The sequence below is a fragment of the Microbacterium sp. ZW T5_56 genome (assembly GCF_044987425.1).
In the GTDB taxonomy this organism is placed as follows: Bacteria; Actinomycetota; Actinomycetes; order Actinomycetales; family Microbacteriaceae; genus Microbacterium.
Genome location: NZ_JBJDRI010000019.1, coordinates 1 through 57,671, shown reverse-complemented (window position 1 = coordinate 57,671; position 57,671 = coordinate 1). Strand labels below are relative to the sequence as shown.

Genomic DNA, 57,671 nt, shown 5'->3' with positions numbered 1-57,671 from the left:
CACCCAGGTCACATCCCTTGACCAGCTCAACCTCGCTTTCGCCGAGCGCTTCAATGCTCGCGACATCGACGGACTGCTCGCGCTGAACACGCCTGACGCCGTGTTCGTTCCCGCTCCCGGACAGCCGGTAAGCGGCGTGGAGGGGATCCGCGGTGCGCTCGAGCAGTTCCTTGGCCTTCAGCTCCCCATCACGATGAACGTCCGCCACGTCTTCCAGACAGGCGACACCGGTCTCGCGATCGCCGAATGGACGCTGACGGGCACAGCGCCCGACGGCTCCGAGGTCTCGCTTGCCGGTACGACGGCGGATGTCGCCGTCTTCGACGCCGAGCACGGCTGGCGCTACGTGATCGACAACCCGTTCGGCACGGCCTGATCTCGGGAACGAAAGAACCCCCGGCGAGCCGGGGGTTCTTTCTCATGGTGGGCGATACCGGACTCGAACCGATGACCTCTTCCGTGTGAAGGAAGCGCGCTACCAACTGCGCCAATCGCCCTCATGCTCTCGCGAGCACTCTTCGATAGTAGCCGATCATCCGCGCCACTTTTGACCAAAACAGGCGACACGCGCGAACCGGTTCCAGTTTGGTGTGGGGGCGGGTCTCGGGTAGTGTTGTCCGAGTCGCAAGGGCAACCAAGCGGCAACGCGGATGTAGCGCAGTTGGTAGCGCATAACCTTGCCAAGGTTAGGGTCGCGAGTTCGAGTCTCGTCATCCGCTCGAGTGGGATGGATCTGTCATGGATCCCCTCACGTGGCTTGAGCCACATGGTGACATGGCCGAGCGGCTAGGCACCGGCCTGCAAAGCCGTTTACACGGGTTCGAATCCCGTTGTCACCTCCACCACAACTGAACAGCCCTTTGGGCGCGATTGGCGCAGCGGTAGCGCGCTTCCCTGACACGGAAGAGGTCACTGGTTCGATCCCAGTATCGCGCACAGGAGACGAAGCCCCCACGAGAGATCGTGGGGGCTTCGTCGTTTTTGCTTTCCGTGCTGCGGGCCGGGACCGACTCACCCGGGAAGGCAGCGGGTTCGGTCCCGCGTCGATCGTCGGGTAAAGTGGAGGTGTCGTCGCGAGGCGACATGCGGATGTAGCGCAGTTGGTAGCGCATAACCTTGCCAAGGTTAGGGTCGCGAGTTCGAGTCTCGTCATCCGCTCGGCGGGAGAGATCCCCCATAACTGAACAGCCTTCGGGCGCGATTGGCGCAGCGGTAGCGCGCTTCCCTGACACGGAAGAGGTCACTGGTTCGATCCCAGTATCGCGCACAGACAAACCCCCGGTTCTCCGGGGGTTTTCGCGTTTCCAGCGTCGGCTTATAGGCGCGGTGGAAGATGACAACAGCATCCGGCGTCGCGTTGCGCCGTGCGCTCTTCATCTCCCACCGCGGGTGCGCCGGGCCAAGTGCGCATCTGAGCGCCGGACTCGGCGACCAGCGCGCGTTTGGGTGAACGCTGGGAGAACGCCCAGCCTGTCCCTTTCGCGAATCGTGTTCCTCTCCTACGGTCGAAGGCAGGTCGTGCTCGTCTCGCAGCGGCGCGCGATCGTGCACCGATCGGTGCGCCACACACCATGGAGGAACACGTGAATCACCCCGAAACGGGCGACGTTCGTCGCGCGCTGGAAGCGCCGCCGAATCCACTTCGCCGACGCCTGGCCCTGTTCACCGCGGCCACGGCAACTGCGCTCGTCGCAGGTCTCAGCGGCGGCCTGGCGGCCGGCCCGGCGTCTGCCGCCGATGCCACGCACACGATCGCCGAGGTCCAGGGAACAGGCGATGCCTCGCCGCTGATCGGCCAGACCGTCACGGTGCAGGGAGTCGTGACCGCGGACTATCGCGAGGGCGGATACCGCGGCATCGTCATCCAGACTCAGAACACGGGAGGTGACTCGAAGACCGACGGCGCCTCCGACGGAATCTTCGTGTTCCTCGGCAACAACGCCGTCACCCTGGAGCGCGGCGACCTCGTCTCGGTGACGGGCTCGGTGAGCGAGTACTTCGAACAGACGCAGATCTCGGTGACCGCGGCGACAGACGTCGAGATCGTCACCGCGGGGGTCGGCGTGCCGGCTCCTGTCGCGCTGGACGCGTCGGTCCTCGGTGCCGATCGCGAGCAATACGAGAACATGCTCGTCGCGCCCACCGGCACCTACCGCCTGACGTCCAGCCATGAGCTCTACAACTACGGCACCCTGTGGCTGAGCGCGGGGGAGGACCTCGCCGTGAAGTCCACCGAGCTCGTCCGACCCGGCGCGGACGCGGCCGCCATCACCGCGCAGAACGCGGCGCATCGGATTCTCCTCGACGACGGCTGGTCGGCGCAGGTCACCAACAACACGCACCCGGGCGAGCAGCCGTACTTCACGAAGGACGATGTCGTCCGCAACGGGGACCTGGTGCACTTCCCGACCGAGGGCCTCGTCCTGCAGTACGGCTTCAACCAGTGGCGCCTGCAGCCTGTCGTCCCGATCGATGACAGCAGCGACGCGTCCCACAAGCCCACCTTCGCGCCCATGGATGAGAGGCCGATCGCTCCGCCGAGCGTCGGCGGAGACGTGAAGGTGGCCACCTACAACGTCCTGAACTACTTCACCACACTCCGCAGCGACGACGAGAACGCCCGAGGTGCCGCCACCGCGGAGCTGTTCCAGATCCAGCGATCGAAGATCATCGCGGGCATTGTGGGTCTCGATGCCGACATCATCGGGCTGATGGAGATCGAGAACAGCATTCAGTTCGGCAAGCCCGTCGACACCGCTGTGGCCGACCTCGTTGCCGGCCTCAACGAAGCCGCCGGATCGGAAGTATGGGCCTACGTCTCCACGCCGGCCGCGCTGCAGGATGCCACCATCACCGACGTGATCACGACGGCGATCATCTACAAGAAGGCAGCCGTCACGCCGGTGGGCGACAGCACCACGGTGCCGGTCGATGAAACCGTGTGGGGCAACGCGCGCGAGCCCATCGCCCAGACGTTCGAAGCGAACAGCAAGACGTTCTCCGTCATCGTCAACCACCTGAAGTCCAAGAGCCCGCCGGACAAGACGACCCCGGAGCCCGCGGACGAGCAGGGCTTCTTCAACGCGGACCGCGTGGCACAGGCGCAGCAGGTGCTGCAGCTGGCGGAAACCGTCACCGCCGCGTCGGGAAGCTCCGACGTGCTGTTGCTGGGAGACTTCAACGCCTACGCCCAGGAGGACCCCATCCAGGTGTTCGCCGACGCCGGCTGGACCGACCTGATCCCGGCGTTCGACCCGACGCAGCACACCTACACCTTCAACGGTGAGCTGGGTTCGCTCGATCACATCCTGGCCTCCCCGTCGCTCGCATCGTCGGTCTCCGGCGCCGGCGTCTGGAACATCAACTCCCCGGAGTGGGGTGACCGCGCGTACAACTACGCGGCGACGGAACCCAGCACGCCGTTCCGCTCCAGCGATCACGATCCGGCGCTCGTCGGCCTGACACTGACACCGCCTCCCGTTGACATCCAGGTCGCGACGATCAACGACTTCCACGGTCGGATCGAAGCGAGCGGTGCGTCCGCGGGGGCGGCGTCGCTCGCCACCGCCGTGCAGGAACTGCGGGCGGAGAACCCGAACACGATCTTCGCGGCCGCCGGCGACCTCGTCGGCGCTTCGACGTTCACCTCCTTCATCCAGCACGACGAGCCGACCATCGACGCGCTGAATGCCGCCGGTCTGGACGTCAGCGCGACCGGAAACCACGAGTTCGACCAGGGATGGGCGGATCTTCGCGACCGCATCCAGAACCGGGCGGACTGGGCGTACATCAACGCGAACGTGTTCCTGAAGGGCACGGACCAGCACGCCCTCGCCCCGAGCTGGGTGAAGGAGATCGACGGAGTTCGAGTCGGATTCATCGGAGCGGTGACCGAGGATCTCCCGACCCTCGTGAGCCCTGCGGGTATCGCGGAGCTGGACGTGCGCAGCATCGTCGATTCGGTGAACGCAGTGGCCACGGAGTTGACGGACGGCGACGACAGCAACGGCGAGGCGGACGTGCTCCTGCTCCTGGTGCACGAGGGGGCCACCACCACCGACGTCGCCAGCATCACGCCGGAGTCCGCTCTCGGGCGCATCGTCTTCGGTGTGACCCCTGCGGTGGATGCCATCGTGTCCGCACACACTCATCTGGCGTACAACCACGTCATCGATGGACGCCCGGTCATCTCGGCCGGTCAGTACGGCGAGAACCTGGGCGTCATGCAGATCCAGGTCGACCCGACCACGAAGGAGCTGCTGTCGATCACGAACGAGATCCGTCCGCTCACACAGGATGGCGCGCCCATCGCGGCACCGGATCCCGACGTTCAGAAGATCGTGGATGACGCGAAGGCAGAAGCCGACAAGCTCGGCTCGGTCAGCATCGGCGCGATCACGGCCGACTTCAACCGCGCCGTCCAGTCCGACGGAACGACAGAGAATCGGGGCGGCGAGTCCACTCTGGGCAACTTCGTGGCCGATGTGCAGCGCGAATCGACCGGCGCCGACATCGCCTTCATGAACCCGGGCGGGCTGCGCACCGATCTGCGCTATGCATCCAGTGGTGCGGGCGATGCGGATGGCAACGTCACCTATCGCGAAGTCGCCACGGTGCAGCCGTTCGCGAACACCCTCGTCACGCTGACCCTCACGGGCGCCCAGGTTCGGTCGGTGCTCGAGCAGCAGTGGCAGCCGGCGACGGCGTCGCGACCCTTCCTCAAGCTCGGCGTCTCGAAGGAGCTCACCTACACGTATGACCCGACCGCAGCCGCCGGTTCGCGCATCGGTGAGATCCTGCTGAACGGTGAGAAGCTTGACGAATCGGCGAGCTACGTCGTCGCCGTCAACGCCTTCCTGGCCGCCGGCGGAGACAACTTCACGGTCTTCGCCGAGGGAACCGGGGCTGCCGACACCGGCCGCACTGACCTGCAGTCCATGGTCGACTGGTTCGCTGAGCACAAGACGGCGACGCCCGATCTCGCTCAGCGTGCCATCGGCGTGAGCATGCCGGCAGCACCTGCGGGCGGCTACCTCCCCAGCGACACTATTGACGTCGCGCTCTCGTCGCTGTCGTTCAGCAGCACCGAGCCGAAGCCGGCAACGGTCACGATCTCGCTGGGCACGGATGTCGTGGGGACGGCCGAGGTGGACCTCACCCCGGTCGACGCCACCGATGAGGTCGGTCGTGCGAACGTCGCGATCACCGTGCCTGCCGGCATCTCCGGTGTGCAGGAGCTCGTCGTCACCGCCGGTGACACGGTCTTCATGCTCCCGATCGAGGTGGCGGAGGTTGCACCGACACCGACACCGACGACCACGCCCACGCCGACACCGACGGAGACGACCGGACCCACGACGCCCGGACCGGTGCCCTCTGCACCGGGGACGCTGCCGACGACGGGTACTGATCCGTTCCCGGCGCTGACGGTCGGCCTTGTGGTCCTCGTCGCCGGCACGGGGATCCTGATCACCCGCCGCCGCGTGCGCCAGGGCTGACGATCGCTCAGGGGTGGTGCCCCGCCGACTCCGGTCGGTGGGGCACCATCGCGCTCCAACGACACGCTCGAGGGATCGGTATTGTCCGACCTCGCCGCAGGGATCGGGTAAACTTGAGGAGTTGTCGCAAGACGGCATGCGGATGTAGCGCAGTTGGTAGCGCATAACCTTGCCAAGGTTAGGGTCGCGAGTTCGAGTCTCGTCATCCGCTCAGCAGAACGGCCCCTCAGAACGAGGGGCCGTTCGTCGTTGCGTGGACCGCCTGCTCAGAGCAGGAAGATCGAGGCGATGGGGAAAGCGCCGGCGGCGACCACTCCCGCACCCGCGGCGTACGGTACCCATCGCGGCACCGGGCGGAAGCTCTCCCACTTCTGCGCGGCGACCGCCGTCGCCGCGGGGGTCGTGAGATGAGCGTGGCCGTTCCACCACGCTGACACCTGCATACGGCCGGTCACCACCACCGACTCCACGAGTGCGCGCCCGCTCGAATCCGCAGGCACCGCGCGACTGCTGAGCTTTCGATATTCCTCGCGCACCCGCTCCACATCGGTCACGATCACGCGCGCGATCTCCGCGGCATGACGCTGCAGCCCCACCCGATCGCGCTTTGGGAGCGAGAGGTCGTTCGACTGCGCCTGCTCCTCGAACGCCTGGGTCAGAAGAGCTGAGAGCTGGTCGTGATAGTGCATCAGCGCATCCGCGTACAACCGTCCGTGACGTGCATGCGCGAAATCCGCCTCGTGCTGCAACTCGCGCAGTGCATCGTCGGCGGCGAGGAGCTCACCGTGCTGACTCATGCGCCCATTGTACGAAACCAGAGGTTGCCGTGGGGTGTTTCAGCGTCGGTCCCCGCGCGAGAGCACCAGGTTGACCAGCGCGCAGAGCAGGACCAGGACGGCGGCGACGAACGGCGACCACTGCGCGAGAGCGGTGCCCTGCTCGTCTGCGAGCACTCCCACGATCGCCGAGGACGACGACTGACCGACGATCACTCCGGAACCGACCATTGTCATGAGCGTCGCGCTGCGGCCCACCGGGGTGCGCATCGCCGCGAACGTGTACACCGTGACGATCAGCGGGCCGATCCCGATGCCCGTGATGGCGAGTGCCCAGACCATCTGCTCCACGGTGCGCGCCGACGCGATCAGCACCGCACCACCCACCAGGATGATCGCGAAGACCAGCCACCGATACCGGGGGGTGAAGCGGGCGGGGAACACCGCGACCGCGAGCGCGAGGATCGCCGATCCGACGCCCATCACGCCGTAGAGCAGACCCGCGGCCTCCTTGTTGCCCGCATCCACCATGAACGATGTGAGCGATGTGAGCGTGGAACCGAAGAAGAAGCCGATACCCAGGACGCCGGCCACCAGCACGAGAACCCGTGGGTGGAAGAGTTCGGAGACGGGTGCCTGCACGAGCGGGGCATTGACGTCGACGTGCGCGGAGGTGCGGCCCGACGGATGCAGAGCGAAGGCGCCGACGAAGACGAGAGTGAGGATCGCGGCACCGATCATGGGTGCCGCAGGGCTGAGGGTGGTGGCGAGGAGTCCCACCAGCACGGGACCGAAGACGAACACGATCTCGTCGGCCGACGACTCGTAGGCGAGCGTTGCCGACAGCGTCTTGGCGCGCCGGGAGCGAGCCATCCGACGATCGATGATCGACACCAGCCGGCTGCGCGACATGGGTGATACCTGCGGAGCGGTCGCACCCACGAGGACCGCGACAGCGAGCACCCACGGATCGGCGACGGGGGCGAACGCGACCCAGGCCATCAGCAGCAGAGCAAGGCTGTTGCCGATCCCGGCAGCCAACAGCACGGGCCGCTGTCCGTAGCGATCGGCCGCGGCACCGAGCAGGGGCCCGATGAGCGCGGTGCCGAGCCCGACGGCGGCGGAGGTGAGTCCGCCGAGCGTGAGGGAATCGCGTGCGGCGACCACCAGCGTCAGGACGCCGACCACGTTCATGGCGAACGGGAGTCGCGCGAGGAAGGCGACGGGGAAGTAGGCCAGCCCGGCAGCGCGGATCAGGGTGGTGGCCGGGGCAGTGGGGGACGCATCGGACGGCGCGGACGCCGGCTGAGCCGTGTCTGACATCGTTTCTCCTGGGAGTTTCGGCGCGGCTTGTGCCGCCGTGCCGCCAGGAGCGGAGGTAGATACACCGGGTGTCAGGTTGCATGGCCGCGGCGGATGCAACAACACCAGTCTACCGGTTGTGAGCAGAGGCAGCGGAGGGTGCGCCGCGGACGTCACGACCCGGCTGCTCGTGCATGCGCCCAACACTGTGTGCCGATGCATCGGAGGGTGCGCGCGGACGTCACGACCGGACTACTCGTCCACCAGCTCAACACTGTGTGCCTCCCATACGACGGGATGACGCCAGTACGCTCATCCTGTGAGAACGCGCATCCGAGCCGGCTGGCGCTGGCTGCGAACGGCCATCGCCGAGCCCAGCCTGCGACGGATCGAGGCGATCGCGCTCGTTGCTGCGGCGATCGGTGGACTCGTCGCCGGGCTGCTGGCGCTGTTGATCTTCGCCTTCCGGAGCGTGCCGATCGCCGGTGCCGGCTCGATCGGTCAGTTCGCCACGGCGACGGGAGCGGTGATCGCCGTCCTGGGCTTTGCCCTGGCCTCCTGGCTCGACTACCTTCGCACACGGCAGCGGCCGACGTTCCTCGACATTGTGGACGGCATCGCTCTGGCGCTGGCGTATGCCGTGATCGCCGCACTGTCGTGGTCGCTCGTCGCGGACATCTTGGCCCGCGGCTTCGTCGACGCTGACGTCTACACGGTGCCGTCCGCTCTGATCGCGGCCTCCGTCGCCGCGATCACCGGCTACGTCGTCTTCATCTCCGCCTCGCAGCTCGACCTCACCCAGTTCGCGTTGATCCTCGCGGTGTTTCTGGTGCAGGGAGTGCTTGCCGCGACGCTGTCGGCCGATGATCCGCACTGGTGGCAGGACAACCTGTCGGCGCTGGGGATGGTGGGGGAGACGTCGTCGACGCTGTTCAACCTGACGGTCATCGTCGCAGGCGTGCTTGTCACGGCCCTTGCCCGCTATGCGACTCGTGGACTGTGGGCACGCGACCCGCGCGGCACCCGCAATGTGCGTATCGGGCTGATCGTCATCGGGTGCTGCCTGATGGTGGTGGGGCTGGTCCCGGTGAACGTGTCCTTCCTCGTGCACACCGGTTTCGCCAGCGGCATGCTCGTGGTGTTCGCCGCCATGATCGTCATGATCCCGCGGTGGATTCCGGGCATCGCACGCTCGTTCGTGATCCTCGGCTGGACATTCCTCGGCATCAGTGCCGCTCTCGTGCTGTTCTTCGTCGTCGGCTACTACACGCTGACCGCGGTGGAGATCGTCGCGGGCGCTCTGGTGTTCACGTGGATCCTGCTGCTCATCCGGATGATCGACGCTCTGGTGCGCGACACCCGGCCGAACGCACCTAAGGACGTCACATCGCCCCGTGTCGACTTGCGCGGCGAGGAGGGAAAGGCCACCATGTTCGCCGGAGGGGATGCATGAGCGATCACACTGAAGGCTTCTACCGGCACGGACTCAGCCGGATGCTGGGGCGCAGCACCACCGAGCACGGGCGAGTCGCATCGCCGCTGGAGCTGCTGTTCGACCTGGTCTTCGCCGCCGCATTCGGCGTCCTCGGCACACAGTTCGCGCACGGCATCGCCATCGGCGAGATGATGCCGGCACTCGGCGCTTTCGCCTTCGGCGGGGCAGCGATCATCTGGGCGTGGATCAACTACTCGTGGTTCGCCTCCGCGTTCGACACGGATGACTGGGCGTTCCGGCTCATGACGATGCTGCAGATGGCCGGCGTCATCGTGCTGGCCATCGGTCTGGCCCCGATGTTCGAATCCCTCGAACACGGTGAACCGATTGCGAACCAAGTGATGGTGGCGGGCTACATCGTCATGCGCGTGGCGATGATCGGACAGTGGCTACGAGCCGCGCGCAGCGCTGAACATCGCAGTACGGCACTGACCTATGTGGTGTGCATCGCCATCGCTCAGGTCGGCTGGGTGATCGTGGCCTGGGTGCCCATGACCCTCCAGGCCACGCTGGTCGCCGCTGCGCTGTGCTGGGTCGTGGAGCTGCTCGGCCCGATCCTCGCCGAACGTCGCGCCGCGAACGGCAGCACGCCGTGGCACCCGCACCACATCGCCGAGCGCTACAGCCTGCTGGCGATCATCACGCTCGGCGAGACCGTCATCGGCACGATCGCAGCAGCTCAGGAGGTGACGGCGGAGGAGGGCTGGAGTGCGAACTCCATCGTGGTGATCGCCGCAGGCATCGCGATGACCTTCGCCGTGTGGTGGACCTACTTTCTGCTCCCGTCGGCACCGATCCTTGAGGTGCACCGACGACGCGCCTTCGTCTGGGGCTACGGGCACGCCGTGCTCTTCCTCGCGATCGTCGCCGTGGGTGCCAGCCTGCACCTGATCGGCTACGTGTTCGATCCCGAGGTGCACCTGTCCACCGTCACGGTGGTTTCCTGCCTGGCCGCATCCGTCATCGTCTACAGCTTGGCGCTCTATGCGATCCACGCCTGGCTCACACGTGAGCCCACGAAGAACATCGGTCTGCAGCTTCCGGGAGTTCTGCTTCCGGCGCTGGCGATCGTGCTCGCCGTCGCGGGCCTTCCGCTGTGGCTGTGCCTGCTCGTGGTGCTGGCGGGACCCGTCGGTGTCGTCGTCGCCTATGAGACCGGCGGATGGCGGGGAGTCGACGCACAACTGCGTCGGGCCGTGGCCGTGGGGCCAACCGTCGGGGCGTAGACTCATCGCATGGATTTCGCCCGGCTGACCCGCACGAGCGACGACACTGTCGTGCTCGCGGTCACTGGCACGCGAACGACCCAGGCCTGAGCGGGCGGGGCGCGGGAGCGCCCGAAGCTGAGTTGCCGACATCCATTGCTAACTGGAGAATCTTCGTGTCTGAGAACCCCCAGCCGTCCTATCCCTGTGACGGATTCGCCCTCTTCACCGATCGTTCCGTCGTCGCCATGCACGTGAACGGGCAGCAGAAGGACCTCGCGACGATCGTCACCGAGACCGACATCGTCGAGCCGATCACGATCTCAAGCCCCGAGGGCCTCGCGATTCTGCGCCATTCGACGGCCCACGTGCTGGCCCAGGCGGTGCAGAAGCTCAACCCGCAGGTGGACTTGGGGATCGGCCCGCCGATCACTGATGGGTTCTACTACGACTTCGGCGTCGCGAACCCGTTCACCCCCGAGGACCTGAAGGTCATCGACAAGGAGATGCAGCGCATTATCCGTGAGGGCCAGCGCTTCGTACGCCGTGTCGTCACCGAGGATGAGGCGCGCGCGGAACTTGCCGACCAGCCGTTCAAGCTGGAGCTCATCGGCCTCAAGGGCGGCGGAGCCGAGGGCGCCGATGTCGAGGTCGGCGAGGGAGAGCTCACCATCTACGACAATGTCCGCAAGGACGGCGAGGTGGCGTGGAAGGACCTCTGCCGCGGCCCGCACGTGCCGAGCACCCGCATGGTGGGCAATGGATGGTCGCTCACCCGCTCTGCCGCTGCGTACTGGCGCGGCTCGGAGAAGAACCCGCAACTGCAGCGGATCTACGGCACGGCGTGGCCCACCAAGGACGAGCTGCGCGCGTACCAGGAGCGCATCGCCGAGGCCGAGCGTCGCGATCACCGAAAGCTCGGCGTGGAGATGGACCTGTTCTCGTTCCCGGACGAGATCGGATCGGGCCTCGCGGTCTTCCACCCCAAGGGCGGCATCATCCGCTACGAGATCGAGGAGAACCTGCGCAAGCACCTGCTGCGCAACGGCTACGACCTCGTCAACAGCCCGCACATCACGAAGAAGGATCTCTTCATGACGTCGGGTCACCTGCAGACCTACGCGGACGGCATGTTCCCCCCGATGCACCTCGATGAGGTCGTCGACGACGAGGGCAACGTCACTCGTCAGGGCCAGGACTACTACCTGAAGCCCATGAACTGCCCGTTCCACAACCTGGTGTTCCGTGCGCGCGGTCGCTCCTATCGTGAGCTGCCGCTGCGCCTCGCGGAGTTCGGCACCGTCTACCGCTATGAGAAGAGCGGAACGCTGTCGGGACTCACCCGCGTGCGCGGACTGACCCAGGACGACGCGCACATCTACGTCGCTCAGGACCAGGTTCGCGAGGAGCTCACCACGAACCTCAACCTCGTGTTGTCGCTGCTGCGCGACTACGGCCTGAACGACTTCTACCTCGAGCTGTCGACCAACGAGGAGGGCAACCCGAAGTTCCTCGGCGAGCCCGAGCAGTGGTCCAGCGCCATCGAGACGCTTCGTGAGGTGGCGTTGGAGTCCGGCCTGGAACTCGTCGCCGATCCGGGCGGCGCGGCCTTCTACGGCCCGAAGATCTCCGTGCAGGCGCGCGATGCCATCGGCCGCACCTGGCAGATGTCCACCATCCAGCTGGACTTCAACCAGCCGGAGCGGTTCGAGCTGGAGTACACCGGACCGGACGGCGCCAAGCACCGCCCCGTCATGATCCACCGCGCTCTGCTGGGTTCGGTCGAGCGGTTCTTCGCAATTTTGCTCGAGCACTACGCGGGCGACTTCCCGCTGTGGTTGGCCCCGGCTCAGGTGGTCGGCGTTCCCGTTGCGGAGCAGTACGCCGACTACCTCGAAGAGGTCGTCGGAACGCTGAAGGCCGCCGGCGTGCGTGCCGAGGTCGATCATTCCGATGACCGCATGCAGAAGAAGATCCGCAACCACACCACGGCGAAGGTCCCGCTGATCCTCATCGCCGGCGAACAGGACCGTGCGGCCGGCACCGTCTCGTTCCGCTTCCGTGACGGCACGCAGCTGAACGGCGTGCCGGTGGCCGACGCCGTCGCGCGCATCTCACGGGCGATCGCCGATCACTCCCGCATCATGACGGAGTCCGATTTCGCATGAGTGACGAACCGGAACTCGAACTGGCGGCCGACTTCGTCGGTGTTCCCGACGAGTTCCAGCGGCTCTGGGTCCCGCACCGCATGGTGTACATCGAGGCGGGACCCGAGCCGCACGTCGCCGACTGCCCGTTCTGCTACGCGCCCACGCGTCCGGACGAGAAGACGCTGATCGTCCATCGCGGCAAGACCGCGTACGCTCTGCTGAACCTCTTCCCCTACAACTCGGGCCACCTGCTGGTATGCCCGTATCGGCATATCGCGATGTACGACGAGGCGACCGAGGAAGAGGTCGCCGAGATCGGTGCCATCACGCAGACCGCGATGCGGGTGCTGCGCGATGTCGCGCACTGCGATGGTTTCAATCTGGGCATGAACCAGGGCGCAATCGCCGGTGCCGGGGTGGGCGGCCATCTGCACCAGCACATCGTGCCGCGGTGGGGCGGCGATGCGAACTTCCTGCCGATCATCGCGAAGACGAAGGCGCTGCCGCAGCTCCTCGGCGAGATGCGCCAGACCATCGCGCTGGGGTGGCCGCAGACCTGAGTCGTGACGCCGAGGGACCTCATCGGCATCCGGCTCGCATCGCCCTCGATGGTGCGGGACTGCGATCCCGGCGCGTGCTGCGCCTGACGCTCAGTGCATCACTGCCAGCAGCACGCCGACCGCGATGAAGAGCACACCGAAGATCCTGTTCAGCGTGCGCTGACCGTGGGCAGTGCGCGTGAAGCGGCGGAATCCCTGTGCCGCGACGGCGAAGAAGCCCCACATCACCGCGATATCGACGACGATGCACGTGACAGCGACGATCACGTACTGCGGCAGCTGAGGCTGATCCGGCTTGATGAACTGCGGCAGGAACGCCAGGAAGAACACGATCGCCTTCGGGTTGAGCAGGTTCACCCACAGCCCGCGCCGGAACATCGCCCAGCGCGACTCGGTTCGCACCGCCGGGGTCGTTGCGGCCCCGTCCTCGTCTGTGACGGTCTCGACTTTCGCGAGGATCTGTCGGATGCCGAGGTACACGAGGTAGGCAGCACCCGCATAGCGGATGACGGCGAAGGCGATCGGCGAGGATCCCACCAGAAGGCCGACGCCGGCCGCGACGATGGCGATGTGCACGACGAGCGCCGCCTGCTGTCCGAGGATTCCCCAGATCGCGCGGCGATGCCCGTGGTTCAGGGCGTTGCCCATCGTGTTGATGGCACCGGCACCGGGGGTGAGGCTGATGACGACGCAGGCCAGCAGCAGGGTGATCCAGAGTGAGAGCTGCACGGTGATCAGCTGGCCGCGGCGATGGCGGCCACGAGATCGGTGACGAGGGCGGATCGATCATCGTCGTCGAGTTCGTGCACCGTGAGACGGAGGTGGTGGGACGGGGCGTCCGGGATCAGGCGGAACTCGTCACCGGTGCGCGCCAGCCATCCGCGCCGCATGAGCTGTTCGGCGGCGCCGCGCGCCGGGACGGGGAGGGGGAGCCAGACGTTCAGACCGTCGGATGCGACAACGGGCAGCCCTGCGGATGCTGCCGCCGTCGCGAAGGCGGCGTTTCGAGCGGCGTAGTGGTCTGCAGCGGCAGCGATCCCGGCCCGGACGTCCGCGTCCGTGACAAGCCCGGCCACCAGCCGCTGCAGAATGTGGCTCACCCAGGTCGTTCCCGGGCTGAGGCGGAGGCCGAGCCGCGCCGCCGTATCGGGATCGGACGCGGTGACGGCCAGACACATATCCGGCCCGAGGAACTTCGACACGGATCGAACCAGAGCGAAGCGTCGGTGATCCGGTCCGATCAGCGACTCGTACGGCTCACGCGACAGCATCGAGAAGTGATCATCCTCGACGATCAGCACGTAGGGATGATCTGTGAGCACCGAGCGGAGATCCGCGGCACGGCGGGCGGTGAGACAAGCCCCCGTGGGGTTCTGTGCCCGCGGGGTCACGACGATGGCGCGCACGCCGGCGTCCAGGGCCGCGCGGAGTCCCGCGACCGTCATCCCCTCTTCGTCGACGGGCACGGGAACGGCACGGTAACCGCCGAGGCGCACCGTGTGGATGCTCGCCAGGAAGCACGGGTCCTCGAGCGCGACGGCATCGTCACGCACCAGCGCCTGGGCGAGCAGGCGCTCGACGGCGTCGACCGCGCCACTCGTGATCGTCAGGGAGAACGCCTCCGGCTGCAGGTCGGAGCCCACCCAGTCGCGCGCCCAGCGCTCGAGCTCAGGATCCACCACGGCCTCGCCGTACAGGATCGGGCGCCCGACGGCGTGGGCGAGCGCGCGTGACGGATCAGGGATCCGAGCGGGATCCGGGTTGCCGGACCCGATGTCGCGCAGCACGCTGTCCGGCGCGAATCCGTCCTGGGCAGAACGTGCCGCGCCGCTCACGCGGGTTCCGGCTCGTCCGCGCGACTCCACGAGTCCGCCAGCGGCGAGCTGGCGATAGGCAGCGACCACGGTGTTGCGGTTCATTCCGAGGAGGTCCGCCAGCGTGCGCACGGGCGGAAGGGCGTCACCGGCGGCCAGAGCCCCGCGTTCGATGAGCGTGCGCAATTCGTCCGCGAGCTCTGCGGCGGTCGCGCCCCGCAGGCCGCTGAAGTGGTCGTCCATCGGCTCGATCCTATCGTCCGACCACCTTTCCGAGATTGGCATAGGTCAAAACGTGTATTGTCATGAACGAGCGGCGACCGGCGCCGCGAGAGGAGTCCCCATGACCGAGAACCGCACGGCTACCACTCGCGTGAAGCGTGGCCTCGCCGAGATGCTCAAGGGCGGCGTCATCATGGATGTCGTCACAGCCGAGCAGGCGCGCATCGCCGAGGATGCGGGAGCGAGCGCGGTCATGGCGCTGGAGCGGGTCCCCGCCGACATCCGGGCCCAGGGTGGTGTGGCGCGCATGAGCGACCCGGACCTGATCACCGACATCCAGGCGGCCGTGTCCATCCCCGTGATGGCGAAGGCGCGGATCGGACATTTCGTCGAGGCGCAGGTGCTGCAGAGCCTCGGCGTGGACTACGTCGATGAGTCCGAGGTGCTCTCGCCGGCGGACTATGTCAACCACATCGACAAGTGGAACTTTGAGGTGCCGTTCGTCTGCGGCGCGACGAACCTGGGGGAGGCGCTGCGTCGCATCACCGAAGGCGCGGCCATGATCCGATCCAAGGGCGAGGCCGGCACCGGCGACGTCTCGGAAGCGACCCGCCACATCCGCACCATCACCGCTGAGATCAACGCACTGAAGGCGAAGACGACCGACGAGCTGTACGTCGCCGCCAAGGAGCTGCAGGCCCCCTACGACCTGGTGCGCGAGGTCGCCGAGACCGGAGCCCTTCCGGTGGTGATGTTCGTCGCCGGCGGCGTGGCGACGCCCGCGGATGCCGCGATGATGATGCAACTCGGCGCGGACGGTGTCTTTGTCGGCTCCGGCATCTTCAAGTCGGGCAACCCTGCAGCGCGCGCCGCCGCGATCGTGAAGGCGACCACGTCGTTCGAGGACGCGGCACTCATCGCTCAGGTCTCTCGTGGTCTCGGCGAGGCGATGGTCGGCATCAATGTCGCCGATGTGCCGGCTCCGCATCGCCTGGCCCAGCGCGGCTGGTGAACCGGACAGCTCGATGACCACCATCGGCGTGCTGGCCCTGCAGGGAGGCGTTCGCGAACACGCGGCGATGCTGCAGGGCCTCGGCGCGGATGTTCGGCTGGTGAAGAAGGTCGAGGACCTCGAGGGTATCGACGGGCTCGTCTTGCCTGGCGGTGAGTCGAGTGTGATCGATCGGCTCTCCCGGTCGTTCGGGTTGGCCGATCCGCTTCGTGATGCCATTGCAGCGGGGCTTCCTGTCCTCGGAACCTGTGCGGGGCTGATCCTGCTGGCCGAGCGTCTGGAGAATCCCGCGCCGGGACAGCAGACGTTCGGGGGACTGGACGTCACCGTGCGTCGGAACGCATTCGGCTCGCAGCGCGATTCCTTCGACGCGGCGATTGCCGTCTCGGGGATCGCGGGAGAGATCGACGTGTCGTTCATCCGCGCGCCGATCGTGGTGTCGCACGGCCCAGGAGTCGACGTGATCGCGCGCACCCGCGACGCGATCGTCGGTGTGCGGCAGGGGAGCGTGATCGGCCTGTCCTTCCACCCGGAGGTCACCGGCGATGATCGCCTTCACCGGCAGTTCCTCGCGGGGGTGGGCACTCACGCCGGTTAGCGTGTGAGGATGCGACGACCGATCGGATCCGAAAGCGTCAGCGCGAGTGGCGGCACGATGCGACTCGTCGGGCGCCGGGGCGAAGGATGGCAGCAGGTCGCCGATGTGGCGCTTCCTCTGGACGACGCGCTCGTCCGACTGCACGATTCGCCGTCGATCCGGGCGGCGCGGGCGCGGTCGGGCCGCACCAGTGGCGAGGGCTGATGCGGCCTCTGCGGGTCGGAAGTCGAAAACGCGTAGACTTGAGGGCGCAAATCGCGCGAAACGAGCGGGAGACATATGTCAGGGCATTCCAAGTGGGCCACCACCAAGCACAAGAAAGCGGTCATCGACTCGCGTCGTGCCAAGTCGTGGGCCAAGCTCATCAAGAACATCGAGGTGGCGGCGAAACTCGGCGGCGCCGACCTTGCCGGTAACCCGACGCTGTTCGACGCCGTCCTCAAGGCCAAGAAGACCTCGGTCCCGAAGGACAACATCGATCGCGCCATCAAGCGCGGCGCGGGCATCGGCGGCGAATCGGTCGAGTACACCTCGATCATGTACGAGGGTTACGGCCCCAACGGCGTGGCGCTTCTGATCGAGTGTCTGACCGACAACAAGAACCGCGCCGCCGCTGAGGTGCGTACTGCCATGTCGCGCAACGGCGGCAACATGGCAGACCCCGGTTCGGTCGCGTACAACTTCTCCCGCAAGGGCGTCATCGTGGTCCCCGCCGAGGGCACCACAGAGGACGATGTGATGATGGCGGCTCTGGAAGCCGGCGCCGAAGAGGTCACCAACGAAGGTGACACGTTCGAGGTCATCACCGAGGCCACGGATCTCGTCGCCACGCGTACCGCGCTGCAGGAGGCGGGAATCGAGTACGACTCCGCCGACGCGGCTTTCGTCCCGAACCTCAAGGTCGAGATCGACGCGGACACCGCCCGCAAGGTCTTCCGTCTGATCGACGCCCTCGAGGACAGCGACGACGTGCAGAACGTCTACAGCAACTTCGATCTCTCCGCCGAGGTCCAGGCCGAGCTCGAGTCCGACGAGGACTGACCCGCGCCGTTGCGTGAAGCCCGTATCCGAGAGGATGCGGGCTTCGTCGTGTGCTGCCTCGGTTCCGTGATCGGCGGCGTAGCGTGGACGAGTGACTGAATTGCGCGTGCTGGGTATCGATCCCGGCCTCACCCGATGCGGCGTCGGCGTGGTCGATGTCGCACGCGACCGCTCAGCGCGCCTCGTTTACGTCGGCGTCGTCCGTTCGTCGCCGGACGAGCAGCCCGGCATGCGCCTCGCCCGCATCGCCGCCGGGATACGCGCGGTGCTGGACGAGCATCGCCCGGATGTCGTCGCCGTCGAGCGCGTGTTCGCACAGCAGAACCGCTCCACGGTGATGGGTACGGCTCAGGCCTCCGGAGTCGCTCTCATGCTCGCTGCGGAGCGGGGGCTTCCCACGGCCACGCATACCCCGAGTGAGGTGAAAGCCGCGATCACCGGCTATGGAGCGGCCGACAAGCTGCAGGTGCAGACGATGGTGGCGCGCGTCCTCCGGCTCGACGCGTTGCCCCAGCCCGCGGACGCCGCGGATGCTCTCGCCATCGCGCTGTGTCACGCCTGGCGCGGCGGTCCGATGGCAGCGGGCGCTCCCGAACGCGCCCTGACCCCGGCCCAGCGTGCCTGGGCGGAGGCGGAGAAGCGCAGCCGGCGGTAGGCGGGGAGTGTCGCTCGAAACTTTGTACGATGCCCCGGTTAGGGTGGAGACGTGATCTCCTCCCTCCGTGGTGCCGTGCTCCACATCGCCCCCGATTCGCTGGTCGTCGAGGTCGGCGGTGTCGGCTTCTCGGTGGCGGTCCCGCCGGATGTCGCGCGCACCACGCATCGTGGTGACACCATCGCCCTGCACACCCACCTGGTGGTGCGCGAGGACGCCCTGAGCCTGTTCGGCTTCGCCACCCGCGAGGAGCTCGAGCTGTTCGTCATCCTGATCGGCGTCACCGGCGTGGGGCCCAAGTCCGCGCTCGGGATCCTCTCCGCTCTCACGGTGGACCAGATCGCGATCGCCGTCGCGAACGATGACGACGCCCCGTTCCGCAAGGTGTCGGGCATCGGACCGAAGACCGCGAAGCTCATCTCGGTGCAGCTCGCGGGCAAGATCGCGCCGCCGTCTCCCGTGGCCGTGGTGGGAGGCTCCGTCGCCCCTGACGTCACCACGCAGGTCGTCGCCGCCCTGACCGGCCTCGGCTGGAATGAACGCACGGCCGCGGACGCTGTCGCGCAGGTCGCGGCCTCCGCCACAGAGAGTGAGCGTTCCAACGTGCAGGCACTGTTGCGTCGCACGCTCGCCGCCCTCGGCCCGGGAGCTGTCCGTGGTTGATGAGTCTCCGCTGGACGCCGCTCCGCAGGACGCCACCGAATTGGCGATCGAGGGAGCGCTGCGCCCGCAGTCGCTCAATGCGTTCATCGGCCAGCAGAAAGTTCGCAAACAGCTGCAGCTGCTGCTGGAAGCGGCGCGGATCCAGCAGCGTTCCGCCGATCACATCCTCATGTCCGGCCCTCCCGGGCTCGGCAAGACCACACTCGCCATGATCATCGCCCATGAGAGCGGCAGGCCGCTGCGGATGTCGAGCGGCCCCGCCATCCAGCACGCCGGCGACCTCGCGGCACTGCTGTCGAGCCTCATGCCCGGTGAGGTTCTCTTCATCGACGAGATCCACCGCATGGCACGATCCGCTGAGGAGATGCTCTATCTCGCGATGGAGGACTTCCGCATCGACATCATGGTGGGCAAGGGGGCCGGTGCCACCAGCATCCCGCTGGAGCTTGCTCCGTTCACTCTGGTCGGTGCCACCACACGATCCGGGATGCTGCCCAACCCGCTGCGTGACCGTTTCGGCTTCACCGCACATCTGGAGTACTACGACGCCAGCGAACTCGAGCAGGTCGTCGAGCGTTCGGCACTCGTGCTGGGCGTGGAGCTGTCGAGCCGGGCGCTGGGCGAGATCGCCCGTCGCTCGCGCGGCACTCCGCGCATCGCCAACCGACTCCTTCGCCGTGTGCGTGACTATCTGCTCGTCAACACCGACACCACGGATGTCGCCGCTGTCCGCGCGGCACTCGAGCTGTATGACGTCGATCCGATCGGACTGGACCGGCTCGACCGCGCTGTTCTGGACATGCTCGTGCGTCGTTTCCGGGGCGGTCCGGTGGGGCTGAACACTCTCGCGGTGGCGGCCGGCGAGGAGCCCGACACCATCGAGAGTGTCGTGGAGCCCTACCTGGTTCGCATCGGGTTCATGGGTCGCACACCTCGCGGCCGCGTCGCGACGCCCGAGGCGTATGCGCACCTCGGTGTCCCGCATGCCGACGTGGCCTTGAGATTCGATGCGCTGTGATCGACGTGGGACTTGCGTATGCGCACCTTGGTGTACCGCACGCCGAGGTGGCCCTGAGATTCGATGACCTGTGATCGACGTAGGACATGCATACGGGGACCTTGGTGTCCCGCGCGCGGACGTGGCCTTGAGATTCGATGCGCTGTGATCGACGTGGATATGCATATGCGCACCTCGGTGCCCCGCACGCCGACGTGGCCGTGAGATTCGATGACCTATAATCGCTGAAGGCCTCCGGGTCTTCTCTTCGCGCCCCGCGCGCTCCTCCCCGAAAGGTTGTCTGCCTCATGGACATCATCCTGCTCGTCGTCCTGGCGGCGCTTGTCGTCTTCATGTTCTGGAACTCCCGCAAGCGCATGAAGAAGATGAAGGAGGAGCAGGAGGCCAAGGCCCGTCAGACCGTTCCGGGCGTTGAGGTGATGCTCAACGGAGGCATCTTCGGCACCATCGTCAGCTACAACGCCGACGATCTGGATGAGCCGGCGCAGATCGAGATCGCGCCCGGTGTCGTCATCCGCGTTCACACGCAGGCGATCGCGCGCATCATCACGCCGTCCGAGGCGGAAGACGAGGAGACCGCCGAGGTTTCGGAGTACGACAGCGTCGAGGTCCCGGACGACGCTTCCTCGCTGACCCCGCCCGTGGCTGACACCGACGCTGCGCGCATCGAGACCGCTGAGGAGACGCGCCGTCGTCTCGAAGGCAACGACAAGCACTGATTCCGCCGCCTCGACGACCGAGGCGTATTGAGAAAGCTGACCCGACTCCGTGGCCACATCAACGCCCGTCCGGCACGCATGGCGTGCACTGATCGGACTCCTCGCCATCATCGCCGTTCTCTTCGGCATCAACTCGCTGGGTGTCTACGCCTTCGAGAAGAGCTCCTGGACTCCTGAGCTCGCGCTTGACCTCCAGGGTGGGACGCAGGTCATCCTGAAGGCCAACACCCAGAGTGGTGAGCCCAGCTCTGAGCAGATGAACCAGGCCGTCACGATCATTCGCCAGCGCGTCGACGCCTCCGGTGTCGGCGAGGCCGAGGTGACTACCGAGGGCAACGCCAACATCGTGGTGGCCGTGCCCGGCAAGCTCGATGAGGCGCAGCGCGCCCGCATCGAGTCGAGCGCGCAGATGGAGCTTCGCTCCGTGCTGCTCTCGACGGGAGCCGCGACGACCTCCATCGGTGAGGACGGGAAGGCGACGCCCGATCCGGCCGACCCGACGCTCGCGGCAACGCCGACCGCGTCGCCCACCGATGGTTCCGACAACAGCTGGCTGACGCCGAAGCTGCAGGCGGAGTTCCTGGCCTACGACTGCTCGAAGGAATCCGACCTCGCCAACGCACCGAAGGACCAGCCGCTCGTCACCTGTGACCGCGCCGACAAGGACGACCCCGTGGCGGTCGCCCAGCAGCAGAAGTACATCCTGGGTCCGGTGGAGCTCACCGGCAACGAGATCACTGACGCCAGCAACGGCTATGACCAGCAGCGCGGCGTCTGGATCGTCCAGTTGAACTTCAACGGCGAGGGTGCCAGCAAGTTCGCCGAGGTGAGCAAGCGTCTCTACGGCTACACCACTGCCGGTGACACGCAGCGCAATCGCTTCGCGTTCGTCGTCGACGGCAGCGTGATCTCGGCTCCCACGATGAACGGCATCATCTCCGACGGTCGCCCCCAGATCTCCGGCACGTTCACGCAGGAGTCCTCGAAGGTGCTCGCCGACCAGCTGAAGTTCGGCGCGCTGCCGCTGTCGTTCAGCGTGGAGTCTGACAACGTCATTTCCGCAACGCTCGGTACCCAGCAGCTTCAGATCGGTCTGATCGCTGCACTCATCGGTCTCGCGCTCGTGGCGCTGTACTCGCTGCTCTCGTACCGCGCGCTCGGCTTCGTGATCATCGCGTCGCTGGCCGTCATGGCCGTGATCACCTACATCGTGCTCTGCGTCCTGGCGTGGCGCATGGGCTTCCGCCTCTCGCTGGCCGGTGTGGCGGGCCTGATCGTGACGATCGGATTCACGGCCGACTCCTTCATCGTCTACTTCGAACGCATACGAGACGAGTTGCGTGACGGCAAGTCCGTGATCGCGGCCGTCGAGGACGGTTGGGATCGCGCCAAGCGCACGATCTACATCTCGAAGTCGATCAACATCCTGTGCGCCCTGGTGCTCTACATCCTGGCCGACGCCACGGTGAAGGGTTTCGCGTTCACGCTGGGTCTCACCACCCTGATCGACATCCTCATCTTCGTGCTCTTCACGCACCCCGTGATGCAGCTGCTGGCGCGCACTCGCTTCTTCGGCGGCGGCCACGTGCTGTCCGGCATGAACTCCGAGGCTCTCGGCGCCGTCTACACGGGCCGTGCGCAGTTCAAGGCGGTGGAGACGACCACCTCGGTGCGCGGCAAGGCCGCCCGCGACGCGAAGAGCCGCGGCGAAGCCGCACGCCGACAGACCATCGCCGAACGCAAGCAGGCTGAAGCCCTTGCCGCCCGAACCAGCGGCTCCAACTCGAAGGGAGGCGACGCCTGATGGCTTCGATGAACCAGCTCGGTAACGATCTCTACACCGGCAAGACCAGCGTTCCCTTCGTCGGCAAGCGCAACCTGTGGTTCCTGATCGCCGGACTCCTCGTCCTGGTGTCGATCCTCGTGGTCTTCATCCGGCCGCCCCAGTTCTCGATGGAGTTCACCGGTGGCACCCAGTTCACCGTGAGCGGCGTCGCTGAGGAGGATCTCGACCAGAACAAGGCCACCGATGCGGTCCGCTCCATCGCGGGTGATGTGGCCACGAAGGTGACCACCGTCGGCACGGACGGCATCCGTGTTCAGACGGAAGCCCTCGACGCCGACAGCTCTGAGGGGGCTTCCCCCGTGCAGCAGATCAGCGAGGCGCTGGCAACGACCTACAAAGTGGATGCCGCGGAGCATGTCTCCTCGTCTGTGGTCGGGGCCAGCTGGGGTGCGGACGTCACCCGGCAGTCGCTGTGGGGTCTGGGGATCTTCCTCGTCCTCGCGTTCGTGATCCTCGCGTTGTACTTCCGCACGTGGAAGATGTCCGCTGCGGCCATCATCGGCCTCCTAGACGTGCTCGTCATCACCTTCGGTGTGTACGCGCTCTGCGGTTTCGAGATCTCGCCTGCGGCCGTCATCGGCTTCCTGACTATCCTCGGCTACTCGCTCTACGACACCACCGTCGTGTTCGACAAGATCCGCGAGACCACATCCGAACAGGGATCGGCCTCACACCGCACGTTCGGTGAGTCGGTCAACCTCGGTGTGAACCAGACGCTCATCCGCTCGATCAACACCTCCGTGGTGGCTGTGCTGCCGGTGGCGGCGATCCTCTTCATCGGTGCCCTCGGCCTCGGTGCGCAGACGCTGGCCGACATCTCGCTCTCGATCACGGTGGGCATCATCGTGGCGGCGTACTCGACGCTGTTCGTGGCCGCTCCGCTGTACTCGCTGTTCCGCGAGAACGAGCCCAAGATCAAGTCGCACGACGCGAAGGTGGCTCAGGCGCGCGAGCGCGACGCGGTTGACGCCTGATCGATACACAGCACGCCGTAGGATTATCTGAACGCAGCAGGAGGTGAGCAGGTGACTGAGACGCTCCCTCCTGCATCGCATCAACCGGGCAGCCTCCGGTGGATGGTTCCCCGTATCTTCTCCCGATCCGTCCGTCGCGACGATCTCGAACACCTGCTGCGCACGGTTCGCTCGAACCATCCGCGCGGGGACCTCACGATCGTCGAGCGCGCGTACACGACAGCCACGAAGTGGCACGAGGGGCAGAAGCGCCAGAGCGGCGAGCCCTACATCACGCATCCTGTGGCTGTGGCGCAGATTCTCGCCGAGCTGGGGCTCGGACCCCGTGCCGTGGCCGCCGGCCTCCTGCACGACACCGTGGAGGACACCGGCTACAGCCTTGAGCAGCTGACCGCCGACTTCGGAGACGAGGTGGCCCTGCTGGTCGATGGCGTCACCAAGCTCGACAAGGTGAAGTACGGCGATGCGGCCCAGGCCGAGACCGTGCGCAAGATGATCGTCGCGATGTCCAAGGACATCCGGGTGCTCATGATCAAGCTCGCCGACCGCCTGCACAACGCTCGTACCTGGGGCTTCGTTCCGCCGGAGAAAGCGGCGAAGAAGGCCACCGAGACGCTGGAGATCTACGCGCCGCTCGCGCACCGACTCGGTATGCAGACAGTGAAGAGCGAGCTGGAGGATCTCTCGTTCGCTGTGCTGCACCCGAAGGTGTATGCCGAGATCGAGGGGCTGGTCAAGCAACGCACCCCCCAGCGCGAACAGTATGTGCGGCAGGTGATCGCGGCGGTCGATGAGGATCTGCGTGGCCTACGCATCAAGGGCAAGGTCATGGGCCGACCCAAGCAGATGTACTCCATCTATCAGAAGATGATCGTTCGCGGCCGCGAATTCGACGACATCTACGACCTGATCGGCATCCGCGTGCTGGTCGGCACCGTACGAGACTGCTACGCCGTGCTCGGCGCGATCCACGCTCGCTGGACGCCGCTTCCGGGTCGGTTCAAGGACTACATCGCCACCCCGAAGTTCAACCTCTACCAGTCGCTGCACACCACGGTTATCGGTCCGGGCGGACGCACCGTCGAGATCCAGATCCGTACGCACGAGATGCACGAGCAGGCCGAATTCGGTGTCGCCGCGCACTGGGCGTACAAGGAGCGGATGAGCGGTGGCAAAGGTGATGTCAAGGCGAGCGACGCCGACATGGCCTGGATCAAGCGCATCTCGGACTGGGAGGCGGAGACCGCCGACCCGGGTGAGTTCCTCGACTCGCTGCGCTTCGAGATCGGCGCCAAAGAGGTCTACGTTTTCACTCCCAAGGGGCGGGTGATCGGGCTGCCCGCCAGCGCGACTCCGGTGGACTTCGCGTACGCCGTGCACACCGAGATCGGCAATCGCACCATGGGTGCGAAGGTCAACGGCCGTCTCGTTCCGCTTGAGTCTGAACTGCACTCCGGCGACGTGGTGGAGGTCTTCACCTCGAAGAACCCCGACGCGGGCCCGAGCCAGGACTGGCTCACCTTCGTCAAGTCGTCCCGCGCCCGCAACAAGATCCGCGGGTGGTTCACGAAGGAACGACGCGAAGAGGCGATCGAGCAGGGCAAGGAGGCCATCGCTCGTGCGATGCGCCGCCAGAACCTTCCGCTGCAGCGCTTGATGAATCAGGAGTCCTTCGCCGAGGTCGCGCGCCTCATGCGCTACGAGGACGTGTCCGCTCTGTACGCTGCCGTCGGCGAGGGACACGTCTCGACGCAGTCGGTGCTGGAGAAGGTCACCGCCCTCATCAATGCGGACGACACCACCACTGGCCCTATCGAGCTTCCGACCGTTGGGCGTCACCACCGCACTCCGCGCAACGCTGATTCGGGCGTGCTCGTACGTGGCGCCCCGGACATCCTGGTGAAGCTCTCGAAGTGCTGCACACCGGTTCCGGGCGATCAGATCATGGGCTTCGTCACTCGCGGCAGTGGTGTGAGTGTTCACCGGGCGGACTGCACCAACGTGAAGTCGCTGATGGCCGACAAGGACCGCCTCATCGAGGTGGAATGGGCGCCCACCACGAAGAGCGTGTTCCGGGTGCAGATTCAGGTGGAGGCGCTGGACCGCTCTGGGCTGCTCTCGGATGTCACTCGGGTGCTCAGCGAGCACCACGTCAACATCCTGTCTGCCACGGTGCAGACCAACACGGAGCGCCTCGCGCTCAGCCGATTCCAGTTCGAGATGGGCGACATCGTGCACCTCGACCGCGTGCTCAACGCGGTGCGACGCATTGACGGCGTGTACGACGTGTACCGGGTCACTTCGGGTTGAGTTTCGTGGGCTGGGTTCGCGGGTGGAGTTTCGTGGGTTGGGTTCGCGGGTTGAGATTCGTGAGCTGACCCTCGCGCGTTGAGTTGACGGACGGAGCGGGGGAGAGCTCACGGAGTCACGGCCGACGGTAGCGCTCCGGTTGAGCAATGGAGCATTCTCACGCTGCTTCGCGGAGAAGCGCGCGTGCGGCTCGGATGCCGGGGCGGTGCGAGTGGGTATCGAGCCAGGTGACGGCGGCGTGCACGGCCACGGGATACTCGGCGACGAGCGCGGACAGCGCCGGGTCGTCCGGAGCCTCTCGGGCGAGGTCGGCGATGGTGCGAGCTACTGAGGAGACGGCGACGTCGCCGAAGAGATCCAGGTCGGCCAGCGGGATGCGCACATCGCGATAGGCCATACGTCGCGATGGGACCACCTTGCCGCGTCGTGCCACCCTGCGCTGCACCTCCAGACGCGCCGGGGGAGCGTCGATGGCCCCATGCACCCACGCCGCGGTCCGCAACGTGGCGGCCAGATCCGCCCCGAGCAGCGGCGCCAGGGATCGTGCGCGCATCCACGACGTCTCCGGTACATCGGCGGGGATGTACCCCTCGCCCACGGGCATGAGATGCCCGTCCAGGCATGCTGCGCTGAGCTCGGCCGTGCTCAGACCATCGCCGGGGAAGTAGTGGAACCGTCGCATCTCACGAGTGTGCCGGGCAAGGCCCGTGCGATCCCGCTGCCCTCCACAGCTCGTGCCTGGGGAGGAACGATGAAACCCCCGTGTCGGAGCACGAGGGTTTCACCGTCAGTCGTCGGAGTCAGCCGCCGATGGCCTTCAGCCAGGCACGACGCGCCTCGAGCGCTTCGCGGGCCTCAGCCGCCTTCTTCTTGTTGCCTGAGGCCTCGGCCGCCGCTGCCTCAGACTCGAGCTTCTCGATGGCGTCCAGGAGCTGGCGGTTCATGCCGTCGGCGCGGGCCTGCGTCTCCGGGTTGTTCTTCTTCCAGTCGACGTCCTCGCGGGCGCGCAGCGCCTGTTCGATGCGACGCATCTCGTCGTCGAGCTGGCGCTCCTTGTCGCGCGGGAAGATTCGACCGACCTCGTCCCAACGGCGCTGGATGTTGGTGAGGAGCTGACGCGCCTTGCGGAGGTCGGACTCGTCGGCGACAGCCTTGGCCTCGACGAGGAGCGCCTGGCGCGCCTCGATGCGTGGCTGCGATTCTGCCTGCTCCGCGGCGTCACGCTCGGTGCGTGCGCCGTAGAGCGCGTCACCAGCGGCCTTGAAGCGAGCCCAGAGGGCGTCATCGACCTTGCGGCCGGCCCGGCCAGCGTTCTTCCACTCGTCCAGCAGGGCGCGGTAAGCGGGGATCCCATCCTCGCCACGCGTCACGAGTGCTTCGGCGCGCTCGACCAGCTTGGTCTTGCCGTCGCGAGCGGACTTGTGCGTCTCGTCCAGCTTCGCGAAGAACTCGCGACGGTGCTTCTCCACCGTGCTGCGCGCTGTGCGGAATCGCTTCCACAGCTCCTGCGCGGTGTTCTTCGGTAGACGCGGGCCGCCGGCCTGCTGCGCCTGCCACTCATCGAACAGGGCCGACAGGTCGGCAGAGGTCTGCTTCCACTGCACGGTCTGCGGGTCGCGGGCGGCGAGGGCCTCAGCCTTCTCGACGATCACCGTGCGGTCAGCGATCGCCTGTGCGACAGCTTCGCGCTGCGCCTTCGCCTCTTCGGCGCTGGCCTCGCTGAGCGCGGCGATCAACGCCTCCAGGCGGCCGGCGAGTCCGAGGAGGTCGCCCACGGCGTCCGCACCGCGAACCTCGCCGAGCAGGTGACGTGACTGTCCGGTCAGCTCAGAAGCTGCGGCACCACCACCGGCATGACGCTGCTCGAGGTTTCGGACCTTGAACTCCAGGTCGTCGAACTTGCGACGGAAGTAGGCGAGGGCCTCGGCCGGCGTGCCATCGGGGTACTGACCCACGACGCGCCATTCCTCACCCTCGAGCACCGAGACAGTGCCGTCAGCCTCGGCGCGACCGAACTCCGACGAGTCGGAGCCGGCCGGAGCGACGGGACGCGGACGGATCGACGCCGGCGACGGAACCGCGCGCGGTCCAGGGGCGGGCGTGGCGGCCGGCGCTGCATCGCCAGGCGTGGCGGCAGGCGCTGCATCGGCGTCCCCGGTCGCGACGGGGTCTGCTTCCTGTGCCGGAGCTGTGTCTTCTGCAGCAAGGGTCGCGTCTTCTGCCGGGGTTGCGTCCTCGGCGGGGGCTGCGTCCTCGGCGGGGGCTGGGTCCTCGGCAGGAGCTGGGTCCTCGGCGGGGGCTGGATCCTCGGCGGAGTCGGCGTCTGCAGCAGGAGTCGCGTCTTCTGCGGGAGCTGCGTCCTCGGCGGGAGCTGCGTCCTCGATCGAGTCCGCATCTGCGGCGGGCGCGGCGTCTTCGGTCGGGGCTGCGTGTTCGGTCGGGGCAGAGGCCTCGGCGGGGACGGCATCCTCGGCCGGAGTTTCGGCAGTGTCCACGGCGTCAACGGGGGCGTCGGTCGGCTCAGCGGTATCGACGGCCTCTGCGGCGGGCTCGACGACCTCAGCCGCGGCCGGAGAGTCGGTTTCGACCGTCTCGGTCACGTCGACCGAAGCGTTCTCCTCCGACGTGCTCTCGACGGGAGCGTCGACGGCTTCGGGGGCCGAGGTCTCGTTGTTGGTGGATTCTGTGGCAGACACGTGAAACTCCTTGCGCGGCTGTGCCGTGTGGAGGCGGAAAGGACCACACCAGCCTAATACGAGCACCCGTTCACGCGCAGTGTGTCGGGCGCGTCGTGATGAAGCGACCCTGACACGACGCGGTTACTTCGTCGGGGACGGGCTTGCGGTTGGCTTTGCAGAGGGCGATGCGGACGGCGTGCCCGTCGCCGTGGGAGAGGCGCTCGGGGCGGGACTGCTGCTGGGGGTCGCGGAATCGCTCGGCACCGCCGTCGGCGCGGGCGTGCCGCTCGGTGCGATGGTGGCGGTCGGAGACGGAGCGGGCGCTGGCACACCGGGGCCGGCGAGGAAGTAGGCCGCTTGCGCCCCGAACGCCCCGAGGACGATCACGCCGCCGACGATGCCGGCGATGATGTTGTCGCGGCGACGACGAGCGGCGCGCTGCTGGTGAACCTGCACGCGTGCCTCGTACACACGTGCGCGCTCCCGTGCTGCACGCTGACGGTCGCGCTCTTCGCGAGCAGACTTGCCTCCGGACGCCACGCGCCACCTCCTGTAGACGGCACCTCAGGCGGGCGCACTGCGCATGAGCCTACTGAGTGCCATGGCGACGCGGCAAAACGTGATGGTCATTGCAAGGACCTGAAGCCCGTCGGTGGCTGAGTCGGGTCTTAAACGAGCCATGGCCGGTCTCAACGTCGGAGACCCGGACTAGCCTGGAAGCATGAATCGACCGACCGCGCTGCACCAGGGGCAGACGCCGCTGGCCGTGCGGATGCGTCCGACGTCGCTGGATGAGGTCGCGGGGCAGCAGCATCTGCTCCGTCCCGGCTCGCCGCTGGTGAAGCTCGCCGATCCGGACGCCAGTCCGGGGGCGGTATCTGTCATCCTGTGGGGTCCTCCCGGAACGGGAAAGACCACGCTCGCGCAGGCGATCGCGCGCTCGTCTGGTCGCCGCTTCGTCGAGCTGTCGGCCATCACCGCGGGAGTGAAAGACGTCCGCGAGGTGATGCAGGAGGCGCTTGATCAGCGCGACCTCTACGGGCGCACCACCATTCTCTTCCTCGACGAGATCCACCGCTTCACCAAGGCGCAGCAGGATGCCCTCTTGCCGGGCGTCGAGAACGGGTGGGTGATCCTCATCGCGGCCACCACGGAGAATCCGTCGTTCTCCGTCATCTCGCCGCTGCTGTCCCGGTCGCTGCTGCTCACCCTGCAGCAGCTCACAGACGAGGACCTGACCGTGCTGGTGCGTCGTGCGGTGTCGGATCCCCGGGGGCTCGCCGACGCGGTGCGCATCGACGATGACGCGGTGGCGGCGCTGGTGCATCTCGCTTCCGGAGATGCACGGCGTGCCCTGACCGCGCTCGAGGCCGCTGCCACGGTTGCGGAGGTGGGGGAGGACGGCACCGCTGTCGTCACGGCTGATATCGTCGCGCAGGCCGTTGACCGTGCGCTGCTGCGCTACGACCGGCAGGGTGATGAGCACTACGACGTGATCAGCGCGTTCATCAAGTCGATCCGCGGTTCCGACCCGGATGCGGCCGTCCACTACCTCGCGCGCATGATCGAGGCGGGGGAGGACCCGCGCTTCATCGCGCGCCGCCTGGTGATCTCGGCCGCGGAGGATGTCGGACTCGCCGATCCGCAGGCGCTGCAGATCGCGGTCGCCGCGGCGGATGCCGTCGCTTTCATCGGCATGCCGGAGGGGCGGATCCCGCTCGCGGAGGCGACCATCTACCTCGCGACCACGGCCAAGTCCAACGCCGCCTACATGGCCATCGACGCGGCCATCGCCGATGTGCGCGGTGGCGGGTTCGGGCGGGTGCCCAAACATCTCCGCGACGCGCACTACGCGGGTGCGAAACGTCTCGGTCACGGCAAAGGCTACGTGTATCCGCACGACACCGAGGTCGGGGTGGCCGCTCAGCAATACCTTCCCGACGAACTGGTCGGCAAGCGCTATTACAGTCCGAAGGCGCTCGGTGCAGAACGGGACGTGCAGGCCCGCCTCGAGCGGATTCGCCGCATCCTCGAGGGATGACCCGCTCGTCCTCGGCCGCCCATTGCGGATCTGGTAGGCTTGACCGGCTCGATCTACCGATATCGGGCATCCCCTTCCTCTGTATCACCGCATGACGCGCCCCGGCGTGCGCACCAGGCGGGCGAGGGAGTGGAGATACGTCCGTGAGTCGTGAACGTCGCGACCACGTCCCAGGAAAGGAGACTTCGTGTCGACGAAGTCCCGTACCCGCAGCAAGGCGCGCCTGTCGCGCTCGCTCGGTATCGCCCTCACCCCGAAGGCCGCCCGTATCCTCGAGAAGCGTCCGTACGCTCCCGGCGAGCACGGCCGCACCAAGCGCAAGGCTGACAGCGACTACGCCGTCCGTCTGCGCGAGAAGCAGCGTCTGCGCGCCCAGTACGGCATCCGCGAGAAGCAGCTTCGCATCGCCTTCAACGAGGCTCGCCGCATCGAGGGCCTGACCGGTGAGAACCTGGTCGAGCTCCTCGAGGTCCGTCTGGACGCGCTCGTGCTCCGTGCCGGTTTCGCCCGCACCACCGCACAGGCCCGCCAGCTCGTCGTGCACCGTCACATCCTGGTCGACGGCAAGCTCGTCGACCGCCCGTCCTTCCGCGTGAAGCCGGGTCAGACGATCCACGTCAAGGCCAAGAGCGAGAGCCTTGAGCCGTTCCAGGTCGCAGCCGCCGGCGGTCACGCCGACGTTCTGCCCCCGGTTCCGGGTTACCTCTCGGTGGAGCTCGACAAGCTGCAGGCGAAGCTCGAGCGTCGCCCGAAGCGCGCCGAGGTTCCCGTGACCTGTGAAGTCCAGCTCGTCGTCGAGTACTACGCAGCTCGCTGATCACAGCACCCTCGAAGGGGCGTCGGGATATCCCGACGCCCCTTCGTCGTTCCCGGGGCCATCGCCGTCTACGATGGAAGGATGCCGCGGGTCAGCCGCTCCTCGCGCCGTGGCGCACCGACGAACACATCGAAAGGCGAATCATGAAGAAGCTGCTCTGGTTCCTGGTCGGAATCGCGGCGGGCTTCGTCGCCGCGCACTTCGTCAACAAGGACCCGCGCGGACGCGAGGCTCTTGCCGAACTCGACGCCCGAATCACCGAGTTCACTGACCGCATGAGTGATGCCTACCGCGAGCAGGAGGCGTCGCTGGAGGCCATCGTCGACGAGGCCAAGCGCAACGCGAACTGATCCGGCTTCGGCCGACGCAGACTTTCCCATTGAAGAACTAAGGACGAGCCCTTTTCCATGAAGACCGCTGAGATCGCCCAGCGATACCTCGACTACTTCGAGCGTCAGAACCACACCATCGTTCCGTCTGCATCCCTCGTGAGCGACGACCCGTCGATCCTGTTCACGATCGCCGGCATGGTGCCGTTCATCCCGTACCTGACCGGCGTAGTGCCGGCCCCGTACCCTCGCGCAGCGGACGTGCAGAAGTGCATCCGCACGAACGACATCGAAGAGGTCGGCAAGACGGCGCGCCACGGCACGTTCTTCCAGATGCTCGGCAACTGGTCCTTCGGCGACTACTTCAAGGAAGGCGCCATTCGCTTCGCGTGGGAGCTGCTGACCTCCGCCGAGGAAGACGGCGGACTGGGCTTTGCTCCGGACTCACTGTGGGTCACCGTCTACGAGACCGATGACGAAGCGGCCGAGCTCTGGCAGCGCATCGCCGGTCTCCCGGTTGAGCGCATCCAGCGCATGGGTAAGGAAGACAACTACTGGCACACGGGTCAGCCCGGTCCTGGCGGTCCGTGCTCCGAGATCTACTACGACCGTGGCCCCGCCTACGGGCCCGATGGCGGACCCCTGGTCGACGACACGCGGTACCTGGAGATCTGGAACCTCGTGTTCATGCAGGATCTCATCGCGAACGTGCGCTCGAAGGTCGACTTCGACATCGTCGGCGAGCTGCCGCACAAGAACATCGACACCGGGATGGGCCTGGAGCGCGTGGCGTTGATCAAGCAGGGCGTCCAGAACATGTACGAGACCGACCAGGTGCGTCCGGTGCTCGACAAGGCTGTGTCGCTCACCGGTCGCGCATATGGCGTCGCCCACGAGGACGATGTCCGCTTCCGTGTGGTCGCCGACCACGTCCGTTCCGCTCTGATGCTGCTCTCCGACGGCGTCACGCCCTCCAACGAGGGGCGCGGATACATCCTCCGTCGCCTGATGCGTCGCACGATTCGCTCCATGCGACTGCTCGGCGTCGACGGTCCCACGTTCCCCGAGCTGTTCCCGGTCTCGCGCGACGCGATGAAGGCCGGCTATCCGGTGCTCGAGAGCGATTGGGAGCGCATCTCCACCTACGCCTATGCAGAGGAGGAGACGTTCCTGCGCACGCTGGCGGCCGGATCCGCCATCCTCGACGAGGCCGTTGCCGAGACGAAGAGCGCCGGAAAGTCCGCCATCGCGGGCGATGAGGCGTTCCTGCTGCACGACACGTACGGCTTCCCGATCGATCTCACGCTGGAGATCGCGGAAGAGGCGGGCCTCACCGTCGATCGGGGCGCGTTCGACACCCTCATGCAGGAGCAGCGCGCCCGCGCCAAGGCGGACGCGAAGTCGCGCAAGCGCGCGATCGCCGACGTCTCCGTGTACCGCGAGTACCGCGCCCACGGCGAGACGGTCTTCACGGGCTACACCGAGATGGAGACCGGCTCTCGCGTGCTGGGCATCCTCGTGGATGGTCAGAGCGTCGATCGTGCCTCAGCCGGTCAGATCGCCGAAGTGATCCTTGCGGAGACCGCGCTGTACGCGGAGTCGGGTGGCCAGGTCGCCGACAAGGGCACGATCGTGGGGCCGGGTTACGAACTGGACGTCCTGGACGTGCAGAAGCCGGTTCCGGGCCTCATCAGCCACACCGTCGAGGTCGTCACCGGCGAGGTGTCCCTGGACGCGCCCGCCACCTCCGTCGTGGATGCCCTGAACCGCCGCGCGGCGCGTCAGGCCCATTCCGCCACGCATCTCGTCCACGCCGCGCTTCGCGACACCCTGGGCAAGACCGCCACGCAGTCCGGCTCGCTCAACCGTGCCGGCTACATGCGCTTCGACTTCTCCTGGAGCCAGGCTCTCTCCGCCGCGACGAAGACGGAGATCGAGGAGATCACCAACAACGCCATCGGCGACGGCCTCGAGGTCACCACGCGCATCATGTCGCTGGATGAAGCCAAGGCCGCCGGTGCGATGGCCCTGTTCGGTGAGAAGTACGGCTCCGAGGTCCGCATGGTCGACATCGGTGGTCCCTGGTCTCGCGAACTCTGCGCGGGCACGCACGTGTCCAACAGCTCCGAAATCGGTCTGGTCAGCCTGGTCGGCGAATCCTCGGTCGGCGCGTCCAACCGTCGCGTCGAGGCGCTGGTCGGACGCGATGCGTTCCGCGAGCTGACGGCGGAGCGCGCGCTCGTCGCGGAACTCACCAGCACGCTCAAGGCGCCGCGAGATCAGGTGCTCACTCGTGTCGCCGAACTGTCCGCCGGTCTCAAGGCCGCCGAGAAGAAGATCGCCGCTTTCGAAGCTCGCGCCCTCGCCGACCGCGTTCCCGCGCTGGCGGAGACGGCAGCCACCGTGGGTGCCTACCGTGTCGTGACCGCTGACGTCGGTGCCGTCGGCTCCGCTGACGACGTCCGCGCGCTGGTCAACAGCGTTCGTGAGCGTCTCGGGTCAGAGCCTGCCGTGGTCGCGCTCGGCGGCATCGCCGGGGAGCGTCCGGTTGTCATCGTCGGCACCAACCAGGCTGCGCGCGACGCCGGTGCGAAGGCCGGTGTGCTCGCCAAGGCAGCTGCCGGCGTTCTCGGCGGTGGCGGTGGCGGACGAGACGATCTGGCTCAGGGCGGTGGCACGGACGCTTCGGCGCTGCCGTCGGCTCTCCAGGGAATTCGCGACCAGCTCGGGCGGGCATGACCGGCTTCCGACGCGGCGTCCGCGTCGGCGTTGACGTGGGCAAAGCCCGCGTCGGCGTCTCGCAGTGCGATCCGGACGGCATGCTCGCCACGCCGGTGGAGACCGTACCTCGCGATGAGCACAGCGTGTCGCGCGTGTTGGCCATCGTCGAGGAACTCTCCGCGATCGAGATCGTCGTCGGACTGCCGTTGAACCTGCGCGGTGAGGACACCCTGTCCACCGCGGATTCGCGCGAGTTCGCCACGGCACTGGCCGCGGGTGAGGTGCCCGTCCGTCTGATCGATGAGCGGCTCACCACGGTGACGGCGCACAGCCAATTGCGCAGTTCGGGTCGCAAGCAGCGCGATACCCGTGGCATCGTTGACCAGGTCGCCGCTGTGGTGCTGCTGCAGCAGGCGATCGACACCGAGAAGCGCTCCGGTGCGCTTCCCGGAATCCCTGTACCCCGTCCCCAGGAGTCTGTGTGACTGATCCTGCTGGCCACGAGCCCGAGTCCACCCCGAAGTCGCGTCGCGAGGCGCGTGCCGCTGCGGCGCAATCGCAGCAGGGATCGGAGGCTCAGCCGCCCAGCGGGGTGCCGACACCCGAGCCCGCTGCGGGCCCGGAACCTGTGGTTGCGGGATCCGTGACGCCCGATCCGCGGGGAGAGTCGGCCGCGACCATGGCGCTTCCGCTCCAGGAGGCGGCGGCACTCTCGACAGATGTCCCGGCGCAGCCCACTCGCCGCGCCTCCGCAGAGACCTCGGACGCCCCGGACGGACTCACCGACATGGCGGATCTGTTCGCGGCGGAGCCCGTGCCGGCGTCCGATGTCAAGCAGAAGCGTCGCAAGCGTCGTCGTGGTTGTCTGGTCGGGCTCATCGTGATGCTCGTCGTGGTGGGTGGTATCGTCGCCGCCGGTGTCACGGTATACAACGTGTTCGGCGACCAGATCCGCGACGCGCTCGGAATGAGCGAGCCCGCCGACTACGAGGCCGGCACCGAGGGCGATCCGGTCTTGATCAGCATCGGACCCGGTGAGACCGGACTCGACATCTCCAGCACCCTCCACAGCGCGGGCGTGATCAAGACCAATGGTGCGTTCTATGACTACGTGCGGGGGCTGTCGAGCCCGGAGGAGTTCTATCCCGGGCTGTATGAGCTCAACACCCACATGACCTCGAAGGCTGCGTACGAGGCGCTGATCAATCCGGAGAACAAGCGGGAGAACACCCTGTTGATTCGTGAGGGCGAGCCCACCGGGCTCATCTACGAGGAGCTGGCCACTGTGCTGGAGATCAGCGTGGACGACGTGAAGGCCGCCGCGGCCGACCCCTCGCAGTTCGGGGTGAACGCCTCCTCGCTCGAGGGCTGGCTGTTCCCCGCGACCTACACCCTGGAGCCGGGCACGTCGGCGCACGACGCCATCCAGACGCTCGTGAACCGCATGGTTCAGGCACTGGACGAGGCCGGGGTGCCGGTGGAGAAGCGTCAGGAGATCCTGACGATCGCCTCGATCGTGCAGCGCGAGGGCCGCACCGACGACTTCGCCAAGGTCGCGCGCGTGATCTACAACCGTCTCGACCCGTCGAACACGGAGACGCACGGACTCCTGCAGATGGACTCCACGGTGCAGTACGGCGTCGGCAAGCTGACGCTGGGCGTGGTCTCCACCACCGACGAAGACCGTGCGAATGACAACCCGTACAACACCTATCTCCATCCGGGGCTGCCTGCGGGTCCGATCTCCAGCCCGGGAGACGCCGCCATTGCGGCAGCGCTGCACCCCGCCGACGGTCCGTGGTTCTACTTCGTGACGGTCAACCTCGATACCGGCGAGACGCTGTTCGCCACCACGTACGCCGAGCAGCAGGCCAACGAGGAGAAGTGGCACCAGTGGTGTGAGGCGAACCCCGACAGCGGGTGCTATTGATGCAGCGCCTGGAAGTCTGGGGCGACCCGATCGCACACAGCCGGTCACCCCAGCTGCACACGGCCGCCTATCGGGCCCTCGGCCTGGATTGGGAGTACGGGCGTCGGCAGGTGACTGAAGCCAGTTTCGATCGTGAACTGGTGACCGCGCGCCGAGAGCTTCGTGGCCTGTCTCTGACGATGCCGCTGAAGGAGTCCGCGTGGGCGGCCGCCGGCTGGCGGGATGTCCGCGCGCTGCGCACCGGGGTGGCGAACACCCTGTTGCTCACCGGCGATGAGCCGGCCGCGTTCAATACGGATATCGGGGGCTTTCTCGGAGCGCTGCGGGAGAACGGTGTCGACGCGCCCGAGCGGGCCCGCATTGTGGGTGCCGGTGCCACCGCCGTCTCTGCCGTGATCGCGCTGACCGAGGCCGGTGTGCGCGAGCTCGAGATCGTCGCCCGCAGCCCCCAGAAGGCCGCATCGCTGGTGGATCTGGCCGCCGATCTTGGTCTGTCCGTCTCCGTTCGGGCGCTGACGAGCGAAGCGGGGCTGACCGATGTCGACGCCACGATTGCGACGCTGCCCGGCGGCACGCGTATCGATGGCGTGGTGGCCGAGGACCTCGCGCAGCACGGTGGCGCCCTCGTGGACGCCGTCTACGCGCCCTGGCCCACGCAGCTGGGCGAGGCGTGGATCGCCCTCGGCCGACCCGCTGCGTCCGGTGTGCAGATGCTGCTGCATCAGGCGCTCCTGCAGGTGCGGATCTTCGTCACCGGCCAGGTCATCGAGCCGCTGGAGTCGGAGAGCGTCATCGTGGACGCGATGCGCTCGGCGCTCATGGGAGACTAGGGGAATGCTTCGCGTCCTCACCGCCGGTGAATCCCACGGTCCTGAACTCGTCGCCATGATGGAGGGCCTGCCCGCGGGCGTCCGCATCGATCTGGACGACATTCGCGCCGACCTCGCTCGTCGCAAGCTCGGCTACGGCCGCGGCTCGCGCATGAAGTTCGAGGCGGACGAGTTGCACCTGTCTGGCGGCGTGCGTCACGGCTATTCGCTCGGCAGCCCCATTGCGCTGCGCATCGGTAACACCGAGTGGCCGAAGTGGACCGAGGTGATGAACCCGGAGCCGGTGGAGCTCACCGAGATGTCGCGCGGACGCGGCGCAGCGTTGACCCGCCCCCGTCCGGGGCACGCCGACCTCGTGGGCATGCAGAAGTATGGCTTTGACGAGGCCCGTCCGATTCTGGAGCGCGCGAGCGCCCGTGAGACTGCGGCACGCGTTGCGCTGGGTGCGATCGCGAAGTCGTTCCTCTCTGAGCTGGGCATCCGCCTGGTGAGCCACACGCTGTCTATGGGACCTGTTCGTGTTCCCGACGGTGCCGCGCTGCCGACACCGGATGACGTCGACACGCTGGATGCCGATCCGCTGCGGTGCTTCGATGCGGCCACGTCGGAGCGCATGGTGGCCGAAGTCGACGATGCGAAGAAGATGGGCGACACCGTCGGCGGGACCGTTGAGGTGCTCGCGTACGGGCTCCCGCCCGGACTCGGCTCCCACGTCCAGTGGGACCGTCGCCTGGATGCGAAGCTCGCGCAGGCCGTGATGAGCATCCAGGCGATCAAGGCCGTGGAGATCGGCGACGGATTCGTCACGACCACGCGCCGCGGGTCCGCGGCTCATGACGAGCTCTATGCGGCAGCGAACGGCATCACCCGCACATCCGACAAGGCCGGCGGCGTCGAGGGCGGCATGTCCACCGGAACCGTGCTGCGGGTGACCGCGGGGATGAAGCCCATCGCCACAGTGCCGCACGCGCTGCACACTATCGATGTCACCACCGGCGAGGAATCCTCCGCGCACCACCAGCGCTCGGATATCTCCGCAGTGCCAGCGGCCGGCGTCGTCGCCGAAGCGATGGTGGCGATCACCCTGGTCGATGTCGTGCTGGAGAAGTTCGGCGGCGACTCGGTGACCGAGACGCGTCGCAACCTCGACAGTTACCTCGCCGCCATTCCCGAGAACCTTCGTACCGCGGGCGTGAGCGACCCGTCTCTGGCCGGCGGTGTCTGAGCCGACACCCCGCGCCGTCGTGCTGGTCGGCCCGATGGGGGCCGGGAAGTCCAGCATCGGCAAGAAGCTGGCCAAGGTGCTGGAGCGATCGTTCACCGACACCGACGCCGTCATCGCGCGTGAGCACGGACCAATTCCGGAGATCTTCGCCGAGCACGGAGAGGCTCACTTCCGTGAGCTGGAGCGACTCGCCGTCGCCGATGCCGTGGCCGGTGGCGGGGTGGTCGCACTGGGCGGCGGCGCCGTCCTCACTGCGGCGACGAGAGAGCTGCTGGCCGAGCACGATGTGGTTCTGCTGACCGTCGAGCCGCGTGTTGTCGCCGGCCGGATCGCGGGTGGAGGTCGTCCGCTGCTCGCCGGCGAGGACCCGATGCGGCGATGGCTGCGGATCCGAGACGAGCGCCGACCACTGTACGAGGAGGTCGCCGACGCGACCTTCGACACCTCGACGGGGCGCATCCAGGCCGTCGTCGAGCGCATCGCCGACTGGGTGAGAGGAAACCGTTCATGAGCACCACCACGATCCACGTCTCCGGCGAGCCGGGTTACGACATCTCGATCGGTGACGGTCTGCTGGCGAGTCTCGGTGAGGTGCTTCCGCCGAACGCCCGCAAGGTGCTCATCATCCACCCGCCGACGCTGGGCGCTCAGGCCGAGAAGCTGCGTCAGCAGCTGTTGACCGACCGCGAGGTGCTGCTGGCCGAGATTCCGGATGCCGAGCAGGGCAAGCGCATCGAGGTGGCGGCTTTCTGCTGGCAGATCCTGGGCCAGAGCGACTTCACTCGCACCGACGCCGTGATCGGCTTCGGTGGTGGCGCGGTCACCGATCTCGCCGGTTTCGTCGCGGCCACGTGGTTGCGCGGCGTTCCCGTGGTCCAGGTGCCGACGACCGTGCTCGGCATGGTGGACGCGTCTGTGGGTGGGAAGACCGGCGTCAACACCGCCGAAGGCAAGAACCTGGTCGGATCGTTCTGGCCGCCCTTTGCCGTGGTCGCGGATCTGGAGTTGCTGCGTTCGCTCAGCCGCAACGAGGCAGTCGCCGGATACGCGGAGGTCGTGAAGGCGGGATTCATCCACTATCCCGAGATCCTCGACATCGTGCGCGCCGATCCCGAACGGGCCACCGACGTGACCAGCGCGGAGTTCCGCCGCACGATCGAGCTTGCCATCCAGATGAAGGCCGACGTCGTGGGAGAGGACCTGCGGGAAGCGGGCCTGCGGGAGATTCTCAACTACGGCCACACTCTCGGCCACGCGATCGAGCACGCCGAGCGCTACCGCTGGCGTCACGGTGCCGCGATCTCCGTCGGCATGATGTTCGCCGCCGAGCTCTCGCGTCTGGCCGGACGCCTCAACGATGACGCCGTCGCGGCGCATCGTGACATCTTCGAGAGTCTCGGTCTGCCGACCACGTACCTCGCCGGTCGTTGGCCGTCGCTGCTGTCGACCATGCAGCGGGACAAGAAGTCTCGCGGTGGAATGCTGCGGTTCATCGTGCTGGATGACATCGCTCGGCCGACGGTGTTGCAGGCGCCCGATGAGTCCCTGCTCTTCGCCGCATATCAGGAGATCTCCGGCTGATCCGGTCTTTTCCGGGTGGGGATGTTCAATGTCGGTGGCCCAGCGTACCCTCGTACCCACCAACGGCGGGAGGCCACCATGCAGAAGATCATTCCGAACATCTGGTGCAACGGCACGGCTGAGGAGGCGGGTCGCTTCTATGCGGACGCGCTCCCCGGCGGCGCAACGCAGGTCACCAGCAGATACCCCACCGAGGGCCTCCTCGACTTCCAGGAGCCACTGGCTGGTCAGGCGCTGACGGTCGACGTCACGATCGGCGATTTCCGCTTCTCGCTGATCAACGCCGGCCCGGAGTTCCGTCCCAATCCGTCGATCTCGTTCATGGTCAACTTCGACCCGCTGATGTTCGACGGCGACCCCGCGGCTGCGCGCGACGCGTTGGACGCGGTCTGGGCGCATCTCAGCGACGGCGGGGAGGTACTGATGCCGCTGCAGGAGTACCCGTTCAGCCAGCGCTATGGGTGGGTGCAGGACAGGTTCGGCTTCACCTGGCAGCTGACGCTGACTGACCCCACGGGCGATCCTCGACCGTTCATCATCACAGCTCTCACCTTCGTCGGACGCTCGGATGGGCGTGCCCGCGAGGCGGTGGAGCGCTACACGTCGCTGTTCCCCGACGCCGCCGTCGGCACGGTGATGCCGTTTCCGGGCGAAGAGCGCGTGATGTTCAGCGAGTTCCGCGTCGGCGACCAGTGGTTCACGGCTATGGACGGCGGCGCCACGGATCACGAGTGGTTCTTCGACTGCGGTGTGTCTCTCGAGGTGCGCTGCGCCGATCAGGCAGAGATCGACACGTACTGGGACGCGCTGAGTGCCGTGCCCGAAGCAGAGCAGTGCGGATGGTTGGCCGACGAGTTCGGGGTCAGCTGGCAGATCGTGCCCGAGAACATGGGGGAGCTGATGACACGTCCGCAGGCGTTCGAGCACATGCTCCAGATGAAGAAGCTCGTCATCGCGGACTTCTGAGGTGCCCGATGTCAGGATGAGGGAGTGAGCACCGATTCTTCCTCGCCTGTTGTCATTCGATCGTCAGTGGGGGAGTCCGACTACCCCGCGCTCGAGACGATCTGGGCTGATGCTGTTCGAGCCACACACGATTTCCTCGATCCTGCGGATTTCGAGCGGATCGCGTCGAACTTGAGCGGCGCGTACTTCCCGGCGGTGTCGCTGGTGGTCGCAGAGCTCGAGGGTCAGCCCGTCGGGTTCGCGGGTGTGCTGGACGGGGGACTCGAGATGCTGTTCGTGTCTCCGACAGCGGCCGGGCACGGAATTGGTTCGGCGTCGCTCCGTCATGTCGTCGACGAGCGCGGGGTGACACGGGTGGATGTGAACGAACAGAACTCGGCGGCGTTCGGCTTCTACGAGCGCCGCGGGTTCGAGGTCGTGGGACGCGGTGAGACGGACGGCGACGGTCGTCCGTATCCGATTCTGCATCTTCGGTTGACCTCGTCGGAGGTGGAGTAGTCGCCGAACATCAGCCGGCCAGGAATGCCTCGGCTACCTCGGCGAACTGCGGGTGGTCCTGCGCGCGGTGGCCGTGACCGGGCAACACGACGTGCGTTGCTCCCTCGTCCAACAGTCGTGCCGCAATCGTCTCGTACTCGTCGTTCCAGCCGCCGGTGACCACCAGGGTGCGCTCCGCGGCGAGATCATCGGCCCGCAGACCATGACCCCAGGGCAGCGTGCGCTGCGCGAACTCCGCCGCCAGTGGCTGCTCCTCAAGCCAGGTGGCCGCCTCGGACGGGCCACCGAACATGAGGGGGCGGATGATCGACCAATAGCCCCGGAGATCGCCCGTGGCGAGATGAGCACGGGCGCGTTCGACGGTGGCGACGTGGGCATCGACGTCGCGTGATCCCCGTGCGATGTCATAGAACGCGGGCTCCACGAGCACCAGCCGTGCGGCCGGGGTCATACGGGCAGCGAGAACCGCGGGAATCGCGAGGTACGAGTGCGCGAACACGGCGTCCGGTGCGATCGGGTCCGCTGCTTTCGTGATCTCTGCTGCGGCGTCGGTGGCGGGAACATCTGACCGCACGGCGATGAAGGTCGCGTCGGGCGCTGCAGACGGCCAGGCGCGGTCGCCGGAACGACCAGCGCTGTGCACATGGACTCGCATGTGGGCCACCCTACGGGTGCTACACCCTTCGAAGCTTGGCGACGCGATGACCCCGGCCGGCGCTGATAGCCTCCGAACATGACTGCACCGCGTCGCCTGCTGCTCGTGAATGGCCCCAACCTCAACCTTCTGGGCACGCGCCAACCGGAGGTCTACGGCACGGAGACGCTCGCCGATGTCGAGGCCCTGGTGCGCACGACGGCGGCGGCGCGTGGCTTCGAGGTTCGGGCGATGCAGTCCAACCACGAGGGCGTGATCATCGATGCCATCCACGAGGCGCGACGGGACTGCGCCGGTATCGTCATCAACCCGGGCGGGCTGACGCACACCTCGATCGTCCTTCGTGATGCTCTTGCGAGCGTCGACCTGCCCGCAGCAGAGGTGCACATCTCCGACGTGAACAATCGCGAGGACTTCCGCAAGCTCTCCTACGTGCGCGACCTCGCGGTGGTGCACGTGATCGGGGAGGGCGTGGCGGGCTACGCGCGCGCGGTCGAGCGGCTCTGCGATGTGATCACGGGTCAGTCGGAAGGCTGACGATCCGCGTCGCCCAGGGGATCACCGGGCGCGTCCGATAGAATGACGAGTCGGCCACCGCCGACCACTCCCACAGACGAAACGGAATCACTTCCCATGGCATCCACCGCGGACATCAAGAACGGCGTCGTCCTCAAGATCGACGGCCAGCTGCTGAGCGTCGTGGAGTTCCAGCACGTCAAGCCGGGCAAGGGTGGTGCGTTCGTTCGTACCAAGCTCAAGAACGTCGTCACCGGTAAGACCATTGACCGCACCTTCAATGCGGGTGCCAAGGTCGAGATCGAGAACGTCGACCGCCGCGACTTCCAGTACCTGTACAACGACGGCGAGAACTTCGTCTTCATGGATGTCGACGACTACGACCAGCTCACCGTCTCCGCCGCAACGGTCGGCGACGCCGCGAACTTCATGCTCGAGAACCAGACGGTGCAGATCGCGCTCAACAACGGCAACCCGCTGTACGTCGAGCTGCCCGCGTCCGTCGTGCTCGAGATCACGTACACGGAGCCGGGCCTGCAGGGCGATCGCTCCTCGGCCGGCACCAAGCCCGCCACCGTGCAGACCGGCTACGAGATCCAGGTTCCGCTGTTCCTGGAGACCGGCACCAAGGTCAAGGTCGACACGCGCACGGGTGACTACCTCGGCCGCGTCAACGACTGATTCGCTGAATGTCTGCACGCACCAAGGCGCGCAAGCGCGCGCTCGACATCCTTTTCTCGTCCGACGTCCGCGGTGACGCGCTGGACGTGACGCTCGCGGCGGAGGCTCAGCGCGCCGTCGGCGAGCCCGCGCGTGAAGCCTCGTGGCTGTACGCACGCGAGATCGTCGACGGCGTGCTCGATCACCGCGACGAGATCGATGAGCAGATCGTGACGCACGCTCGCGACTGGAAGATCGACCGCATGCCGGCTATCGACCGCGCCCTCCTGCGCATGGCCAGCTGGGAGATCCTCTTCAACGACGACGTCCCCGCCGCGGTCGCGATCGACGAGGCAGTGGAACTCGCGAAGGAGTACTCCACGGACGACTCCGGGGCCTTCGTGCACGGCGTCCTCGCCCGCATCGCCCGCTCGAACTGACCACAGGCGAAACGCCCGTCCCGTCAGGGACGGGCGTTTCGCAACTCGCGGCGCGTAGCGTGGGGGCGTGGGATGGGGACGGAAGCTGACCGCGGCGAGTGTGCTGATTGCGGTTGCGGCGCTCGGCTGGGGGCAGAACGAGGCCTGGCGGGCAACGCGCCACAACCTCGGACGCGCTCAGCAGGGGTCCCGATCGGTCGTCGTCGTCCTGGGCTTCGGCAACCGCGGAGACCGGGCCAACGCCATCAACCGGTGGCGGGTGCGGGCGGGACTTCGCACCCTTCGGGCGATGCCCGTACCGCGCGTGCTCATCGTGTCGGGCGGGCGAGTCCACTCCGACATCCCCGAGGCGACGATCCTCGCGGTCGAAGCTCGTCGTCAGGGATGGCGCGGCGCGATCATCGAGGATCCCGACAGCCGCAGCACCGTCGAGAACATCGCGTTCACGACGCCGCTGCTGCGGGCGGACGATCTGATCTCCATCGTGTCCGATCCGGTCCACGCCGTGCGCGCGCGGGCGATGCTCATCGCGGCGAGACCGGATCTCGGTGCTCGGCTCATGCGCGGGCGTGAATGGCGTCTCGGCGAGCGCCCGCTGGTCACGTTCGTCGCCGCGGTGCGCGCTCGTCGGTACGACCAGCGGGGCTGACCCGCGCCCACGAGCCGGTGTGACCTCGGCAAGGCACTTCGTCTCGCTTCGCTCACTCAGTAAGCGGGGTGGTGGCGCTCGTTCAGCAACTCAGGGTCGGGAGACGGCGATGGGAGTTCAGCGGACGGCGTGGGCCTCGATGAACTCCCGCAGGGCCTGCTCGTCGTTGGCCATGTGCACCACGCGCTGCGGGGCATCCATGAGCTCGCGCACCGCGGCGGGCGGTTCAGGCGTCTCGCCGAGGGCCTCGGAGATCGTCTCCGGGAACTTGCGCGGCTTGGCCGTCTCCAGCACCAGCATGGGAACGCCGTCCTCGACGAACTCCGCCGCCACACCGGCCCCATCGGCGGTATGCGGGTCGATGATCACGCCGCTGCGTTCGAAGACATCACAGATCACGCGGATGCGGTCCTCGTGGGTTGAGGTGCCCGACGCGAAGCCGAACTCGGTGCCCAGACGCGGGTGCTCTGTGGTGAGGTCGAAGGAGCCCGTCTCCGCCAGCGTGCGCCATGCGCCCGCGGTGCGCTCGGCGTCACGACCCAGAAGGTCGAACACGAAGCGCTCCAGGTTGGAGGCCTTGGACACATCCATCGACGGGCTGGAGGTCGCCAGAGTCTCCGCGGACGTCCGCGGACGGTAGATCCCGGTGCGGAAGAAGTCGTCCAGCACGTTGTTCTCGTTCGAGGCGAGCACCAGGCGACGCACCGGCACGCCGAGCAGCTTGGCGTAGTAACCCGACAGGATGTTTCCGAAGTTGCCCGACGGCACCGCGAACGAGACCTCGAACGCGGCACGCTGATCCGCAGCGACGGCATCCGTCGCCCGCAACCATGCCCACACGTAATAGACGATCTGTGCCGAGATCCGGCCGAAGTTGATCGAGTTCACGGCGCCCAGATGCTGCGCGTCCTTGAAGGCGAGGTCTTCGGAGAGCGTCTTCACGAGGTGCTGGCAGTCATCGAAGACACCCTCAACCGCGATATTGTGCACGTTCTCGTCCTGCAGCGAGTACATCTGAGCGCGCTGGAACGCGCTCATCCGACCCTGCGGAGACAGCATGAAGATGCCGATGCGGTCCCTGCCGCGGAACGCGTACTCGGCCGCAGATCCGGTGTCGCCCGAGGTTGCACCGAGGATGTTGAGGATGTCCTGGTTCTTCGCGAGGGCATACTCCATTGCCTCGCCCAGGAACTGCATGGCCATGTCCTTGAACGCCAGCGTCGGGCCCTCGGACAGCCCGACGAGGGTCATCCCGCCGCCGATATCCGTCAGCGGAACGATGTCCTTCGCCTCGAACTTCGAACCCTCGTACGCGGCTGCCGTCAGACGCGCGAGGTCGTCGCGAGGGATGTCCGTGGCGAAGAGCCCGATGACCTCGGTGGCCAGCTCCGGGTACGCGAGTGCGCGCCAGGACTCGAACGTCTCTGCCGGAATCGACGGAACCTCGGCGGGCACGGCGAGCCCGCCATCGGGTGCGAGGCCGGCGACGAGGACGTCGGTGTACTGACCGAGAGCGGTGCCACGAGTGGAGATGTACTGCACGGGATTCCTTCGACGAAGCGGGGGAGGTCGTGCGTCCAGCCTAGAGGGCGCGGCACGTGCGCGCCCGCCACGTGACAGCGTGCGTGCGTGCGTTTCTCACGGCGGGCCACAGGCGGTGCCCGGGAGCCGCCCCGTAGAATCGACAGGTTCCACGGAGAAGGAGAGTCATGCGGATCACGGGACTGGGCCACGCCGGCATGTTCATCGAGACCACCGGGGGAAACGTCCTCTGCGACCCCTGGGTGAAGCCGGCGTTCTTCGGATCCTGGTTCCCCTTCCCGGACAACCGCGGACTGGATTGGGAGCGCTTCGGGCGGGAGGCAGATTTCCTCTACGTCTCGCACCGCCACCGTGACCACTTCGACCCGTGGCTGCTGGAGACCTACGTCCGCAAGGACATCGAGGTGCTGCTGCCCGACTACCCGACGGACGACCTGGAGCAGGACCTCCGAAAGCTCGGCTACCACAACATCACGTACACGCAGGCGGGCGAGGTGATCGAGCGCGGACCGCTCAAGATCATGGTCACTCCGCTGCGCGCCCCGAGCGACGGCCCCATCGGCGACTCTTCCCTGTCGCTGGATGACGGCACGGCGTCGATCCTGAATCAGAACGACTCGCACCCCCTGGACCTGGAGGCGCTGCTGTCGTTCGGCAAGCCCGACGCCTACTTCACGCAGTTCTCCGGCGCGATCTGGTGGCCCATGGTCTATGACCTGCCGCTGGAAGCGAAGCAGAACTTCGCGCATCTGAAGCGCGAGGCTCAGCACAAGCGCGCCATGTTCTACATCGACAAGGTCGACGCCCCGCACGTCTTCCCGATGGCGGGCCCGCCGATGTTCTTGCGCGACGACGTCTTCGACTCCAACGGCCTCGGTCGGGGTGAGTCGGTCGGCATCTTCACCGACCAGGTCGAGTTCATCGCCCGCATGAAGCAGGAGGTGCCGAAGTACGACGGTCACGTCTTCATCCCGGGCACGGTCGTCACGATCGTCGACGGCGAGGTCGGCGTCGAGCAGACGTTCTACGCCCAGGACGAGATCGATCGGATGTTCGCCGACAAGTGGGGCTACCTGGAGGAGCAGCGCGCGTCGCGCCAGCAGGAGATCCGGGATGAGGAGGCTTCGCGCGCCGCCGTGCTGGAGCCTGCGGTGATGCTGGAGAAGCTCAAGGAGTGGTGGGAGCCGCTGCTGCGCCGCGCCCGCATCATGCGCAATGGCGTAGGAGGGCCGGTCCGCTACACGATCGGCGAACTCGACATGGTCGTCGACTTCCCGAAGGCGAAGTTGCGCGAGTATGCGGGGGAGGAGTGCAGCTTCTGGTTCCGTATCCCTGCCGACCTGGTCTCCACGAACATCGCCGATGGCGAGATCGACTGGTCCAACTCGATCTTCCTGTCCATGCAGTTCCAGACGGCGCGCATCGGCAAGTTCAACGAGTTCATCTACACCTTCATGAAGTGCCTCTCTCGAGACCGCATCGAGTACACGGAGAACTGGTACGCCGAGCAGTCCGACCAGACCGAGGACGCGCAGATCGGCGACTGGGTGGTGCAGCGCCGCTGCCCGCATCTGCGCGCCGACCTCACCAAGACCGGCAAGATCGACGAGGACGGTGTGCTCACCTGCTCCCTGCACGACTGGAAGTGGGACCTCAACACCGGGAAGTGCATCACGTCGTTCGGCCACCCGATTCGCGCATCGCGGCCGGGGGATGACCTCACCCTGGCGGCGACGGCACCCGCCGACCTCAGCGAGGCCTGACGCCCGACGTCATCGGTTCGATGACGTCGGCGACGGGCGGTAGACTCGTCTCAGTCGAAGAGCAACCTTTAACACCGTCCAGAGAGGCGGAGAAGGGAGCGGCCATGGGCACTCGAACTGTGCTCCACGAAGCCGACATCACGCGGGCGCTGACCCGCATCTCGCACGAGGTGATCGAGTCGCATCGCGGCGTCGATGGCATCGTCCTTCTGGGAATCCCCACGCGCGGCGTCACGCTGGCCAAGCGGATGTCCGTGATCATGAGCGACATCACCGGGGTCTCCGTCCCGGTCGGCTCGCTCGATGTGACGCTGTTCCGCGACGATCTCGCCCGCCAGCCCACGCGGTCGCCCGGCCCCACGGAGATTCCCGTCGGCGGTATCGACGGTCGCACCGTGGTGCTCGTGGACGACGTGCTGTTCTCGGGACGCTCGATCCGCGCCGCGCTCGACGCGCTGCAGTCGATCGGACGCCCGTCAGCGGTGCGCCTCGCGATCCTGGTCGATCGCGGACACCGCGAGCTGCCGATTCGCCCGGACTTCGTCGGCAAGAATCTGCCGAGCGCGCGCGAGGAGCGCGTGCACGTGCGTCTCGCGGAGATCGACGGCGTGGACGAGGTGACGATCGAGTCATGAGGCACCTTCTCGATACCCAGTCCCTGTCGCGCGAGGATGCCCTGCGCATCCTGGACGTGGCCGAGGACATGTCCGACACGCAGTCGCGCGAGATCAAGAAGCTCCCGACGCTGCGCGGCAAGACCGTGGTGAACCTGTTCTTCGAGGACTCCACGCGGACCCGCATCTCCTTCGAGGCGGCGGCCAAGCGACTGAGCGCTGACGTCATCAACTTCGCGGCCAAGGGCTCGTCCGTATCCAAGGGCGAGAGCCTGCAAGACACCGCGCAGACGCTCCAGGCCATCGGCGCCGACGCTGTCGTGGTCCGCCACGGCGCCTCCGGCGCGCCCCGCACACTCGCCACCAGCGGATGGATCTCCGCGGGCGTGGTGAACGCCGGTGACGGCACGCACGAGCACCCCACCCAGGCGCTGCTGGACGCTTTCACCATCCGCAAGCGCACGTTCGGCGCCGACAGTCGCGGGAAGGACCTCGCCGGGATCCGCGTCACCGTGGTGGGCGACGTGCTGCACTCGCGGGTCGCGCGCTCAAACGTCTGGCTGCTGCACACGCTCGGTGCCGAGGTGACCCTGGTGGCCCCACCCACCCTGCTGCCGCAGAACGTCTCGGCCTGGCCCGTGACGGTGGAGTACGACCTCGATCGCGCTATCGCCGCCGCGCCCGACGCGCTGATGATGCTGCGCATCCAGTCGGAGCGCATGCATGCTGCATACTTCCCCAACGAGCGCGAGTACTCGCGGCGGTGGGGACTGGATCCGGAACGTCTGGCACAGCTTCCCGGGGCTACGATGGTGATGCACCCCGGCCCCATGAATCGCGGCCTGGAGATCTCCGCCGCGGCGGCCGATTCACCCCGATCGACCGTCCTCGAGCAGGTGGCGAACGGCGTCGCTGTCCGCATGGCCGTGCTCTACCTGCTGCTCGCTGGAGAACGCCCCAGCGACGAACGAGAGGACCTTTCATGACCGACGCCCTGCTCATCGTCGGAGCGTCGCTGGAAGGCGGCGACCGCACCGACATCCTCGTGGCGGACGGACGGATCACTGAGGTCGGCACCGGACTCAGCGCGGCCGGCGCTCGGCGCATCGACGCCGACGGTCTTGTGGCTCTGCCCGGCCTCGTCGATCTGCACACGCACTTGCGCGAACCCGGCTATGAGGCGTCCGAGACCATCCTCACGGGAACCCGTGCCGCCGCTGCCGGCGGATTCACCGCAGTCTTCGCGATGCCGAACACCTCACCCGTGGCGGATACCGCTGGCGTGGTGGAGCAGGAGCTCGCCCTGGGTGAGGTCGCCGGGTACGCCACCGTACAGCCGATCGGCGCCGTCACCGTGGGCCAGAAGGGTGAACGTCTCGCCGAACTCGGCGCGATGGCGGAGTCTCGTGCACAGGTCCGCGTCTTCAGCGACGACGGCTTCTGCGTGTTCGACCCGCTGATCATGCGCCGCGCCCTGGAGTACGTGAAGGCGTTCGACGGTGTCATCGCGCAGCACGCGCAGGATCCGCGCCTCACCGAGGGCGCGCAGATGAACGAGGGCATCGTCTCTGCCGAGTTGGGTCTTGCCGGGTGGCCGGCGGTGGCGGAGGAGTCCATCATCGCCCGCGACGTCCTCCTCGCCGAGCATGTGGGCTCGCGCCTGCACGTCTGCCACCTGTCCACCGCCGGATCGGTGGACATCATCCGCTGGGCCAAGAAGCGGGGCATCAACGTCACCGCCGAGGTCACCCCTCACCACCTGCTCCTCACCGACGACCTGGTGCGCGGCTACGACGCTCGCTACAAGGTGAACCCGCCGCTGCGTCGCGAAGAGGACGTCCTCGCGGTGCGCGAGGGCCTCGCCGACGGCACGATCGACATCGTCGCCACCGACCATGCTCCGCATCCTGCCGAGAACAAGTCCTGCGAGTGGGCGGCGGCCGCGAACGGCATGGTCGGGCTGGAGAGCGCGCTGCGCGTCGTCCACCTCGCCATGGTCGAGACTGGGCTGCTGGGCTGGGACGACGTCGCACGCGTGATGAGCCGCACGCCGGCACGCATCGGACGCCTCGACGGTCACGGTACGCCGATCACCGCGGGTGAGCCTGCCGAGCTGGTGTTGTACGACCCGAGCGCAGGCGGCGCCTTCACCACCGATGATCTGCGTGGCCGCAGCGTGAACTCGCCCTACCTTGGGCGAGAGCTCCCCGGAAGCGTCCGCTGGACGATCCACCAGGGTGCGGCCACCGTGGCGGACGGCGTCCTGCGGGAGGTCGGCGCATGAGCCGCGAGGGCGCGCTCCTGGTGATGATCGCCGTCGCCGTGGTGCTGATCGGTCTCATGCTCTGGGGCTGGCGACGACGAACGCGGCGAGACGCCGCCCTCGTCGCGCCGGTCGCCGCGATCGGCGGTGCTGAGCGGTATCAGGCATCGGGGCTGTACGTGGCCACCACCGCCCACGACGACGCCCTGAACCGGCTCGCCATCAAGCACCTCGCCTACCGCGCTCGCGCCACGGTGACCGTGCTGGACGACGGTGTGCGCCTCGCCCTCACCGGTGAGCCCACCGTTTCCATTCCGCGCACCGCGCTGGTGTCCGTCGGCACCGCCACGGTCACGATCGACAAGGTCGTGGAGCGCGACGGCCTGGTCCGCCTGGTCTGGCTCATCGCCCCCGGTCAGGTGGTGGACTCCTACGTCCGCCTCCAGCAGACCTCACCCCAAGAACTCATCGCCGCGATCGACTCCCTGATCCCGGCCCCCGCATCGACTGGAACAGAAGCATGACCCTGCTCTCCCTCGACCCGGCCGTCCTCGTTCTCGAGGACGGCACCCGCCACGCCGGCAACGCCTATGGCGCACGCGGCACGACCCTCGGTGAAGTGGTCTTCACCACCGGCATGACCGGATACCAGGAGACCATCACCGACCCCTCGTACGCCGGTCAGATCGTCCTGCAGACGGCACCGCACATCGGCAACACCGGGATGAATGACGAGGACGACGAGTCCCGCCGCATCTGGGTGTCGGGTTACGTGGTGCGCGACGCGTCCCGCGTCGTCTCGAACTGGCGTGCCACCGGCTCGCTGGATGACTCGCTTGAGCGCGACGGCATCGTCGGCATCTCGGGCATCGACACCCGCGCCGTCACGCGTCACATCCGCTCGGCCGGATCCATGCGCGGGGGCATCTTCTCCGGCGAGGCTGCCAGCATCGCCCCAGAGGAGCAGCTGCGGATCGTTCGCGAGGCGCCCGAGATGGCCGGTCAGAACCTCTCCGCCGAGGTCTCGGTCACCGCTCCCACCCTCGTCCCCGCCACGACCGAGCGGCTCGGTAACCTCGCCGTGCTCGACCTCGGCGTGAAGCAGGCGACGCTGGACAACCTGGCCGCGCGCGGCTTCGACGTGCACGTGCTGCCGCAGGCGAGCACCTTCGCAGACATCCAGGCGATCGACCCGGTCGCGGTGTTCTACTCCAACGGTCCGGGCGACCCCTCCGCCTCCGACACTCAGGTGGCGGTGCTTCGCGAGGTGCTCGACGCGCGCCTGCCGTACTTCGGCATCTGCTTCGGCAACCAGCTGTTCGGTCGAGCCCTCGGACTCGGCACCTATAAGCTCACCTTCGGCCACCGCGGCATCAACCAGCCGGTGCTCGACAAGGCCACCGGCCGCGTGGAGATCACCGCTCACAACCACGGCTTCGCGGTCGACGCCCCTGTTGAGGGGACGTTCGAGAGCCCGAACGGCTACGGCCAGGTCGAGGTCAGCCACGTCGGCCTCAACGACCAGGTGGTGGAGGGCCTGCGTGCCATCGACATCCCTGCCTTCTCGGTGCAGTACCACCCCGAGGCCGCTGCCGGCCCGCACGACGCCAACTACCTGTTCGACCGCTTCCGCGACCTGGTCATCGCGCACCTGAACACGAAGGACTCCGAGTAATGCCGAAGCGCGAAGACATCAACTCCGTCCTGGTCATCGGATCCGGACCCATCGTCATCGGCCAGGCGGCCGAGTTCGACTACTCCGGAACACAGGCATGCCGTGTGCTGCGCGAGGAGGGCGTCCGCGTCATCCTGGTGAACTCCAACCCGGCCACCATCATGACCGACCCGGACTTCGCCGACGCGACCTACATCGAGCCGATCACCCCCGAGGTCATCGAGTCGATCATCGCCAAGGAGAAGCCCGACGCCATCCTGCCGACCCTCGGTGGGCAGACGGCGCTGAACGCGGCGATGACGCTGGACCGCCTCGGAATCCTCGACAAGTACGGCGTGGAGCTCATCGGCGCCAAGGTCGAGGCCATCCAGAAGGGTGAGGATCGCCAGATCTTCAAGGAGCTGGTGATCGAGGCCGGTGCTGACGTCGCCGCCTCGGTGATCTGCCACTCAATGGATGACCTCCTGGCCGGCGCCGAGAAGCTCGGCTACCCGCTCGTGGTGCGTCCCTCCTTCACCATGGGCGGGCTCGGCTCGGGCTTCGCCTACAACGAAGACGACCTGCGCCTGATCGGTGGCGCGGGCCTGCACGACTCGCCCACCAACGAGGTGCTCCTGGAGGAGTCCATCCTCGGCTGGAAGGAGTACGAGCTCGAGCTCATGCGCGACACCGCGGACAACACCGTGGTGATCTGCTCCATCGAGAACGTCGACCCGGTCGGTGTCCACACCGGTGACTCGATCACGGTCGCACCGGCTCTCACGCTCACCGACCGCGAGTACCAGAAGATGCGCGACATCGGCATCGACATCATCCGCGCTGTCGGCGTGGACACCGGTGGCTGCAACATCCAGTTCGCCGTGGACCCCGACAACGGGCGCATCATCGTCATCGAGATGAACCCGCGGGTCTCGCGTTCGTCCGCGCTCGCCTCGAAGGCGACCGGGTTCCCGATCGCGAAGATCGCCGCGAAGCTGGCCATCGGCTACCGCCTGGATGAGATCCCCAACGACATCACCCAGGTCACGCCGGCCTCGTTCGAGCCGACCCTCGACTACGTCGTGGTCAAGGCTCCGCGCTTCGCGTTCGAGAAGTTCCCGGCGGCGGATGCCACCCTGTCCACCACCATGAAGTCGGTCGGTGAGGCGATGGCCATCGGCCGCAACTTCACGACCGCGCTGCAGAAGTCGCTGCGCTCTCTGGAGAAGCGCGGATCGGCGTTCCACTGGGGCGTCGAGGAGCGTTCCGTCGAGGAGTTGCTGGAGATCTCGAAGATCCCCACGGATGGGCGCATCGTCACCCTGCAGCAGGCGCTGCGCAAGGGTGCGACTGCCGAGCAGGCCTTCGAGGCGACCAAGATCGACCCCTGGTTTATCGATCAGATCGTCCTGATCAACGAGGTGGCCGAGCATGTGGCCGCCGCGGCCGAGCTGGATGAGGCGACGCTTCGTCTCGCGAAGGATCATGGATTCTCCGACGTGCAGCTCGCGGAGCTGCGCGGTCTCACCGAATCCGCTGTCCGGGAGCTGCGCCACTCGCTGGGGCTGCGCCCGGTCTACAAGACGGTCGACACGTGCGCCGGCGAGTTCCCCGCGCTCACGCCGTACCACTACTCGTCGTATGACACCGAGACCGAGGTCGCCGCGTCCGATCGCACCAAGGTCGTCATCATCGGCTCCGGCCCGAACCGCATCGGTCAGGGCATCGAGTTCGACTACTCCTGCGTGCACGCCTCGTTCGCGCTGGCGGATGCCGGCTACGAGACCATCATGATCAACTGCAATCCGGAGACCGTCTCCACTGACTACGACACCTCCGACCGGCTCTACTTCGAGCCGCTGACGCTGGAGGATGTGCTGGAGATCCTGGACGCCGAGTCACAGTCGGGCACCATCCTCGGCGTCGTCTGCCAGCTCGGCGGACAGACCCCGCTCGGCCTGGCGAAGGGGATCGAGGCCGCCGGCTACACCATCCTCGGCACCAGCCCCGCCGCCATCGACGCGGCGGAGGAGCGCCAGCTGTTCTCGCAGATCCTGGACGCGGCACAGCTCGTGGCCCCGCGCCACGGCACGGCCATCGACGCTGCGGGCGCGGTGAAGATCGCGGAGGAGATCGGCTACCCGGTGCTGGTGCGTCCGAGCTTCGTGCTCGGCGGCCGCGGCATGGAGATCATCTACGACACCCCGAACCTGCGCGACTATTTCGTCCGCAACGAGGGCCAGGTCGTGATCGGCGAGGGTTACCCGCTGCTCGTGGACCGCTTCCTCGACGACGCCATCGAGCTCGACGTGGATGCGCTGTTCGACGGTGAGGAGCTCTACATCGGCGGCGTCATGGAGCACCTGGAGGAGGCCGGCATCCACTCCGGTGACTCGTCCTGCACGCTGCCTCCGATGTCGCTTGGCCGCTCGGACATCGACCGCGTCCGCGAGGCGACCCTGGGCATCGCGCAGGGTGTTGGCGTGCGGGGACTGCTGAACGTCCAGTTCGCGATCTCCGCCGACGTGCTCTACGTGATCGAGGCGAACCCGCGCGCCAGCCGCACGGTTCCCTTCGTCTCCAAGGCGCTGGGCATCCCGCTGGCGAAGGCCGCGGCCCGCATCATGACAGGGTCCTCGATCGCGGACCTGAAGGCAGAGGGTCTGCTGCCGCAGAGCGACGGATCGCGAGTGCCGCTGGATGCTCCGGTGTCGGTCAAGGAGGCTGTGCTGCCCTTCAAGCGTTTCCGCACCAAGGACGGCCGCACCGTCGACTCCGTGCTCGGCCCGGAGATGCGCTCCACCGGTGAGGTCATGGGAATCGACCGTGACTTCCCGACGGCGTTCGCCAAGAGCCAGGACGCGGCCTACGGCGGCATCCCGCGCACCGGTACCGTGTTCATCTCGGTGGCCGACTCCGACAAGCGCGCCGTGCTGCTTCCGGCACACCGCCTCCAGCAGCTGGGCTACCGGCTGGTGGCGACGGAGGGCACCGCAGAGGTGCTCGCGCGAAACGGCATCGCCGTGGAGGTCGTCACGAAGTACAGCGAGACGCAGGACAGCGGCGACAAGCGCGGTGAGCGCAACATCGTCGATCTGATCAACGCGGGCGAGATCGACATCGTGGTGAACACGCCATCCGGTGTCTCGGCTCGTGCCGACGGCTACGAGATCCGCGCAGCCGCGGTGGCCGCCGACAAGGCGCTGTTCACCACCATGGCCGTGCTGGGAGCCGCTGTCACCGCGCTGGATGCCATGGGCAAGCCGTTCGAGGTGCGCAGCCTCCAGGAGTACGCGATCGACCGGGCGGGCCGATGACCACGACACGCTCCTTCGGTTCCCGCGTTCGCGATGTCATCGCGACGCGAGGACCGCTGTGCGTCGGAATCGACCCGCACGACACCCTCCTCACCGAGTGGGGGCTGCCCGTTTCCGCTGCCGGAGTCCGCGAGTTCTCGCTGCGAGTGATCGAGGCGAGCGCGGACGAGGTCGGCATCGTGAAGCCGCAGGTGTCGTTCTTCGAGCGTTACGGGTCTGCCGGTTTCGCGGTGCTGGAGGAGGTGCTGCGGGAGGCACGTGCTGCGGGGCTTCTGGTGATTGCCGATGCGAAGCGCGGCGACATCGGCTCCACCACCGAGGGCTACGCCCAGGCGTGGCTGGCTCCCGGTGCGCCGCTGGAGAGCGATGCGCTGACGGTGAGCCCCTATCTCGGGGTGGGCGCACTGGAGCCGGCGTTCGAGGCGGCGTCTCGGCATGGCAAGGGACTCTTCGTGCTGGCAGCGACCAGCAACCCGGAGGCGATCGCGCTGCAAAGCGCGTTCGATGCGGATGCCCGCACGGTGACCGAACAGGTCATCGACGAGGTGTCCGAGCGCAACAGACGGACCACAGAGCCTGGGGGGTGGGGGAGCTTCGGCTTCGTCATCGGGGCGACGGTGGATCTGGCAGCGCGCGGCGTTCCCGCGCACCTGGACCCACCGGCGCCGATCCTGGCGCCCGGGTTCGGTGTGCAGGGTGCGTTGTTGCGCGACTTGGGGGACATCTTCGGCGCCCTGGCGCCGACTGTCATCGCGAGCGAAAGCCGCGGCATCCTGCGTGCCGGCCCTGATGGCCTGATCCCCGCGATCCGCACGCGCAACGAAGAACTGGAGATCGCTCGTGGCTGAAGGCCAGCGTCCCCCCGAGGTGGATCGAATTGCGGCGTCGCAGAAGGCAGTGGCCGCCCGGCGCGCCCGCGCGTCGCTGAAACGCGATCTGAGCACTCGCGTCGTGTCGCCGCAGGAGGTGTTGCGTCGTGCCCTGGAGGATCCGACCACACCCTCCGGCACCATGCGCGTCACCGAGTTCCTGACGGCGATCCCGGCGATCGGCGTGGGAAAGCGCGACCGGATCCTCGAGGAGCTCGGCATCTCGCCGGTCAAGCGTCTGGGCGGGCTCGGCGCACGTCAGCAGCGTGAGCTGCAGACCTGGCTGGACTGGCGCGTCCCGCAGGGTCGGGCACGCCAGGGCCGCAGCCGACTGCTCGTCCTGGCCGGTCCCACCGCCGTGGGGAAGGGCACCGTCGCTGCCAAGATCCGCGAGGATCATCCCGACATCATGCTGTCCGTCTCAGCGACCACGCGCGCACCGCGTCCGGGGGAGCAGGACGGCGTGCACTACTTCTTCGTCGATGACGCTGAGTTCGATCGGATGATCGCGGCGGGCGAGCTGCTGGAGTGGGCCACGGTCCACAACAGGCATCGCTATGGCACACCGCGCGGTCCGATCGAGAAGGCGCTGGCCGAGGGTCGCAGCGTCCTGCTCGAGATCGACCTGCAGGGTGCGCGCCAGGTGCGCGAGAGCGACCCGAGTGCCACGCTGGTGTTCCTGCTGCCCCCGTCGTGGGACGAACTGGTCAACCGTCTGGTCGGCCGTGGCACGGAGGATGCGGAAGAACGCGCCCGCCGACTGCGCACCGCGAAGACCGAACTGGCCTTCCAGAACGAATTCGACTTCCGTGTCGTGAACGAGGATGTCGCCACGGCGGCGCGCGAGGTCGTAGACTTGTCTGAGGCATCGGCGCGCTGATATTCTCGCGCGCCTGCCAACGCATGACGCATCCGTCGCCGCATCCAGGAGGTTTGCCATGGCCGGACACAACGGCGGGATCATCGATCCCCCCATCGACAACCTGCTCAACAAGGTCGACTCGAAGTACCAGCTCGTGATCTACGCGTCCAAGCGCGCGCGCCAGATCAACGACTACTACTCGGACCTGCAGGAGGGCAACCTCTTCGACAACGTCGGCCCGCTGGTCGATTCGTCGGTAGAGGACAAGCCGCTCACCATCGCCCTGCACGAGATCAACGAGGACAAGCTGCGCCTGCGCGCCGCTGAGTAAGTCGTCGTATTGCCCGCCGTCTCGGAATGTCCGTGACGGCGGGCATACTCGTTTCCCGACCC

General features: G+C 67.2%; 52 protein-coding genes and 7 tRNA genes (1 of these 59 running past the window's edge). 49 read left to right on the top strand and 10 right to left on the bottom strand.

From position 1 onward, the window contains the following. Positions 1–376 carry the 3' portion of a YybH family protein gene (locus ACI3KU_RS10905; protein ID WP_404922334.1) on the top strand. The gene continues 5 nt to the left of window position 1, outside the view, so the window shows 376 of its 381 coding nt (coding positions 6–381); its start codon lies off the left edge, out of view; its stop codon occupies positions 374–376. Positions 377–421: 45 nt separating this feature from the next. Here the strand turns inward: ACI3KU_RS10905 and ACI3KU_RS10900 are convergent. Then, positions 422–497, bottom strand: a tRNA-Val gene (locus ACI3KU_RS10900). Positions 498–646: 149 nt separating this feature from the next. Here ACI3KU_RS10900 and ACI3KU_RS10895 point away from each other — a divergent pair. From ACI3KU_RS10895 to ACI3KU_RS10865, 7 genes are all read left to right on the top strand, one after another. Continuing rightward, positions 647–719 (top strand) — tRNA-Gly (locus ACI3KU_RS10895). A gap of 49 nt (positions 720–768) precedes the next feature. Then, a tRNA-Cys gene (locus ACI3KU_RS10890) sits at positions 769–842 on the top strand. 22 nt (positions 843–864) lie between these two features. Further along, positions 865–936: transfer RNA gene (locus ACI3KU_RS10885), tRNA-Val, on the top strand. Between the two features lie 149 nt (positions 937–1,085). Beyond that, a tRNA-Gly gene (locus tag ACI3KU_RS10880) sits at positions 1,086–1,158 on the top strand. A gap of 37 nt (positions 1,159–1,195) precedes the next feature. After that, positions 1,196–1,267, top strand: a tRNA-Val gene (locus tag ACI3KU_RS10875). A gap of 316 nt (positions 1,268–1,583) precedes the next feature. Continuing rightward, entirely contained in the window at positions 1,584–5,498 is a 3,915-nt protein-coding gene (locus ACI3KU_RS10870) for an ExeM/NucH family extracellular endonuclease (RefSeq protein WP_404922333.1), read from the top strand. 138 nt (positions 5,499–5,636) lie between these two features. Then, positions 5,637–5,709, top strand: a tRNA-Gly gene (locus ACI3KU_RS10865). A gap of 55 nt (positions 5,710–5,764) precedes the next feature. Here the strand turns inward: ACI3KU_RS10865 and ACI3KU_RS10860 are convergent. Next, a complete protein-coding gene (locus ACI3KU_RS10860) occupies positions 5,765–6,295 on the bottom strand; it encodes a hypothetical protein (RefSeq protein ID WP_404922332.1) in 531 nt (176 codons plus the stop codon). Positions 6,296–6,334: 39 nt separating this feature from the next. Then, the gene (locus ACI3KU_RS10855) at positions 6,335–7,597 is read right to left on the bottom strand and encodes an MFS transporter (protein WP_404922331.1); all 1,263 of its coding nucleotides are present in this window, start codon (positions 7,595–7,597) and stop codon (positions 6,335–6,337) included. 298 nt (positions 7,598–7,895) lie between these two features. Here ACI3KU_RS10855 and ACI3KU_RS10850 point away from each other — a divergent pair, with 298 nt between their 5' ends. The 4 genes from ACI3KU_RS10850 to ACI3KU_RS10835 all read left to right on the top strand — a co-directional run bounded on the left by ACI3KU_RS10850 (position 7,896) and on the right by ACI3KU_RS10835 (position 12,986). Beyond that, positions 7,896–9,029, top strand: coding sequence for a DUF998 domain-containing protein (locus tag ACI3KU_RS10850; protein WP_404922330.1), 1,134 nt, complete (start codon positions 7,896–7,898; stop codon positions 9,027–9,029). After that, positions 9,026–10,297 (top strand): low temperature requirement protein A, encoded by a 1,272-nt coding sequence (locus tag ACI3KU_RS10845; RefSeq protein WP_404922329.1) that lies wholly within the window; start codon positions 9,026–9,028, stop codon positions 10,295–10,297. Before ACI3KU_RS10850 ends, ACI3KU_RS10845 begins: the two co-directional genes overlap by 4 nt. Positions 10,298–10,524: 227 nt before the next feature. Then, positions 10,525–12,444, top strand: coding sequence for a threonine--tRNA ligase (thrS, locus tag ACI3KU_RS10840; RefSeq protein ID WP_404922348.1), 1,920 nt, complete (start codon positions 10,525–10,527; stop codon positions 12,442–12,444). Further along, positions 12,441–12,986, top strand: coding sequence for an HIT family protein (locus ACI3KU_RS10835; RefSeq protein WP_404922328.1), 546 nt, complete (start codon positions 12,441–12,443; stop codon positions 12,984–12,986). The genes thrS and ACI3KU_RS10835 overlap by 4 nt, the downstream gene beginning before the upstream one ends. Before the next feature lie 90 nt (positions 12,987–13,076). Here ACI3KU_RS10835 and ACI3KU_RS10830 read toward each other — a convergent pair whose 3' ends face one another. Both ACI3KU_RS10830 and ACI3KU_RS10825 read right to left on the bottom strand, forming a co-directional pair. Next, positions 13,077–13,715: a LysE family transporter gene (locus ACI3KU_RS10830; RefSeq protein ID WP_404922327.1), complete on the bottom strand. Its 639-nt coding sequence runs from the start codon at positions 13,713–13,715 to the stop codon at positions 13,077–13,079. Positions 13,716–13,720: 5 nt separating this feature from the next. After that, positions 13,721–15,043: an aminotransferase class I/II-fold pyridoxal phosphate-dependent enzyme gene (locus ACI3KU_RS10825; protein ID WP_404922326.1), complete on the bottom strand. Its 1,323-nt coding sequence runs from the start codon at positions 15,041–15,043 to the stop codon at positions 13,721–13,723. 100 nt (positions 15,044–15,143) lie between these two features. On the opposite strand from ACI3KU_RS10825, the gene pdxS reads away from it, so the two are divergent. The 11 genes from pdxS (at position 15,144) to ACI3KU_RS10770 (ending at position 25,858) form a co-directional block, all read left to right on the top strand. Continuing rightward, positions 15,144–16,034: a pyridoxal 5'-phosphate synthase lyase subunit PdxS gene (gene pdxS, locus ACI3KU_RS10820; protein WP_404922325.1), complete on the top strand. Its 891-nt coding sequence runs from the start codon at positions 15,144–15,146 to the stop codon at positions 16,032–16,034. 13 nt (positions 16,035–16,047) lie between these two features. After that, positions 16,048–16,632 (top strand): pyridoxal 5'-phosphate synthase glutaminase subunit PdxT, encoded by a 585-nt coding sequence (gene pdxT, locus ACI3KU_RS10815; RefSeq protein ID WP_404922324.1) that lies wholly within the window; start codon positions 16,048–16,050, stop codon positions 16,630–16,632. Between the two features lie 9 nt (positions 16,633–16,641). Beyond that, the gene (locus tag ACI3KU_RS10810; RefSeq protein ID WP_404922323.1) at positions 16,642–16,836 is read left to right on the top strand and encodes a hypothetical protein; all 195 of its coding nucleotides are present in this window, start codon (positions 16,642–16,644) and stop codon (positions 16,834–16,836) included. 75 nt (positions 16,837–16,911) lie between these two features. After that, the gene (locus ACI3KU_RS10805) at positions 16,912–17,673 is read left to right on the top strand and encodes a YebC/PmpR family DNA-binding transcriptional regulator (protein WP_404922322.1); all 762 of its coding nucleotides are present in this window, start codon (positions 16,912–16,914) and stop codon (positions 17,671–17,673) included. A gap of 91 nt (positions 17,674–17,764) precedes the next feature. Next, positions 17,765–18,328: a crossover junction endodeoxyribonuclease RuvC gene (gene ruvC, locus ACI3KU_RS10800; protein WP_404922321.1), complete on the top strand. Its 564-nt coding sequence runs from the start codon at positions 17,765–17,767 to the stop codon at positions 18,326–18,328. 51 nt (positions 18,329–18,379) lie between these two features. Further along, positions 18,380–18,991 carry a Holliday junction branch migration protein RuvA gene (ruvA, locus tag ACI3KU_RS10795; RefSeq protein WP_404922319.1) on the top strand — a complete coding sequence of 204 codons (612 nt, stop codon included), beginning with the start codon at positions 18,380–18,382 and terminating at the stop codon, positions 18,989–18,991. After that, the gene (gene ruvB, locus ACI3KU_RS10790) at positions 18,984–20,009 is read left to right on the top strand and encodes a Holliday junction branch migration DNA helicase RuvB (RefSeq protein ID WP_404922318.1); all 1,026 of its coding nucleotides are present in this window, start codon (positions 18,984–18,986) and stop codon (positions 20,007–20,009) included. The genes ruvA and ruvB overlap by 8 nt, the downstream gene beginning before the upstream one ends. A 287-nt stretch (positions 20,010–20,296) precedes the next feature. Further along, positions 20,297–20,728 carry a preprotein translocase subunit YajC gene (gene yajC, locus ACI3KU_RS10785; protein WP_404922317.1) on the top strand — a complete coding sequence of 144 codons (432 nt, stop codon included), beginning with the start codon at positions 20,297–20,299 and terminating at the stop codon, positions 20,726–20,728. Between the two features lie 49 nt (positions 20,729–20,777). Then, positions 20,778–22,532 carry a protein translocase subunit SecD gene (gene secD / locus ACI3KU_RS10780; RefSeq protein WP_404922316.1) on the top strand — a complete coding sequence of 585 codons (1,755 nt, stop codon included), beginning with the start codon at positions 20,778–20,780 and terminating at the stop codon, positions 22,530–22,532. Further along, positions 22,532–23,548, top strand: coding sequence for a protein translocase subunit SecF (gene secF / locus ACI3KU_RS10775; protein WP_404922315.1), 1,017 nt, complete (start codon positions 22,532–22,534; stop codon positions 23,546–23,548). The genes secD and secF overlap by 1 nt, the downstream gene beginning before the upstream one ends. 102 nt (positions 23,549–23,650) lie before the next feature. Then, entirely contained in the window at positions 23,651–25,858 is a 2,208-nt protein-coding gene (locus tag ACI3KU_RS10770; RefSeq protein ID WP_404922314.1) for a RelA/SpoT family protein, read from the top strand. Between the two features lie 157 nt (positions 25,859–26,015). Here the strand turns inward: ACI3KU_RS10770 and ACI3KU_RS10765 are convergent, their stop codons facing one another. The 3 genes from ACI3KU_RS10765 to ACI3KU_RS10755 all read right to left on the bottom strand — a co-directional run bounded on the left by ACI3KU_RS10765 (position 26,016) and on the right by ACI3KU_RS10755 (position 29,076). After that, the gene (locus ACI3KU_RS10765; RefSeq protein WP_404922313.1) at positions 26,016–26,540 is read right to left on the bottom strand and encodes a type IV toxin-antitoxin system AbiEi family antitoxin; all 525 of its coding nucleotides are present in this window, start codon (positions 26,538–26,540) and stop codon (positions 26,016–26,018) included. Positions 26,541–26,658: 118 nt separating this feature from the next. Beyond that, entirely contained in the window at positions 26,659–28,554 is a 1,896-nt protein-coding gene (locus ACI3KU_RS10760) for a DUF349 domain-containing protein (protein ID WP_404922312.1), read from the bottom strand. A gap of 123 nt (positions 28,555–28,677) precedes the next feature. Beyond that, positions 28,678–29,076: a dioxygenase gene (locus ACI3KU_RS10755; protein ID WP_404922311.1), complete on the bottom strand. Its 399-nt coding sequence runs from the start codon at positions 29,074–29,076 to the stop codon at positions 28,678–28,680. A gap of 181 nt (positions 29,077–29,257) precedes the next feature. On the opposite strand from ACI3KU_RS10755, the gene ACI3KU_RS10750 reads away from it, so the two are divergent. From ACI3KU_RS10750 to ACI3KU_RS10695, 12 genes are all read left to right on the top strand, one after another. Next, positions 29,258–30,577 (top strand): replication-associated recombination protein A, encoded by a 1,320-nt coding sequence (locus ACI3KU_RS10750; RefSeq protein ID WP_404922310.1) that lies wholly within the window; start codon positions 29,258–29,260, stop codon positions 30,575–30,577. Between the two features lie 187 nt (positions 30,578–30,764). Further along, complete coding sequence (rpsD, locus tag ACI3KU_RS10745; protein WP_404922309.1) at positions 30,765–31,394, top strand: 30S ribosomal protein S4; 630 nt, start codon at positions 30,765–30,767, stop codon at positions 31,392–31,394. Between the two features lie 143 nt (positions 31,395–31,537). After that, on the top strand, positions 31,538–31,744 hold the full coding sequence (locus ACI3KU_RS10740) for an ATPase (RefSeq protein ID WP_404922308.1): 207 nt from the start codon (positions 31,538–31,540) through the stop codon (positions 31,742–31,744). A 57-nt stretch (positions 31,745–31,801) separates the two neighbouring features. Next, complete coding sequence (gene alaS, locus ACI3KU_RS10735; protein ID WP_404922307.1) at positions 31,802–34,462, top strand: alanine--tRNA ligase; 2,661 nt, start codon at positions 31,802–31,804, stop codon at positions 34,460–34,462. Then, positions 34,459–34,929 carry a Holliday junction resolvase RuvX gene (gene ruvX / locus ACI3KU_RS10730; RefSeq protein WP_404922306.1) on the top strand — a complete coding sequence of 157 codons (471 nt, stop codon included), beginning with the start codon at positions 34,459–34,461 and terminating at the stop codon, positions 34,927–34,929. Before alaS ends, ruvX begins: the two co-directional genes overlap by 4 nt. Continuing rightward, complete coding sequence (gene mltG / locus ACI3KU_RS10725; RefSeq protein ID WP_404922305.1) at positions 34,926–36,374, top strand: endolytic transglycosylase MltG; 1,449 nt, start codon at positions 34,926–34,928, stop codon at positions 36,372–36,374. The genes ruvX and mltG overlap by 4 nt, the downstream gene beginning before the upstream one ends. Beyond that, positions 36,374–37,204, top strand: coding sequence for a shikimate dehydrogenase family protein (locus ACI3KU_RS10720; protein ID WP_404922304.1), 831 nt, complete (start codon positions 36,374–36,376; stop codon positions 37,202–37,204). The genes mltG and ACI3KU_RS10720 overlap by 1 nt, the downstream gene beginning before the upstream one ends. A 4-nt stretch (positions 37,205–37,208) precedes the next feature. Next, complete coding sequence (gene aroC, locus ACI3KU_RS10715) at positions 37,209–38,429, top strand: chorismate synthase (protein WP_404922303.1); 1,221 nt, start codon at positions 37,209–37,211, stop codon at positions 38,427–38,429. After that, positions 38,422–38,940 carry a shikimate kinase gene (locus ACI3KU_RS10710; protein WP_404922302.1) on the top strand — a complete coding sequence of 173 codons (519 nt, stop codon included), beginning with the start codon at positions 38,422–38,424 and terminating at the stop codon, positions 38,938–38,940. The genes aroC and ACI3KU_RS10710 overlap by 8 nt, the downstream gene beginning before the upstream one ends. Beyond that, positions 38,937–40,010, top strand: a complete 1,074-nt coding sequence (aroB, locus tag ACI3KU_RS10705) for a 3-dehydroquinate synthase (protein WP_404922301.1) — start codon at positions 38,937–38,939, stop codon at positions 40,008–40,010. The genes ACI3KU_RS10710 and aroB overlap by 4 nt, the downstream gene beginning before the upstream one ends. A gap of 78 nt (positions 40,011–40,088) precedes the next feature. Beyond that, positions 40,089–40,976 (top strand): VOC family protein, encoded by an 888-nt coding sequence (locus ACI3KU_RS10700; protein WP_404922300.1) that lies wholly within the window; start codon positions 40,089–40,091, stop codon positions 40,974–40,976. A 24-nt stretch (positions 40,977–41,000) separates the two neighbouring features. Continuing rightward, positions 41,001–41,474, top strand: coding sequence for a GNAT family N-acetyltransferase (locus ACI3KU_RS10695; protein WP_404922299.1), 474 nt, complete (start codon positions 41,001–41,003; stop codon positions 41,472–41,474). 10 nt (positions 41,475–41,484) lie between these two features. Here ACI3KU_RS10695 and ACI3KU_RS10690 read toward each other — a convergent pair whose 3' ends face one another. Then, positions 41,485–42,129 (bottom strand): hypothetical protein, encoded by a 645-nt coding sequence (locus tag ACI3KU_RS10690; RefSeq protein WP_404922298.1) that lies wholly within the window; start codon positions 42,127–42,129, stop codon positions 41,485–41,487. Positions 42,130–42,207: 78 nt separating this feature from the next. On the opposite strand from ACI3KU_RS10690, the gene ACI3KU_RS10685 reads away from it, so the two are divergent. The 4 genes from ACI3KU_RS10685 (at position 42,208) to ACI3KU_RS10670 (ending at position 44,394) form a co-directional block, all read left to right on the top strand. Continuing rightward, positions 42,208–42,666, top strand: a complete 459-nt coding sequence (locus tag ACI3KU_RS10685; RefSeq protein WP_404922297.1) for a type II 3-dehydroquinate dehydratase — start codon at positions 42,208–42,210, stop codon at positions 42,664–42,666. Between the two features lie 96 nt (positions 42,667–42,762). After that, a complete protein-coding gene (gene efp / locus ACI3KU_RS10680; RefSeq protein WP_404922296.1) occupies positions 42,763–43,326 on the top strand; it encodes an elongation factor P in 564 nt (187 codons plus the stop codon). An 8-nt stretch (positions 43,327–43,334) separates the two neighbouring features. Then, positions 43,335–43,745 carry a transcription antitermination factor NusB gene (gene nusB, locus ACI3KU_RS10675; RefSeq protein ID WP_404922295.1) on the top strand — a complete coding sequence of 137 codons (411 nt, stop codon included), beginning with the start codon at positions 43,335–43,337 and terminating at the stop codon, positions 43,743–43,745. Positions 43,746–43,812: 67 nt separating this feature from the next. Beyond that, a complete protein-coding gene (locus ACI3KU_RS10670; protein ID WP_404922294.1) occupies positions 43,813–44,394 on the top strand; it encodes a YdcF family protein in 582 nt (193 codons plus the stop codon). Positions 44,395–44,511: 117 nt separating this feature from the next. Here ACI3KU_RS10670 and thrC read toward each other — a convergent pair whose 3' ends face one another. Further along, positions 44,512–45,936, bottom strand: a complete 1,425-nt coding sequence (gene thrC / locus ACI3KU_RS10665; protein WP_404922293.1) for a threonine synthase — start codon at positions 45,934–45,936, stop codon at positions 44,512–44,514. 167 nt (positions 45,937–46,103) lie between these two features. On the opposite strand from thrC, the gene ACI3KU_RS10660 reads away from it, so the two are divergent. From ACI3KU_RS10660 to rpoZ, 10 genes are all read left to right on the top strand, one after another. Next, entirely contained in the window at positions 46,104–47,699 is a 1,596-nt protein-coding gene (locus tag ACI3KU_RS10660; protein WP_404922292.1) for a Rieske 2Fe-2S domain-containing protein, read from the top strand. A gap of 104 nt (positions 47,700–47,803) precedes the next feature. Beyond that, positions 47,804–48,334 carry a bifunctional pyr operon transcriptional regulator/uracil phosphoribosyltransferase PyrR gene (gene pyrR, locus ACI3KU_RS10655; protein ID WP_404922291.1) on the top strand — a complete coding sequence of 177 codons (531 nt, stop codon included), beginning with the start codon at positions 47,804–47,806 and terminating at the stop codon, positions 48,332–48,334. Further along, entirely contained in the window at positions 48,331–49,299 is a 969-nt protein-coding gene (locus ACI3KU_RS10650; RefSeq protein ID WP_404922290.1) for an aspartate carbamoyltransferase catalytic subunit, read from the top strand. Before pyrR ends, ACI3KU_RS10650 begins: the two co-directional genes overlap by 4 nt. Beyond that, complete coding sequence (locus ACI3KU_RS10645; RefSeq protein WP_404922289.1) at positions 49,296–50,597, top strand: dihydroorotase; 1,302 nt, start codon at positions 49,296–49,298, stop codon at positions 50,595–50,597. The genes ACI3KU_RS10650 and ACI3KU_RS10645 overlap by 4 nt, the downstream gene beginning before the upstream one ends. Beyond that, a complete protein-coding gene (locus ACI3KU_RS10640; RefSeq protein WP_404922288.1) occupies positions 50,594–51,100 on the top strand; it encodes a hypothetical protein in 507 nt (168 codons plus the stop codon). The genes ACI3KU_RS10645 and ACI3KU_RS10640 overlap by 4 nt, the downstream gene beginning before the upstream one ends. Continuing rightward, positions 51,097–52,251, top strand: a complete 1,155-nt coding sequence (gene carA / locus ACI3KU_RS10635; RefSeq protein WP_404922287.1) for a glutamine-hydrolyzing carbamoyl-phosphate synthase small subunit — start codon at positions 51,097–51,099, stop codon at positions 52,249–52,251. Before ACI3KU_RS10640 ends, carA begins: the two co-directional genes overlap by 4 nt. After that, positions 52,251–55,547 (top strand): carbamoyl-phosphate synthase large subunit, encoded by a 3,297-nt coding sequence (gene carB, locus ACI3KU_RS10630; RefSeq protein ID WP_404922286.1) that lies wholly within the window; start codon positions 52,251–52,253, stop codon positions 55,545–55,547. The genes carA and carB overlap by 1 nt, the downstream gene beginning before the upstream one ends. After that, a complete protein-coding gene (pyrF, locus tag ACI3KU_RS10625; RefSeq protein WP_404922285.1) occupies positions 55,544–56,395 on the top strand; it encodes an orotidine-5'-phosphate decarboxylase in 852 nt (283 codons plus the stop codon). The genes carB and pyrF overlap by 4 nt, the downstream gene beginning before the upstream one ends. Beyond that, entirely contained in the window at positions 56,388–57,296 is a 909-nt protein-coding gene (gene gmk, locus ACI3KU_RS10620; RefSeq protein ID WP_404922284.1) for a guanylate kinase, read from the top strand. The genes pyrF and gmk overlap by 8 nt, the downstream gene beginning before the upstream one ends. A 58-nt stretch (positions 57,297–57,354) precedes the next feature. Beyond that, positions 57,355–57,609: a DNA-directed RNA polymerase subunit omega gene (gene rpoZ, locus ACI3KU_RS10615; RefSeq protein WP_231090195.1), complete on the top strand. Its 255-nt coding sequence runs from the start codon at positions 57,355–57,357 to the stop codon at positions 57,607–57,609. Positions 57,610–57,671 lie beyond the last annotated feature (62 nt).

Bases quoted from the DNA above. Each gene is read 5' to 3' on its own strand.
- ACI3KU_RS10805 (WP_404922322.1), top strand. From the start codon at position 16,912: ATGTCAGGGCATTCCAAGTGGGCCACCACCAAGCACAAGAAAGCGGTC.
- ACI3KU_RS10720 (WP_404922304.1), top strand. From the start codon at position 36,374: ATGCAGCGCCTGGAAGTCTGGGGCGACCCGATCGCACACAGCCGGTCA.
- ACI3KU_RS10645 (WP_404922289.1), top strand. From the start codon at position 49,296: ATGACCGACGCCCTGCTCATCGTCGGAGCGTCGCTGGAAGGCGGCGAC.
- thrS (WP_404922348.1), top strand. From the start codon at position 10,525: ATGCACGTGAACGGGCAGCAGAAGGACCTCGCGACGATCGTCACCGAG.
- ACI3KU_RS10810 (WP_404922323.1), top strand. From the start codon at position 16,642: ATGCGACGACCGATCGGATCCGAAAGCGTCAGCGCGAGTGGCGGCACG.
- ACI3KU_RS10855 (WP_404922331.1), bottom strand. From the start codon at position 7,597: ATGTCAGACACGGCTCAGCCGGCGTCCGCGCCGTCCGATGCGTCCCCC.
- secF (WP_404922315.1), top strand. From the start codon at position 22,532: ATGGCTTCGATGAACCAGCTCGGTAACGATCTCTACACCGGCAAGACC.
- ACI3KU_RS10640 (WP_404922288.1), top strand. From the start codon at position 50,594: ATGAGCCGCGAGGGCGCGCTCCTGGTGATGATCGCCGTCGCCGTGGTG.
- pdxS (WP_404922325.1), top strand. From the start codon at position 15,144: ATGACCGAGAACCGCACGGCTACCACTCGCGTGAAGCGTGGCCTCGCC.
- ACI3KU_RS10690 (WP_404922298.1), bottom strand. From the start codon at position 42,129: ATGCGAGTCCATGTGCACAGCGCTGGTCGTTCCGGCGACCGCGCCTGG.
- pyrF (WP_404922285.1), top strand. From the start codon at position 55,544: ATGACCACGACACGCTCCTTCGGTTCCCGCGTTCGCGATGTCATCGCG.
- alaS (WP_404922307.1), top strand. From the start codon at position 31,802: ATGAAGACCGCTGAGATCGCCCAGCGATACCTCGACTACTTCGAGCGT.
- ACI3KU_RS10860 (WP_404922332.1), bottom strand. From the start codon at position 6,295: ATGAGTCAGCACGGTGAGCTCCTCGCCGCCGACGATGCACTGCGCGAG.
- carB (WP_404922286.1), top strand. From the start codon at position 52,251: ATGCCGAAGCGCGAAGACATCAACTCCGTCCTGGTCATCGGATCCGGA.
- pyrR (WP_404922291.1), top strand. From the start codon at position 47,804: ATGGGCACTCGAACTGTGCTCCACGAAGCCGACATCACGCGGGCGCTG.
- ACI3KU_RS10845 (WP_404922329.1), top strand. From the start codon at position 9,026: ATGAGCGATCACACTGAAGGCTTCTACCGGCACGGACTCAGCCGGATG.
- ACI3KU_RS10685 (WP_404922297.1), top strand. From the start codon at position 42,208: ATGACTGCACCGCGTCGCCTGCTGCTCGTGAATGGCCCCAACCTCAAC.
- ACI3KU_RS10650 (WP_404922290.1), top strand. From the start codon at position 48,331: ATGAGGCACCTTCTCGATACCCAGTCCCTGTCGCGCGAGGATGCCCTG.
- ruvX (WP_404922306.1), top strand. From the start codon at position 34,459: ATGACCGGCTTCCGACGCGGCGTCCGCGTCGGCGTTGACGTGGGCAAA.
- ACI3KU_RS10700 (WP_404922300.1), top strand. From the start codon at position 40,089: ATGCAGAAGATCATTCCGAACATCTGGTGCAACGGCACGGCTGAGGAG.
- ACI3KU_RS10750 (WP_404922310.1), top strand. From the start codon at position 29,258: ATGAATCGACCGACCGCGCTGCACCAGGGGCAGACGCCGCTGGCCGTG.
- efp (WP_404922296.1), top strand. From the start codon at position 42,763: ATGGCATCCACCGCGGACATCAAGAACGGCGTCGTCCTCAAGATCGAC.
- ACI3KU_RS10765 (WP_404922313.1), bottom strand. From the start codon at position 26,540: ATGCGACGGTTCCACTACTTCCCCGGCGATGGTCTGAGCACGGCCGAG.
- ACI3KU_RS10660 (WP_404922292.1), top strand. From the start codon at position 46,104: ATGCGGATCACGGGACTGGGCCACGCCGGCATGTTCATCGAGACCACC.
- aroC (WP_404922303.1), top strand. From the start codon at position 37,209: ATGCTTCGCGTCCTCACCGCCGGTGAATCCCACGGTCCTGAACTCGTC.
- yajC (WP_404922317.1), top strand. From the start codon at position 20,297: ATGGACATCATCCTGCTCGTCGTCCTGGCGGCGCTTGTCGTCTTCATG.
- ACI3KU_RS10740 (WP_404922308.1), top strand. From the start codon at position 31,538: ATGAAGAAGCTGCTCTGGTTCCTGGTCGGAATCGCGGCGGGCTTCGTC.
- ACI3KU_RS10825 (WP_404922326.1), bottom strand. From the start codon at position 15,043: ATGGACGACCACTTCAGCGGCCTGCGGGGCGCGACCGCCGCAGAGCTC.
- nusB (WP_404922295.1), top strand. From the start codon at position 43,335: ATGTCTGCACGCACCAAGGCGCGCAAGCGCGCGCTCGACATCCTTTTC.
- aroB (WP_404922301.1), top strand. From the start codon at position 38,937: ATGAGCACCACCACGATCCACGTCTCCGGCGAGCCGGGTTACGACATC.
- pdxT (WP_404922324.1), top strand. From the start codon at position 16,048: ATGACCACCATCGGCGTGCTGGCCCTGCAGGGAGGCGTTCGCGAACAC.
- ACI3KU_RS10835 (WP_404922328.1), top strand. From the start codon at position 12,441: ATGAGTGACGAACCGGAACTCGAACTGGCGGCCGACTTCGTCGGTGTT.
- ACI3KU_RS10770 (WP_404922314.1), top strand. From the start codon at position 23,651: ATGGTTCCCCGTATCTTCTCCCGATCCGTCCGTCGCGACGATCTCGAA.
- carA (WP_404922287.1), top strand. From the start codon at position 51,097: ATGACCCTGCTCTCCCTCGACCCGGCCGTCCTCGTTCTCGAGGACGGC.
- rpoZ (WP_231090195.1), top strand. From the start codon at position 57,355: ATGGCCGGACACAACGGCGGGATCATCGATCCCCCCATCGACAACCTG.